This is a genomic window from Rhizobium album, assembly GCF_003122325.1.
GTDB lineage: Bacteria > Pseudomonadota > Alphaproteobacteria > Rhizobiales > Rhizobiaceae > Metarhizobium > Metarhizobium album.
Genome location: NZ_QFBC01000015.1, coordinates 1 through 57,671, shown reverse-complemented (window position 1 = coordinate 57,671; position 57,671 = coordinate 1). Strand labels below are relative to the sequence as shown.

The window sequence follows — 57,671 nt, the reverse complement described above, 5'->3', positions numbered from 1 at the left end:
CATTTATGAAGGCGCTGCCCGCCTCAAGTCCCCGCCGCTCGTACTCTATCTCGGCGGCGGCGCGTTCCAGCAGGCACCGTTGCCGGCAACCGAAAGCCCGGTGGCGCGGGCGCTGGCGGATCGTGGTGCCGTCGTTGTCGAGGCCGATTACGGCGGAGAGGTGCGCAACACCTTCCCGCAGGCCATGGAATACGTCTTCAAGGTGCTGAGTTGCCTCAGCAACCGGCGCAAGCTTTTCGGCAGCGCCAAGTCATCGCTGTTCGTTGCCGGACAGGAAGCCGGCGGCAACATCGCTGCCGGTGTCGCCCTGAAGGCGCGCGACCAGATCCCCGGCCAGCTGGCAGGCCAAGTGTTGCTGTCGCCGATGATCGACCCGCTGATGACGTCGGGCTCGTTCCGCAAGGCGAGCGAGATCGGCATGCTGCAACGCTGGTCGCAAGGCTGGAGCCATTATCTCAGGTCGGCCTGCGGTTTTTCGCATCCTTATGCCGCGCCTTGCCTCTGTTCGAGGCTGGCCGGTGTTGCGCCGGCCCTGGTGATGACCGCAGAAGACGATCCGCTGAAGGACGAGGCCTTGAGTTATGCAAAACGCATGGCAGAGGCCGGCGTGAAAGTGGAACAGCGGATTTTACCCGCCGGCCAGGGCTGGACGGACATGTACAGGGGAGAAGGCGGCGCCTGGATCGACGTCGTTTGCGACGAGTTCGCCGCCTTCACCAGCAAGCTGAAACATTGAATTTTAGTCTATCCGAGATTGATTGAAGGCTCCTGCCGGAGCCAAGGAGAGTACATCATGACGTCGAAAAAGACGCGCTGGGCCCTGTTGGGCACCGGCATGGGCATTGTCGTCTCTGCAATTGCCGCAGGCACCTATCTGGACCTGCCGGGCGGCGCGATTGCCGCGCAGTCGGGACAGGCAGCACAGGTTCCGGCTATCCCCGTCACCGTTGCTACCGTCGAGCCGCACAATGTTTCGACCTGGCAGGAATTTTCCGGCAGGCTGGAGGCGGTCGACCGCGTCGAGGTCCGCTCCCGCGTGGCCGGCGCCATCCAGTCCGTGCATTTTCGCGAGGGCGGGCTGGTGAGGACCGGCGACCTGCTCATCACCATCGATCCGGCACCCTATGAGGCGGCCGTCGCACGGGCGGAAAGCCAGGTGGCCTCCGTCCAGGCCCGCCTCGATCTCGCCACGGCGGAACTCGCCCGCGGCAAGGTGCTGTCGTCGAAGAGCACGATTTCGCAAAGCGATTTCGCCCAGCGGCAAAGCGCCTTCAGCGAAGCCACCGCAGCCCGCCAGGCCGCGGTTGCCGCGCTCAAGGTGGCGCAGCTCGATCTCGGCTATACCGAAATCCGCGCGCCGATCGCCGGCCGGGTGGGCAAGCTGGAAATCACCGTCGGCAATCTCGTTGCCGCAGGCTCGGCGTCGCCGGTCCTGACGACGCTGGTGTCCATCGACCCGATCTATGCCGGCTTCAGCGTCAACGAGGAACTGGTGGCCAAGACGCTGGCCGCCCTGCCCTCGCCCTCCGGCGTGCCGGCGATCGAGGCCGTGCCGGTCGAAATCACCACGCTGGCCGGGAAGGTCGCCCCGATCCGCGGCAAGCTGCAGCTCATCGACAACGAGGTGGATGCGGCCAGCGGCACGATCCGCGTCCGCGCCGTCTTCGACAATCCCGGCGGCCTGCTGATCCCCGGCCAGTTCGTCCGTATCCGCCTCGGCGAGCCGAACGCCAGCGAACGGCTGACGATCAGCGAGCGGGCCATCGGCACCGACCAGGACAAGAAGTTCGTCTTCGTCGTCGGCGCCGACAACACCGCCAGCTACCGCCAGGTCGAACTCGGCGCCAAGGTGGACGACAAGCGCATCGTCGAGAAGGGCCTTGCGGCCGGCGACACGATCGTCGTCAGCGGCCTGCAGCGCATCCGCTCCGGCGCGGTCGTTCTGCCGCAGGCCGAAGGCCAGGTCGCCCAGCAGTAAAAATACCCGGCGGCCCGCCGCCGGCAGCAACGACATCCGGTTTGTGCAGCGCCCGAACGACGTTTCGGGCGCCAGGGCCGGTTTACGCCATCGTTCAACCCCGAAGGGGACGAAAATGAACATTTCCCGCTTCTTCGTCGACCGACCGGTGTTCGCCGCCGTCCTGTCGATCCTCATCGTCGTCGCCGGCCTCATCGGCATGCGCGCCCTGCCGATCTCCGAATATCCCGAAGTCGTGCCACCCTCCATCGTCGTACGCGCCAGCTATCCGGGCGCCAACCCGATCGTCATCGCCCAGACGGTGGCGACACCGCTTGAAGAACAGATCAACGGCGTCGAGGACATGCTGTACATGTCCAGCCAGGCGACCTCGGACGGCGTGCTGACGCTCACCGTCACCTTCAAGCTCGGCACCGATCCGGACAAGGCGCAGCAGCTGGTGCAAAACCGCGTATCGCAGGCAGAACCCCGCCTGCCGGCGGAAGTGCGCGCGCTCGGCGTCACCACGGTCAAAAGCTCGCCCGACCTGATGATGGTCGTCCACCTCGTTTCCACGGGCGGGCGCTACGACCTCACCTACCTGCGCAACTATGCGACGCTCAACATCAAGGACCGCCTGGCCCGCATCGAAGGCGTCGGCCAGGTGCAGGTGTTCGGCGCCGGCGACTACTCGATGCGCGTCTGGATCGACCCACAGAAGGCGGCCGAACACAATCTGGCGGCCAGCGACATCACCAACGCCATCCGCCAGCAGAACGTCCAGGCCGCCGCCGGCATCATCGGCGCGTCGCCCAGCCTTTCCGGCGTCGACATGCAGCTGAACGTCAACGCCCAGGGCCGCCTGCAGACGCCGGAAGAATTCGGCGACATCATCGTCAAGAGCGGCACCGACGGCGCGATCACGCGGCTGAAGGACGTCGCCCGCATCGAACTCGGCGCGGCCGACTACACGCTCCGCTCGCTGCTCGACGGCAATCCTGCCGTCGCCATTCCTGTCTTCCAGGCGCCGGGCTCGAACGCCATCGCCATTTCGGACGCCGTGCAGGACACCATGAGCGAACTGCAGCTGGCCATGCCGGAAGGCGTGCGCTACGAGATCGTCTACGATACGACGAAGTTCGTGCGTGCCTCCATCGACAAGGTGGTCGACACGCTTCTCGAAGCCATCGCACTGGTCGTCCTCGTCGTCATCCTCTTCCTGCAGACATGGCGTGCCTCGATCATCCCGCTGATCGCCGTCCCGGTCTCGATCATCGGCACCTTCGCGGTGATGTACGTCTTCGGCTTCTCGATCAACGCATTGACCCTGTTCGGCCTGGTGCTGGCGATCGGCATCGTCGTCGACGACGCCATCGTCGTGGTCGAAAACGTCGAGCGCAACATCGAAAACGGGCTGAGCCCGCGCGACGCCACCTATCGCGCGATGAAGGAAGTCTCCGGCCCGATCATCGCCATCGCGCTGGTGCTGGTTGCCGTCTTCGTGCCGCTTGCCTTCATCACCGGCCTCTCCGGCCAATTCTACCGGCAGTTCGCGCTGACCATCGCCATCTCGACCGTCATTTCGGCGATCAACTCGCTGACGCTGTCCCCGGCGCTCGCCGCCCTCTTGCTGAAGGATCACCATGCGGCCAAGGACTGGCTGACGCGCGGCATGGATGCGGTGCTCGGCTGGTTCTTCCGTGGCTTCAACCGTGCCTTCGGTGCGGCCTCGAACGGTTACGGCCGCAGCGTCGGCGGGCTGCTGTCGCGCAAGAGCCTGATCATGGCCGTCTATATCGGTCTGATCGGCGCCACCTACAGCATCTTCACGGCGGTGCCCGGCGGTTTCGTGCCGGCGCAGGACAAGCAGTATCTCATCGGCTTCGCCCAGCTGCCCGACGGCGCGACGCTGGACCGCACGGAAGAGGTGATCAAGCGCATGAGCGAGATCACGCTGGCGCAGCCGGGCGTCAAGAATGCGCTCGCCTTCCCCGGCCTGTCGATCAACGGCTTCACCATCGGCTCCAACTCAGGCATCGTCTTCGCCGTGCTCGACGATTTCGAGGACCGCAAGTCGCCGGAACTGTCGGGCAATGCCATTGCCATGCAGCTCAACCAGAAATACGGCGTCATCCAGGATGCCTTCATCGCCATGTTCCCGCCGCCGCCGGTCAACGGCCTGGGCTCGACGGGCGGCTTCAAGCTGCAGATCGAGGATCGCGCCGGCTTCGGCTACCCGGCCCTCGACGAAGCCACCAAGGCTTTCCTCGCAAAGGCCTATCAGACGCCGGAACTGGCCGGGCTGTTCTCCTCGTTCCAGATCAACGTTCCGCAGCTTTATGCCGACCTCGACCGTGCCAAGGCGCAGCAGCTCGGCGTGACGGTGACCGACGTCTTCGAAACGCTGCAGATCTACCTCGGCTCGCTCTACGTCAACGACTTCAACGCCTTCGGACGCACCTACAGCGTGCGCGCCCAGGCCGACGCCCAGTTCCGTTCCAAGCAGGAGGATATCGGCCAGTTGAAGGTGCGGTCGCAGAGCGGCGAGATGATCCCGCTGTCGGCGCTCCTCAAGGTCGATGCCACCACCGGCCCGGAACGCACCACCCGCTACAACGGCTTCCTCGCCGCCGATATCAACGGCGGCCCGGCTCCCGGCTTCTCTTCGGGCCAGGCGCAGGCGGCCGTCGAACGCATCGCCCAGGAAACGTTGCCGCCCGGCATCGATTTCGAATGGACGGACCTGACCTACCAGCAGATCCTCGCCGGCAATTCCAGCCTCTTCGTCTTTCCCCTAGCGCTGCTGCTCGTCTATTTGGTGCTGGCCGCACAGTATGAAAGCCTGACCCTGCCGATCGCCATCATCCTGATCGTGCCCATGGGCGTGCTGGCCGCCCTGACCGGCGTCTGGCTGACGGGCGGGGACAACAACATCTTCACGCAGATCGGCCTTGTCGTCCTTGTTGGACTATCCGCCAAGAACGCCATCCTGATCGTCGAGTTCGCGCGTGAACTGGAGTTCGAGGGACGCACGCCGGTCCAGGCGGCGATCGAGGCGAGCCGCTTGCGCCTGCGCCCGATCCTGATGACCTCGATGGCCTTCATCATGGGCGTCGTGCCGCTGGTGATCTCCACCGGCGCCGGGGCGGAAATGCGGGCCGCCATGGGCGTCGCCGTCTTCGCCGGCATGATCGGCGTCACCTTCTTCGGCATCTTCATGACGCCAGTGTTTTACGTGATCATGCGTCGCATTGCCGGAAACAAGGCGCTTGTGCAGCACGGCAGGGAGGCGGCGAACACACAGGACGAACACGCCGCGTCCCATTCGATCGCCGCAGAATAAAGCGCGAATGGCAAAGAAGATCGGCTCACGGGCATGGAACACGGCCGGTGAGCCGAATTGCCTCCGGGCGCTTTCAGGGAGCGCCGCCCCCTTCTCTCCGACATCAGGGAACCGTCGTGGCTACCGCTCCGTCATTCGCACTTCGCCCGGCGAAGTCACCGGCGCCCTGTTTTTACGGTAAAACCCAATCACGCCGATAATCGCTTTTGCAACGCACAATATTGCCCGGGAGAACGCCCGGCCGGTTGACGCCCTTCACTCAAGGCGTTAGCACCCATGCAGCAGTGGAGACTTGACTTCATGGAATTGTTCACGGCTGCCGGCCTGGCGGCGCTTCTTCAGGTCATCGCGATCGATCTTGTCCTGGCCGGCGACAATGCCGTTGTCATTGGCCTCGCCGCAGCGGGCCTTCCGGCGGCGCAGCGTCGCAAGGCGATCGTCGTCGGGATTATCGCCGCCACGGTTCTTCGCATCCTGTTTGCCACAATCACCGTGCATTTGCTGGCGATCCTGGGCCTGCTGCTCGCCGGCGGCCTGCTGCTGCTCTGGGTCTGCTGGAAGATGTGGAACGAACTGCGCGCCTTCAACGCCCATGACGATGCGGAAGGCGCCGAGGGCACGCCGAAGGTGCAGAAGACCTTCCTGCAGGCGGCAACCCAGATCGTCGTCGCCGACGTCTCGATGTCGCTCGACAACGTGCTGGCCGTCGCCGGCGCGGCGCGCGAACACCCCTCCGTGCTGGTCATCGGCCTTGGCCTTTCCATCGCCATGATGGGGATTGCCGCAAATTTCATCGCCAGGCTTTTGAACAAGCACCGCTGGATCGCCTATGTCGGCTTGCTGATCATTCTCTATGTCGCGCTCGACATGATCTGTCGCGGCACGATCGAGGTCCTGCCCACCGTGCAGCAGTGGTTCGCCTGACGTTTCAGGCGAACCGTTTTTCCGTCTTCTAAAGCCAGCGGGCTTTCTTAAAGCGGAGATAGAGGATGAAGCACAACAGGACGATGACGCCGAGCACGACGAAATAGCCATAGGTCGTCTTCAATTCCGGCATGTTTTCGAAGTTCATGCCGTAAATGCCGGCGATCGCCGTCGGCACGGCGAGAATCGCCGCCCAGGAGGCGAGCTGGCGGGTAATGACACCCTGCCTTTGCTGCTCCAGCAGATTGCTGGCCTCGAAGACTGACGTGATGACGTCGCGCAAGCCGGCAATCGTCATCTCCGCCCGCATCGCGTGGTCGAGCACATCGCGAAAATAGGGCTTGGCCTCCGGGTCGAGGCAAGGCAGGTCGAGATGGACCAGCTTGCCGCAGAGCTCCACCATCGGCCCAATCACCCGGAGAAAGCGGATCACCTCGCGGCGCGTGCGGAAGATGCGGGTGATCTGATCGCGCTCGAGGAAGGCATCCAGCATCTGCTGTTCCATATCAAGCATCTCGTCCTCGATCGACTGGACGATCGGCAGGTAGCCGTCGACGATAAAGTCGAGAATGGCATGCAGCACATAGTCCGGCCCGTGCCTCAGCGTCTGCGGCGTCGCCTCCAGTTGGCTGCGCAGCTTGCTGTGGCCGCGATCCGAGCCGTGGCGGACGGAAATGATGTGGTTTCGGCCGATGAAGATCGCCGTCACGCCGAATTCGATGCGCTCGCCGACGCGGTGCGCCGTCTTGGCGGCCACGAACAGCTGGCTATCGTAGATATCCACCTTCGGACTCTGGGCGGGATTGAGCGAATCCTCGATCGCCAGCGGATGCAGCTGGAAATTATGCTTCAGCGTCGTCATCTCCTCCAGTGTCGGCTCGTGCAGGCCGATCCAGATGAAGGTGTTTTCGTCCTCCGGCGGCACCGCGCGGTCGATCGGCACCGCCTCGATGCGCTTGCCGTCACGATAGAGATAGGAGGCTACGACAGTCATGGCATGTCCTGCATTTGCGGCCGGGCCGCTCGAAAGATCAACCGGTTGTCGCGTTCTGCATCCGCCGACTTGCGCGTATCGAAGCGTCGGCAGTTGCGTCGCGACATGGAGACGGTCATACTCCTCGGAAATGACCTGCGCCACCGGACCGCAAGCCCAGCATGAAACAAAATTTTCACCATTTGCCTGCCGGAAGCCTTTATATTTTCGTCACGCGCAAAATCATGAGAGAAGAAAGCGCGATTTTGCGAATGGAACATGGCATTGTTCTTGCCTCGCGGTGGGCGAATCGGACGTTGAATGCTGAAAAAGCACGGCTCGTCGGTGTTGTGTGGGGGAACGTGACGTGAGAAGGCGGCTTGTCGCCGTAGCGGCGACGGCGTTGCTTCCTGCCATCGGGATGCTCACCTACAACGAGCTTCTGGGCAGGCAGCAACGGGATCGGGAAATTCACCAGCAGGCGTTGCAGGCTGCGCGGCAGGCGGCATCTGAGGTCAACCGAATCATCGAGGGCGTTCATAGCGTGCTGATTGCCGCCGCGGCGATCCCTGCCGTTTTCGATATGGATCGGGCCGGATGCACCAGCGCCCTGAAGCGTGTCTCCAGCCAGGTGCCGCCGATCCGTTCCATCCTCGTCTTCGACCTGGATGGCAAACTTGTCTGCGACAGCTTCGGCATGCCCGCGGGAATGGATTTTTCCGAACGCAGCTATATCCGCGATGCCCTTGCCGTCAACGACTTCGTCGTCGGCGAATACACGATCAGCAAGCTTTCCGAAGGGCCGATCCTGCCGGTGGCGATGCCGCTGCGCAACGGAACGGAGGTGAAAGGTATCATCGCCACCGGCATCCGCCTGGAATGGCTCGATCAGCGCATCCGGGAAAGGGGCATCACACCCGGCGGCGTGGTGACGATTGCCGACCGGAATGGCATCATCATTGCCCGCAACCCGGAATCGCAACGTTTCGTCGGCAACAGCATTGCCGAGGCTTTCAAACCCTATCTCACGGCCCCCAGGGCCGGCACGACCGAAATGAGAAGTCCGGACGGCACCCTGCGCATCGTCGGCTACGAGCCGGTGTCGCTTCCCAACAGCCCGCTTTACATCGGCGCGGGAATCTCCAAGGAAAAGGCCTTCGCCGACATCAACCGCACCACGCTGGCAGGCGTGGCTTTTATCCTGCTCGGCGCCCTCATTGCCGTCATTTCTGCCGTTTTCGTCGGCAACCGGTTCATCCTGCGGCCGATAGACCACATCGTCGACGTGCTGCAGCGGTGGCGCGGCGGCGATGTTGCCGCAAGGACCAACATGGGCGGACGTTACGGCGAACTGGGCCTTGTCGGTGCCTCGGTCGATCACCTTCTCGACGAACTGGACGAAAGGCGGCGCCAGACGGAGAAGATGGTCGAGGCACGAAAGCTGATGGGACGGGAGCTTGCCCATCGCGTCAAGAACACCCTGTCGATCGTCCAGGCAATCGCGCGCCAGACGTTCGGGCGGCAGAACCCGGAAGAATTCAAGTCGTTCTCACAGCGCATCGGCGCCTTCGCCGGCGGCTACGACATCCTCCTCGCCGATGATTGGGAAAGCGGCGATTTGCGCGAGGTCATCGACCGTGCGCTGCTGCCGCACCTCGATGCGCTCGACCAGCGTATCAGCCTGGACGGTCCCAGCTGCCATCTCAGCCCGCCGGCAGTGCTTTCACTGTCGATGATCATCCACGAACTTGCGACCAACGCGACGAAATACGGCGCCCTCAGCGATGGCACGGGGTCTGTCCGGATCGAATGGGCCGTCAGTGACGGCAAGGTAAAGCTCACCTGGAACGAAAACAGCGACCGGAGCTTCGAAGTGCCGAGCCGCGAGGGGTTCGGCTCCCGGTTGATCCGCAGCGCTTTCCCGGCGGAATTCGAAGCCGAGACGCATTTTTCCTATGAGGCCGACGGCCTGAAATTCTCGTTGTCTTTCATCGGCCGCACAACCGGCGAAGCGGAAGCGTGAAGACCAGCCTCAATCGCGCCTGAGCCGCTGCTTCAGGGCGGCCACCATGGCTGCGTCGGTTGAACGTGCCTGCGGGCTTGCAAATCCGAACGCCAGGAGTTTTTCGTCGGCCATATCGGCAAGTCGCGAGCAGGAGGAATGCACCTCCGTCACCTCCGGCCGCGACAGCAGCCCTTCGATGGTGGCCAACGTCACGCCGGCCCCCGGCATGATCGAAACGCGCCCGCGTGCGGCGACGAACGCGTCCTCGATGCCTGCCATTCCCTCCGCGATCGTCCGGGCGCCGCCGGATGTCAGGATGCGTTCGAACCCGACATCGGCCGCGACATCCACCGCCTCGGCAATGTCAGGTGCCAGATCGAAGCTGCGATGCAATGTGCTTCCCAGCCCCACGGCCGCCGTCAGGAGGCTCTTCAGCGCCGCATGGTCCAGCCGACCGTCCGGCCGGTTGGCTCCGATGACGACACCGGCAAGTCCGGCGCTGCGCACGGCATCGATCTCGACTTTCATCATCTCCAGTTCGACCGGGGAATAGATGAAGTCACCGGCGCGCGGGCGGATCATCGCATAGACCGGAACCGGCATGCGGGCCGCCCGTTGCATCAGCCCGGGCGTCGGCGTCAGGCCGCCCAGCGCAAGCGCACTGCACAATTCGATCCGGTCGGCACCGCCGGTAACGGCAGCCTCCAGGCCGGCCGCGCTATCGACGCAGACTTCGAGCAGAATATCAGGCATGGCCAAACTCCTTCAGGCCGAGGATGGCGGCACCGATCAGGCCGGGTTCGACGCGGCATGTGCCGCGCACCACCAATGGCCGATCGAAACGACGAAGCGTGCGGCTGCGCACCGTGCGGTCGATTTCGGCGAGCAGTTGTTCGCAATTGGAAAGCCCGCCGCCAACAGGTACGATCGTCGCCCCGGTGATGTTGATCGTCAGCGCCAGCGGTGAACTGACGAGATCGATGAGCACGCCGACGGTGCGCGCCGCTTCCGCATCGCCGGCCAGCCAGTCGGCGACGATGCGCTCGCTGTCCAGATCCTTGTCGTGAACGAGGCGGTGGAGCCGCTCCAGCCCGCGGGCGCCGCCGACCGTATCGACGCAACCCCTCTGGCCGCAGCCACAGGCAAAGGGCGGAATGGCGACCGGCGGCGTGCCGGCATAAGCGGCGATGGCCGGTCCATGCCCCCATTCGCCGGCGAAACCACCTTCGGCATTCACCAGCCGTCCGTCGACCACCAGGCCGCCGCCGACCCCGGTGCCGAGAATGGCGCCGAAGACGATGCGGTGACCTCGGCCCGCGCCGACGCCGGCTTCCGCCACTGCCAGGCAATCCGCGTCGTTGGCGATCAACACCGGCAGCCCCAGTGCCGCCTGCAGGTCTGCGGCAAGCAGCCGGCCATCGATGCAGGGAATGTTGGCAACCTTGGCAGCCCTGGTTTCGGGATCGATGACGCCGGCGATCGAAATGGCGATGCCGTGCGGTTTTTCGCCAATCTCTGCCAGAGTTCGAGCCAGCACGCCGACAAAAGCGTCGAAATCCTGCGCCGGCGTCGGCACGCGCGGCAGGGTCCGCACATCCGTCGGGGAATGGGCGACGGCACCCTTGATGGCGGTGCCGCCGATATCGAAACAGAGGATCATCGTTTCCCGTTACCGGATTGCCCGGTCGTTGGCATCGAAGCGATGCATGGAATTGCGGTCCGGCGTGGCGAAAACCACGTCGTCGGTCGCATACTGATGCTCGCCGAACAGGCGCACCGTCAAGAGGCCGGTCGCCTCCGTCTCCATGTAGACGATGGTATCGGCGCCGAGATGTTCGACGTGGACCACCTTGCCCTTCCAGTCGCCGCTTTCGCGCGACAACGCGATGTGCTCGGGGCGGATGCCGACGGTCTTGGCGCCGCTCTCGCCGAGCTTGCCGGCATCGATGAAGTTCATCTGTGGCGAACCGATGAAACCGGCGACGAAGACATTGGCCGGATGGTTATAAAGCTCCATCGGCGAACCGACCTGCTCGATGGCGCCGGCGCTGAGCACGACGATCTTGTCGGCCAGCGTCATCGCTTCCACCTGGTCATGGGTGACGTAGATCATCGTCGCTTTCAGCTCGCGGTGCAGGCGGGCGATCTCCAGGCGGGTCTGGACGCGCAGCGCCGCATCGAGATTCGACAGCGGTTCGTCGAACAGGAAGAGTTTCGGCTCGCGGACGATGGCGCGGCCGATGGCGACGCGCTGGCGCTGGCCGCCGGAAAGCTCGGCCGGTCGGCGGGCGAGATAGGGATCGAGCGAAAGCATCTTCGATGCCTTGGAAACCCGCGTTTCGATCTCCTGCGCCGGCGCACCGGCCTGCTTGAGGCCGAGGCCCATATTGTCCTTCACCGTCAGGTGCGGATAGAGCGCGTAGGACTGGAAGACCATGGCGATGCCGCGCTTGGCCGGCGGCACCGTCGCCACCTCCTGGCCGTCGATGCGGATGCTGCCCTGCGTTGCGTCCTCAAGCCCGGCGATGACGCGCAGCAGCGTGGATTTGCCGCAGCCAGAGGGGCCGACGAAGATGACGAATTCGCCATCGGTGACGTCGAGGTCGATGCCCTTCAGCACTTCGTGGGTGCCAAAAGCCTTGCGGATGGATTTCAGTTGGAGAGAGCCCAAAGTCGCTGATCCCTTACAAGATGACCGGTGCGCCGGTGCGGACACTTTCATCCGCGGCAAGGCAGATGCGCAAGGATTGAACCGCATCGTCCATATGGCGGGTGAGATCGATATCCTCGCGGATCGCCCTCAGGACGTAGGCCTGTTCGAGGTCGCAGAGATCCTGATGCCCCGGTTCGCCGGCCATGGCCAGGTCCTCGTCGGGTTTGAGGAAGCGGCCATTCGGCCCGGTTTCGGCCGAATGGACCCGGATGACGGCAGTTTTCGTGTGCGTGTCGATATCGTCGGACTTGGCGTTCGGGTCCATGACGATGGAGACCGAGCCCTTCGGCGACATGACGTCCTTCACGAAGAAGGCGGTTTCGGAAATCATCGGCCCCCAGCCGGCCTCGTACCAGCCGACCGAGCCGTCCTCGAACATCACCTGCAGGTGGCCGTAATTGTACATGTCCGACTTCACCTCGTCGGAGAGGCGCAGGCCCATGCCGCGCACCTGCACCGGCTTGGCATCGGTGATCTGGCACATGACATCGACATAATGCACGCCGCAATCGACGATCGGCGAGGTGGTCTGCATCAGCGCCTTGTGGGTTTCCCAGGTCGGGCCGCTGGACTGCTGGTTGAGGTTCATGCGGAAGACGTAAGGCGGTCCGAGCTTGCGGGCTTCGGCGATCAACCGCACCCAGGAGGGATGGTGGCGAAGAATGTAACCGATCACCAGCTTGCGGCCGGCCTTCTTGGCGGCAGCGACGACACGCTCGGCATCGGCAACCGTCGTCGCCAGCGGCTTTTCGACGAAGACGTGGCAGCCGGCCTCGAAGGCGGCGACGGCGTAGTCGGCATGGCTGTCCGAATAGGTGCAGATCGAGGCGAGATCGGGCTTCAGTTCGGCGAGCGCCGCCGAAAAATCCGGATGGATCGTGTAGCCCTGCAGCTCTTCCGGCAGGGCGACCTGCGAACGGTTGACGAGGCCGACGATCTCGAAGCCGGGATCGTTATGGTAGGCGAGCGCATGGCTGCGGCCCATATTGCCGAGGCCGGCGACAAGGACGCGAACGGGGTTTTGCGAACTCACTTGACTGCTCCTGCTGTGATGCCGCGGATCAGCTGCCGCGAGAAGATGACGTAAAGGACGAGGACCGGGAAGATCGCCAGCGACAGGGCCGCCAGCACGGCGTTCCAGTTGGTGACGAACTGGCCGATGAACATCTGCGAACCGAGTGTGACCGTCTTGGTCGATTCACCGGGGGCGAGGATCAGCGGGAACCACAGGTCGTTCCAGATCGGGATCATGGTGAAGACGGCGACCGTCGCCATCGCCGGCCGCACGAGCGGCAGCACCAGGCGGAAGAAGATCGCATATTCCGACAGCCCGTCGATGCGCCCGGCGTTCTTCAGGTCGTCGGAGACGGTGCGCATGAATTCCGACAGGATGAAGATGGCGAGCGGCAGGCCCTGCGCCGTATAGACGAGGATCAGCGCCGTCAGCGTGTTGACGAGGTTTGCCGCGACCATGCCCTGCAGGATGGCGACCGTGCCGAGACGGATCGGGATCATGATGCCGATGGCGAGGTAAAGCCCCATCGCCGTATTGCCGCGGAAGCGGTATTCGGAGAGCGCGAAGGCCGCCATGGCGCCGAACAGCAGCACGAAGAAGATCGACACCACCGTGACGACAAAACTGTTCTGGAAATAGAGCAGGAAATCGCCCTGCTTCAGCACCGTCTCGTAGCCGACCAGGCTGAAGGTCGAAGGGGTCGGAACCGCCATCGGCTCGCGGAAGATGGCGTTCTTCGCCTTGAACGAGTTGATGATCGTCAGGAACACCGGAAACAGCGCGATCAGCGTGTAGGCGATCAGCGCCAGATGCACGAAGCCCGAACGGATGGGGGATTGGGTCGCCTTGGCCACGAGATCCTCCTCAGAACTGGTAGCGACGCATGCGCCGCTGGATGATGAAGAGATAGAAGGACACGCCGGCGAGGATGATCAGGAACATCACCGTGGCGATCGTCGCACCCATGGAGCGGTCGCCCAGTTGCAGCTGGAAGCCGAAGAAGGTGCGGTAAAGCAACGTGCCGAGGATGTCCGTCGAGCCGTCGGGTCCGGCAAGCGCCCCCTGCACGGTGTAGATCAGGTCGAAGGCGTTAAAATTGCCGACGAAGGTCAGGATCGAGATGATACCGATGGCCGGCAGGATCAGCGGCAGCTTGATCTTCCAGAACTGGCTCCAGCCGGTGATGCCGTCGCATTCCGCCGCCTCGATCACCTCGTCGGGGATGTTGAGCAGGGCCGCATAGATCAGCATCATCGGGATGCCGACATATTGCCAGACGGAGATCAGCGACACGGCGATCAGCGCCGAACCGGGCTTGCCGAGCCAGGGCGAAAACAGCGCCTTGAGGCCGACCAGATCCATCATCCACGGCGCCACGCCCCAGAGCGGCGAGAGAATGAGCTTCCAGATGAAGCCGACGATGACGAAAGAAAGCAGCGTCGGCAGGAAGATCGCCGTGCGGTAGAAGCTGACGAAACGCAGCTTCGGGATCGACAGCATGGCGGCGAGCGCTACCCCGATCGGATTCTGCACCACCATGTGGATGGCGAAGAAAATCAGGTTGTTCTTCAAAGCATTCCAGAAGCTCGCGGCCCAGCGGTCGTCGCCGAACAGGGTCGAGAAGTTGCCGAGCCCGACAAAGACCGACTGGCCTTCGACCGTATTGAAAAGCGACAGCCGCAAGGTTTCGATCAGCGGCAGGATCATGATCGCCGAATAGACGATGACGGCCGGCGCCAGGAAGACGACGATATGCCAGCGGAACGGCCGCTTGATCGTGGGTAGGTCTGGATCGCTGTGATCGGTTGCGCTCATGGTTCGGTCCATTGTTCGGATCTTCGTGTCGTCCATTGCCCCCGCGGGCCGGACATGCGGCATTCTCGCGCCACGGATGTCTTCGGCGCCGCCTACGGACGGGGAAACTTGGCTTGCCTATACCAAACAGCAAATCGCCTTCGGCGTCGATTGAAATAGGAAAGCAAGTGGTGGATCGGGTTTGTTTTGTCGGATGGCGTAAGCCCCTCATCCGCCTGCGTCCTGCGGACCCTTCTCCCCGCATGACGGGGAGAAGGAGATATGCTGCACCCATTTCGCCACACTCGACGTTGCGTGTGGCAAGTCCCCTCTCCCCGCAAGTGGGGAGAGGATTAGGGCGAGGGGCAGAGCGGCCGATGCCAAAGTTGCAAGAGAGCGATGACGCTCCCTCAACTCACATCACTTCGCGGGCTTGTACCAGCTGTCGAGGCCTTTCTGGAGCTTTTCGCCGGCAACTTCCGGCGTATCCGTGCCGTTGATGACGTTGGCGGATTCCACCCAGGTCTCGTTTTCGAGGTTCGGCGTGCCGCGCGACAGGATCTGGTAGGTCGAACGGATCGTCGGCTTGCACTTTTCACGCCAGGAAACGAATTCCTGCGCCAGCGGATCGGCCATCTTCACAGCCGTCGAGTTCAGGCTGAAGAAGCCCGGCAGCGAATTGGCGTAGATGTCGGCGAATTCCGGCGAAGCGATCCACGAAAGCAGCTTCTTGGCTTCTTCCGCATGGGCGCTCTTGGCATTGAGGCCGACACCGATGTCGTTGTGGTCGGAGATGTAGCACGTATCGCCGGCAGCCTTTACCGGCGGCGGGAAGGCGCCCATCTTGAAATCGGCCTGGCTGTTGAAGAGACCGATTTCCCACGAACCGGCCGGATAGATCGCCGCGCGGCCGAGCGTGAACAGGTTCTGGCTGTCCGGATAGGTCTGGGCTTCGAAGCCGTCGCCGAGATAATCCTTCCACTTGGCGAGAACCCTGTAGGGCTCGACCCAGCCGGCGTCGGTCAGCTTCTGCTCGCCCTTGATCAGGGCGGCGCGACCCTCTTCACCCTTCCAGTAGGTCGGGCCGATATTCTGGTAGCCCATGGTCGCGGCTTCCCAGAGATCCTTCGTGCCCATGGCCATCGGAACATAGGTGCCGTCGGCCTTGATCTTGTCGAGCGCGGCGAAGAATTCGTCTTCGGTCGTCGGAACGGCGATGCCGAGCTTGTCGAAGGCATCCTTGTTATAGATGAAGCCGTGGATGACCGAAGCCATCGGTACGCAGAAGGTTGCCGAACCGTCGTCCGTCGTCCAGGCGGATTTGGCGACCGGCGAGAAGTTTTCCATGCCGGCGAGCGAGGTCAGGTCGGCAAGATGCTTTTTGTTGTAGAGTTCGAGCGAGGCGTCGAACGGACGGCAGGTGATCAGGTCGCCGGCGGAACCGGCATCGAGCTTGGCGTTCAGAGCGGCATTGTATTCGGTCGGTGCGGTCGGCGAGAAGACCACCTTGATACCGGGGTTCTTCGCTTCGAACGCAGGAATGAGTTTTTCCTGCCAGATCGACAGGTCGTCGTTGCGCCAGCTTTCGATGGTCAGCGTCACATCCTCTGCATGCGCAATGCCGGTGACGCCCAGAATGCTCGTGGTGACGAGCAATGCCTTCATAATGCGGGTCATTCTGTTCTCCCTCTTCCGGAACGCCACTATGACGCCCCTGAAACCCTGTCGTTTTTGTCCGCGCCTTTGCCGGCGCAGGACCGGTATCGTGTTTTCAGGAGAACAGGTCCGCACGAGATACCTTTGATTTTCCGGCATTCTGGTGCATGGTCGGCAGGCTTGGCTGTCCGGTTGTTCCCCTTTGTCGTGAGAATGCCAAAAAAATACCAATTGTCCAGCGGCAAATTTACGTTTTTGCGCAAACAGCGGACCAACATAAGATCGGAAGCGAATAAATCGTTTAAAAACATATTATTAAGTTTTTTTAAAAGACCGGACCAAAACGCCCTTGGTTAATGGTTCTTTTTTGGTATTATCCCGCCGCGGAGGTAGGTCATGCCGGATTTTATCGTGGGTATAGATGGTGGAGGCACCAGTTGCCGGGCGGCTGTGGCTGCCCGCGACGGCTTTATCCTCGGACGCGGCAAGAGCGGCGCCGCCAATATCCTCACCGATCCGGATACGGCGCTCGCCAATATCCTTGCCGCCACCCAAGGCGCCTTCCGTGAGGCCGGTATCGACGAGCGTCATATTGTCTCGGCGGCCGCGCTGGTCGGCGTTGCCGGCCACAATGTCGGCGAGGCGGTGCATTATGTCCGCGCCCGCCTTCCCTTCGCCCGCGCTGCCATCGAATCCGACGGACTGATCGCCTTGCAGGGCGCGCTCGGAGACCGGGATGGCGCAGTTGGTATTCTCGGAACGGGAACGCTCTACATCATCCGCCAGGCCGAAGCCGTGCGGTATCTTGGCGGCTGGGGTTTTGCCGTCGGCGATCTCGGCAGCGGCGCCCGTCTCGGGCATGCGGCATTGCAGGAATGCCTGTTGGCCCATGACGGCATCCATGAAAAAACCGCGCTGACACGCGCGCTGCTGGACGAATTCGGCAACGATCCGGGGCGGATCGTCGAGTTCGCCCGCGCCGCCCATCCCGGAGACTTCGGCCGTTATGCCCCGACGGTCTTCGATCACGCCGAACGGCACGATGCCACGGCGCTGTCGATCATTCGCGCCGCCGCAGCCACGATCGACGAGGCCCTCGATACGGTTGCGAGACTGACCGGGCCGGATGACGGTCTCTGTCTCCTCGGCGGCCTGGCGAAACTCTACATTCCTTATATTGCCGAGCGCCACGCCTCGCGTGTCGGCCAACCGCTCGCCGATGCCCTGACCGGCGCTGTCGCACTTGCCGCCGCCCGTTTCGCCGCAGCAGAGGTAACGTCATGAGCCAGGCGCTGACTGCCCTCCTGCCGCTCGACGGTTTCCCCGGGGCAGGCACCGGGCCGCTTTACCTCAAGCTGCGCCAGACGCTGGAAGACGCCATCCGCACCGGCCGCCTCGGCCACGGCGACGCATTGCCGGCGGAACGCGACCTTGCCGACTACGCCAGCGTCAGCCGCGTCACCGTACGCAAGGCCGTCGACGATCTGGTGAAAGACGGCCTGCTGCTGCGCCGCCACGGCTCTGGCACCTTCGTCGTCAAGCCCGTTTCGCGTGTGCAGCAGCCCCTGTCGCAGCTGACCTCGTTTACCGAAGACATGGCGCGGCGCGGTTTCGTCACCCGGTCGGAGTGGCTGGAGCGCGACCTGTTTACGCCCTCGCCGGACGAGATCATGATGCTCGGCCTGGGGGCCGTTGCCTCCGTCGCCCGGCTCGGCCGCCTGCGGCTTGCCAACGACATGCCGATGGCAATCGAGCGGGCGAGCCTGCCGCCGGATATCCTTCCCGATCCGCAGGCCGTCAGCGGCTCGCTGTATGCCGAACTGGAAAAGAGCGGCGTGCGGCCGGTGCGGGCCATGCAGCGGATTTCGGCCTGCAACCTCCAGAACGCCGATGCGGCGCTGCTTGCCATGCCGGTGGGTGCTGCCGGCCTGTCGATCGAACGTATTTCCTATTTGAAATCGGGCCGCGTGGTGGAGGTCACCCGCTCTCTCTATCGGGGAGACGCCTATGATTTCGTCGCCGAGATGACCCTCGCCGATTCATGATCAACTGAATGAAAGGCATGACGATGCAAACCCATATGAGCCGCGAGATCGGTGAAATCCCCCAGGCCGTCGCCCGCCTGCTCGACAACTCGGCGCCGGTGCTGGCCGCGGCCGGCCGGGCGCTGCGCGAAAAGGATCCGGCCTTCCTGATCACCATCGCCCGCGGCTCTTCCGACCACGCCGCCCACTTCATCAAATACGCGGTGGAACTGCAGGCCGGCCGGCCCGTCGCCTCGCTCGGCCCGTCGCTCGCCTCCATCTACAAGACCAACCTGAAGCTGGCGGGCGGGGCGGCGATCGCCATTTCGCAATCCGGCAAGAGCCCCGACATCGTCTCCATGGCGCAGGCGGCCACCGATGCCGGCGCCGTCACCATCGCGCTTACCAACACCCTGCCCTCGCCGATGGCATCGGCCTGCTTGCATGCGCTGGATATCTGCGCCGGGCCGGAACTCGCCGTCGCCGCGACAAAATCCTACGTCAACTCCGTCGTCGCCGGTCTTGCCGTTCTGGCCGAATGGACCAATGACGATGAGCTGCGCCGCGCCGTCGCCGAACTGCCGGGCCACCTGCAGCGCGCCGTCGAACTCGAATGGGACGAACTCGCTTTGGCGCTGGCCGGAGCGGAATCGCTTTACATGCTGGGCCGCGGCCCGGCGCTCGCCATTGCCGGCGAAGCGGCGCTGAAATTCAAGGAAACGTCGGAAGTGCATGCCGAGGCCTATTCGGCTGCGGAAGTGCTGCACGGCCCCGTCGCGCTGGTCAGCTCCAACTTCCCCGTCATCACCTTTGCGGCCCGCGATGCCGCCGAAGGCTCGGTCACCGATATCGCCGACAGCCTTGCCGACAAGGGCGGCCTGGTTTTCGCGACATCGGACAAAGTCAAGAAGGCCCGGCCGTTGCCCTTCGTCGCCACCGGCCATCCGCTGACCGACGCTCTGGCGCTGATCCTGCCGTTCTATGGTTTCGTCGAGGCCTGGTCGCGTTCGCGCGGCTTCAACCCGGATGCCCCCGCAGCGCTGAAGAAAGTGACCGAAACCCGATGAGCAGGACGGCAATCACCGGCGCGCGCATCTTCGACGGCCAAAACTGGCACGAAGACAAGGCGCTCGTCTTTTCCAACGGCCTCATCGAGTCGCTGGCTGTAGCAACCGACCTTCCCGCAGATGCGGAGCGTGTCGATGCCGTAGGCAGCCTTCTCGTCCCCGGCTTCATCGACCTGCAGGTCAATGGCGGCGGCGGCGTCATGCTGAACAGCGAACCGACGGTGGACGGCATCCGGCAGATCTGCGCCGCGCACGCCAGGTTCGGCACCACGGCACTGCTGCCGACGCTGATCACCGATACGCCTGAGATCACGGCCGCGACCATCGCCGCCGGCAGGCAGGCCAGGGAGATGCATGTTCCGGGTTTCCTCGGCCTGCATCTCGAAGGCCCGCACCTTTCCCTCGCCCGCAAGGGTGCGCACGATCCGGCCCTGATCCGGCCGATGACCGATACCGATCTCGACCGCCTTCTCGCCTGCAAGGGCAGCTTCGAGGCGCTGCTGATCACCGTCGCGGCGGAAAACGTCACCATCGCCCAGGTGGAAAAGCTGGCTGCGGCCGGCTTCATCGTCAGCCTCGGCCACACGGATACCACCTACGACACCGCCGTCTCCTACGCGGCGGCCGGTGCCCGCATGGTGACACATCTGTTCAACGCCATGAGCCCGCTCGGCCACCGCCAGCCGGGCGTCGTCGGCGCGGCGCTGGAAACCGCATCGCTGTTCGCCGGCCTGATCGCCGACGGCTTCCATGTCGATCCAGCCTCGATCGGTATCGCGCTGCGGGGCAAGAAGGGACCGGGAAAGATCTTCCTGGTCACCGACGCCATGTCGACCATCGGCACGGAGCTGAAGAGTTTTACGCTCAACGGCCGGGAAATTTTGCGCGAGGGCGGACGGCTGACGCTGGCGGACGGGACATTGGCCGGCGCCGATATCGACATGCTGTCGTCGATGCGCTTCATCCACGAAAAGCTTGGACTGTCGCTGGACGAGGCCTTGCGCATGGCAAGCCTCTATCCGGCCGAAGCCGTCGGCCTGCAGGATCGCTACGGCAGCCTGAAAGCCGGGCAGCATGCCAGCTTCGTTGTCCTGACGCCCGATCTCGACATGCAGAGCACCTGGATCGGCGGCGATTGCGTCTATCGGCAGGCGTGACGCAAGAAAGACGTGAATGGAGAGCCGGAAAGGCTTTCCATCGGCGCTCGATATCGCAATGATCCTCCCGATCGAAGGCCGGTATGGGGCCTGCAGCATTTCGCGCAAAAATGCCTGGCGGTTTTGCGGTCATGACATGCTGCAAAACATAGCGTGAGCGGCGAATCCGAAGGATCGCCACAGGCCTTGGAGCGGGAGACAGCATCTTGAGCGCATTGCATAATCTTATCACCGATGTCGAGGGTGTCTCCGTCGGCCATGCCACCGACCTGACGCTCGGTTCCGGCGTCACGGCCATCGTCTTCGACAGGCCGGCCACCGCGTCCGGCAGCGTGCTCGGCGGGGCACCCGGCGGCCGCGATACCGATCTTCTCGACCCGGCCATGACCGTCAGCGAGGTCGATGCCTTCGTGCTGTCCGGCGGCTCGGCCTTCGGCCTCGATGCGGCCGGCGGCGTGCAGGCCGGGCTGCGCGAAGCGGGCCGCGGTTTTCCGGTCGGCAATGTCCGCGTGCCCATCGTGCCGCAGGCGATCGTCATGGACCTGCTCAACGGCGGCAACAAGGATTGGGGCCTGCACTCCCCCTATCGCGACCTCGGTTATGCCGCCTTCACCGCGGCCCGTACCGGCGATTTTGCCCTCGGCACCGTCGGCGCCGGCACAGGCGCCACCACGGCAACGCTCAAGGGCGGCCTGGGCTCGGCCAGCGTCCGCACCGGGAGCGGCCATGTCGTCGCCGCGCTTGCGGTCGTCAACGCGCTCGGCTCGGCGACGATCGGCACCGGTGCTCAGTTCTGGGCAGCCCCCTTCGAGCGCGACAATGAATTCGGCGGCCTCGGCATGCCGCAGCGATTCGATCCGGCCGACACGGCGATGCAGATCAAGGGGGCCTCGACGACGGCCACAACCATCGCCGTCGTGGTGACGGATGCGGTGCTGACCAAGGCACAGGTCCACCGCCTGTCGATCACCGCCCATGACGGCCTTGCCCGGGCGATCCTGCCGGCCCACCTGCCGCTCGACGGCGACACGGTGTTTTCCGCGGCGACCGGCCGGCGCCCCATCGACGGCATGGCGGATTTCCTTGCCTTGTGCCACGCGGCAACAGCCGTGATGGCGTGCGCCATCGCCCGCGGCGTTTTCACCGCCAGCGCCCTGCCCCACGCCGGCAGCCAGCCCGCCTGGCGCGACCGGTTCGGCGCGCAACACCCCTTCGACTTCTGACGTGGGGACAAAGCGGCCGGCGTTGCATTCGCCGTTGTCTCTTCCGCCTTGAAATGACAGTATTTCCCCGAAGATACGTCGATGAGCAGATGGACAGGTTGAATGGCACGTTTTGTTCGGTCGATCTCGGAAGTTCTGGTTTCCGCCACCGCCATCCTTTGCTTGCTGCTGACGACGATGGCCGCAGCCGCGCCGCGCACCGATCTTGCCATCGGCATGACCATCGAGCCCGCCGGGCTCGACCCGACGATCGCGGCACCCGTCGCCATCGGCCAGGTCACCTGGCAGAACATTTTCGAGGGCCTCGTGACCATCGATCGGGACGGCAAGATCAAGCCGCAGCTCGCCTCGTCCTGGGAAATCTCCCCCGATGGGCTGACCTACCGCTTCTCGTTGCGCAGCGGCGTCACCTTCCATGACGGCGAGGCCTTCACCGCCAGCGTCGCCAAGGCATCGATCGATCGCGCCCGCGCCGCCGATTCGGTCAATCCGCAGAAACGGTTCTTCGCTTCGGTCGATACCGTCGAAGCGGAAGACCCGCAAACGCTGGTGATCCGCCTGAAGCAGCCGGCCGGCAGCCTGCTCTACTGGCTCGCCTGGCCGTCTTCGGTGATCGTCGGCGAAAAAAGTGCTGCGAACAACAAGACGACGCCGGTCGGCACCGGCCCGTTCGTCTTCGTTCGCTGGGCCAAGGGAGACCGGGTCGAGCTGAAGCGCAATCCCGGCTATTGGAACAGGGAAATTTCGGTCAAGCTCGAAACCGTCACCTTCCGTTTCATCGGCGATCCGCAGGCGCAATCCGCCGCACTGGTTTCCGGCGATGTCGATGCGTTTCCGGAATTCGGCGCCCCCGAACTGATGAGTTCCTTCGATGGCGACGAACGGCTGATGACAGTCGTCGGAGATACGGAACTCAAGGTGGTGGCGGGCATGAACAACAGCCGCAAGCCTTTCGACGACAAGCGGGTGCGCCAAGCGCTGATGATGGCGCTCGATCGCACGACGATCATCGAAGGGGCATGGTCGGGTTTCGGAACGCCGATCGGCAGCCATTACACGCCGAACGACCGTGCCTATGTCGATCTCACCGGCGTCTATCCCTATGATCCGGAGAAGGCCAGAGCACTGCTGGCCGAGGCGGGTTACCCCAACGGCTTCAGCTTCACGATCAAGGCGCCGCAAATGTCCTATGCGGCACGTACGGCGGAAGTCATGCAGGCGCTGCTGGCGGAGGTTGGCGTGACGATGATCATCGAGCCGACCGAATTTCCGGCCAAATGGGTCCAGGACGTCTTCACCGGCCGCGACTACGACATGACCATCGTCGCCCATGCCGAACCGATGGACATCGATATCTATTCCCGCGACCCCTATTATTTCAACTATCGCAATCCGGCTTTCGACACGGCGATCCGCCAGGTGGAGCAGACGCCGGATGCCGCGGGGCAGGACAAGTTCTATCAGGAGGCCCAGAAAATCCTCGCCGACGACGTGCCGGCGCTGTTCCTGTTCGTCATGCCGAAGCTCGGCGTCTGGGACAAGCGGCTGAAAGGCCTGTGGGAGGACGAACCCATTCCTTCCAACGTGCTTGCGGAGGTCTATTGGACGGAATGAGCGGCACGCGGTACGGCAAGACCCATGGCGGGCCGGCATGATCATCCTGATGATACGCCGGCTGGTCGGGCTGCTGCTGACGCTTCTTGCCGTCTCGGCGCTGATATTCCTGGTAATGGCGCTGCTGCCGGGCGATCCGGCGGCAATCATGCTCGGCACCTCGGCCAGCGCCGACACATTGGCCGCTCTGCGGCAACAACTTGGCCTCGATCAACCGCTGCTGCTACGGTATCTGCAGTGGCTCGGCGGCGTGCTGCAAGGCGATCTCGGCCGATCGCATACCTATGGCGTGCCCGTCGCCGGATTGATAACCGAAAGGCTGGCCGTAACCCTGCCGCTTGCGGCAATGGCGATTCTGCTGTCCGTGCTCATCGCCGTGCCGCTCGGCGTGACCGCCGCGGCGAAGCGCAACGGCCTGGTCGACCTTGCCGCCACGCTGTTTGCCCAGGCCGGCATTGCCGTACCGGCATTCTGGATGGGGCTGCTTTTGATCCTCCTGTTTTCCATGCAGCTCGGCTGGACGCCGGCCGGTGGTTTTCCCGGCTGGCATGCCGGCTTTTTTGCGGCCTTGCACGCTTTGCTCCTGCCGGCGCTGGCGCTGGCGCTGCCGCAAGCAAGCGTGCTCACCCGCGTCACCCGAACGGCAGTGCTGGATGTCCTCGACGAAGATTTCTTGCGGGCGGCACGGGCGAAGGGACTTTCGCGCCGCGCCGCGCTGTGGCGGCATGCCGTTCCGAATGCGATGGTGCCGGTAGTGACCATGCTCGGGCTGCAATTCACCTTCCTGGTCGCCGGCGCAGTGCTGATCGAAAACGTCTTCAACCTGCCGGGCCTCGGGCGGCTCGCCTATCAGGCGTTGTCACAACGGGATATCATCGTGATGCAGGACGTCGTGCTGTTCTTCGCCGCCCTGGTCATCGTGGTGAATTTCTCGGTGGATCTCTCCTATCTCTGGCTCGATCCGCGCTTGCGTAGCGGAAAGGCGTTTTCATGAGCGGCGCCGGCCCGGCCACGAGGGGGACCACAGGCTTTCGGCTGCGGCGCCATGGCCCGCTGGCAACCGGGCTGACGCTCATCCTGCTTCTGGCCGGCGTCGCCCTTGTCTCGCTCGTCTGGACGCCCTTCCCGCCGTCGAAGATGCAGATCATGCAAAAACTCAAGCCTCCCTTCGAGGTCGGGCTGCTCGGCACGGACCAGTATGGCCGCGATGTTCTGTCGATGCTGATGGCCGGGGCATGGAATTCCCTGTCGATCGCTTTGTTCGCCGTCGCCCTCGGCGCCGGCATCGGCGTGGTCATCGGGCTTGCCGTCGCCGCATGGCGGGGAGTTCTGGAAACCGTCACCATGCGCGGCTGCGACGTGATCTTCGCCGTGCCGCCGATTCTCTCGGCGATGATGCTCGGCGCCTTCATCGGGCCGGGCCGCTGGACGGCCATTTTTGCGATCGCCACCTTCATGGTGCCGGTGTTTACGCGTATCACCGTCGGCGCGGCGCGGCAGATCTGGACGCGCGACTTCATCCTCGCCGCCCGGGCTGCCGGCAAGGGACCCCTGCTGATATCGTGGCAGCATGTGTTGCCCAACATCGTCGGGCCGATTATCGTGCAGGTGACGATCCAGCTGGGGCTGGCGATCCTGACGGAGGCCGGCCTCAGCTTCCTCGGCCTCGGCTTGCCGCCGCCGGCTCCCAGCTGGGGGCGGATGCTGGCGGAATCGCAGACCTTTTTGCGCGCTGCCCCCTGGCTCGCCGTCCTGCCTGGCCTTGCCGTTGCCCTCTCCGTGCTCGGCTTCAACCTGATCGGTGATGGACTGCGCGACCGTCTCGACCCAAGGCAAAGGGGGCGTGCTTGACATCCGCTCCCCTGCTGCGCGTCGACGATCTTGCGGTGTCGCTGCGGCTTGCCGATGGCCGGCTGCTGCCGATCCTCAGCGATATTTCCTTTACCATCGGGCGTGGCGAGACGCTCGGCATCGTCGGCGAATCGGGGTCGGGAAAGACGATATTGTCGCTTGCCGTCATCGGCCTGCTGCCGGAAAGCGCGGCGGTGTCCGGAAGCATCCTTTTCGACGGCAAGCCGTTGACCGGCCTCGACGACAAAAGCCTCTGTCGCATCCGCGGCAGCCGCATCGGCCTGATCTTCCAGGAGCCGACGGCGGCCCTCAATCCGGCGATGACGATTGCCGACCAGATTGCCGAAGGCATCGTCCTGCACCGGGGCACTGGCTGGCGCGATGCGCGCCGGCAGGCCATCGAACTGCTCGACAGGATGAGGATCGACCAGGCCGTCCGGCGGGCGGACGATTATCCGCATGAGCTGTCCGGCGGGCAGCGCCAGCGTGTCGGCATCGCCATCGCCCTGGCGCTCGAACCGGAACTGCTGATCGCCGACGAACCGACAACGGCGCTCGATGCCACGGTGCAGCAGGAGGTGCTTGGCATCCTGACGGAGTTCGTCCGCGAGAAAGGCGTGGCGCTGATGCTGGTCAGCCACAATCTCGGCGTCGTCGCCCACATGGCAAGCCGGATGCTGGTGCTGTATGCCGGAACGAGGATGGAGGCAGGCGAGACTGCCGATGTCCTTGGCGATCCCCACAATCCTTACACGCGCGGCCTGCTGGCCGCGCTGCCCGGCCGGACGGGAAGAGGCCGCCGCATGGCGAGCATTCCCGGCACCGTGCCGTCCCTTGCCCACCTGCCGCCCGGTTGCCGTTTTGCCGGACGCTGTGCGGATGAGATCCCCCAATGTTCGCAGGACGAGCCGGCCTGGCGGGCCTTCGGCGCCGCGAGGGGCGTGCGCTGTCTGCGCGCCCTCACGACGGAGAGCGTATGATGGCCCTTCTCGACATCCGCGGCATCACCCGCGTCTATGGCGGCCGAGCGCCCTTCGGCCTCGACCCACCCTTCACGGCGCTCGACAATGTCTCGTTTTCCGTTTCGGCCGGCAGCATTCACGGGCTGGTCGGAGAAAGCGGCTCGGGCAAATCGACGTTGGCGCGGATCGTCATGGCGCTCGACCGTCCGACATCCGGCGATATCCTCCTCGAAGGCCGGTCGTTGTTCTCCCTGCCCGCCAGGGTCTTGAAACGCCGCCGCCGCGATTTCCAGATGGTGTTCCAGGACCCGCTGGCGTCCCTCGATCCGCGTTACACGGTGGCACGGATCGTCGCCGAGCCGTTGCATGTGCTGGAACAGAAACCGCGCAGCGACGAGATCCGGCAAAAGGTCGTCGATAGTCTCGCCCAGGTCGGCCTTTCGGCCGATGCCGTCGATCGCTTTCCGCACGAATTTTCCGGCGGTCAGCGGCAACGCATCGCTTTTGCCCGGGCGCTGATCACCCGGCCAAAACTGGTGGTCGCCGACGAGCCCGTCTCGGCGCTCGACCTGTCGGTGCAGGCGCAGGTTCTCAACCTCATCATGGATATGCGTGAAAAGTTCGGCACGGCGTTTCTCTTCATCAGCCACGACCTGGCCGTCGTCGAAGCGATTGCCGATCAGGTGACTGTCATGCGCCACGGACGCATCGTCGAAACGGGCACCGTGGAAGACGTGTTCGAGCGTCCGCGGCAGGCCTATACGCGTGAGCTTCTCGCCGCCCGGCTGCCACTCAAATAAAAAGGCCGGCGCAGAAGCAGCACCGACCCTGATTTCACAGGTATTCGATCCGGAAACTCCTACAGCGTCGCGGCACCCGTCTTGGTGGTGTCTTCTCCAAGTCGCCCCAAGGCCTTTTCAACCAGGCGCAGGTCGCTCTGCCAGCCGTCGTCGTCGACCATCGGGCTTTCGGTGGCGGCGCGCTGCAGGGCACGGGCTTCTTCTTCCAGCTTCTGGAGTTTGGCGATCTTCTTTTCCTTCGGCAGGGCCGGATCGTCCAGGATATCGCTGATCTTCAGCTCGATCGTCGTCACGGTCATCGCATTTCCTTTCCGGATTGCTGTCTTCTGCAATCCAAAACGCCTGCAGAAAGACTTCGGTTCCGAAGCGGCGTACGAAAAAGGCGCGGATCGCTCCGCGCCTTGCAGGATCGACAACGGATGGCTGCGCGATCAGTTCGTCTTGGCTTCCGGTGCATAACCGCCGCCGATGGCGACGTTGAGCGAGACATAATCCTTGGCCATCTGCTGCACTGCCTGGGCCAAGCGCGCCTGGGCATCGGAGACCGACCGCTGCGCGTCGAGAACATCGAGCAGCGAGGACGCGCCGTCCTTATAGCTCGCCGTCGAGAGCTGCAGGGCTTCTTCGTAGGACTTCACTTCGGCGCGGAGCGCCTCGACCGTACGCGCATCGCGGGACACCGCAGCAAGCGCGTTTTCGACCTCCTCGACTGCCTGCAATACGGCCGCCTTCCAGGCGAGATACTGGTTGCGGGCATTCGATTCGGTGATATCGACATTGGCGCGCAACCGACCGCCGTCGAAGACCGGCAGGTTCAGGCTCGGACCGAACGACCAGCTCGTCAACGCGCCCTTGACCGACTTGGACCCGATGTAGGACGGAGAAATCGAACCGCCGAGCGTGATCGTCGGGTACAGCTGTGCCTCGGCGACGCCGATATCGGCGACGGCCGCTGCCAGTTCGCGTTCCGCGCGGCGGATATCCGGACGGTTGCGGATCAGATCCGCAGGGACACCGGCGCGTGGCCGGAAGCGGGCCACCGGCTGGCGTGCGGGCTTCTGCATATCGCTGATGAGCGTCGAGGCGGGAAGGCCGAGCAGTGTGGCGATGTGATGGACCGAAACGCGGAACTGCGTTTCGAGGCCCGGAATGTCGGAAAGCGTCGAGTTGACGAGGCCTTCGGCCTGCACGACGTCGAGCCGCGAAGCGGCGCCTGCTTCCAGCTGGAAGCGGGTCAGCGCCAGCGTTTCCTGGCGAGACTTCAGGTTCTTGCGGGCAAGCTCGATCCGTTCCTGATAATAACGCGCGTCGATATAGGTCGCGACGAGATCGGACAACAGCGCCAGCCGTGCGACGTCCACATTGGCGTAAGCCGCATCGAGCGATGCCTGCGCGCTTTCCTTCGAACGCTTGACCTGACCGAAGAAATCCAGAAGCCAGGAAAGCGAAAGCCCGCCAGAGGTCGTCGAACGCACGTCCTTCTGATTGCGCAATTTGCCGCCCTGACCGCTGACCTCCTCGGAAGCGCCCGCGTTGAGGCTCGGCAGACCGCTGGACGCCGCCACCGTGACGCTGGCCGACGCAGCGTTGATCCGCTCGATCGCCTGCAGAACCGTGAGATTTTGCGCCAGGCCGCTATCGACAAGGCCGCTCAGCCGGCGGTCGTTGAAGGCAGACCACCAGGCGGCCATAGAAACGTCGCCATTCGATTGTTTGCTGCCTTCGGCAAATTTACCGGGCAGAGCAATTTCGGGCGGCGTGTGGTTGGGGCCCACGACGCAACCCGAAAGCAAAAGCGCGATGGTGAAGGGAGCGGCGACACGAAGGGATATCATCATATTATCCTACACACTTTATAGTTCGTCTGTTTAAAACCCGTCATGGATTTTCGGCTGCCGCCCTCTTCGCGGGCTCCGGAATCACCCGGTATTCCCAAGGTCAACTTACCATCCGGCTTTCGGCCGTACAGAAGAAATTAACTTTTTGCACGACTGAATACGCGTCGAACGACAACGAAAAATGACGGTACGAAAAAGATCCCGAGCACGGTGGCAGACAGCATGCCGCCGAGAACGCCGATACCGATGGCGTTCTGCGCGGCCGAACCGGCCCCCTTGGCGATTGCCAGCGGCACGACACCGAGGATGAATGCCAGCGAGGTCATCACGATCGGCCGCAGGCGCAGCTTCGCCGCCTCCATCGTCGCATCGATGATGCCCATGCCCGCCGCCTGCCGGTCCTTGGCGAATTCCACGATCAGGATGGCGTTTTTCGCCGCGAGACCAATGGTCGTCAGAAGCCCGACCTTGAAGTAGACGTCATTCGACTGGCCGAAAAGCAGCGCGGCGGCAAGCGCACCGAGCACGCCGATCGGCACGGCCATGATCACCGAGAACGGAATCGACCAGCTTTCGTAAAGTGCGGCAAGGCACAGGAATACGACCAGAACCGACAGCGCGTACAGCATCGGCGCCTGCGAGCCGGACAAGCGTTCCTGATAGGAGATGCCCTGCCAGGCCACCGTGTATCCGCCGCCCATCTGCGCCGTCAGGCGCTCGACCTCGTCCATGGCATCACCCGAGCTGACGCCGGGCGCCGCGCTGCCATCCAGCGAAATGGCGCTGGTGCCGTTGAAACGGGCGAGCGACGGCGGACCATTCACCCATTCGATCGAACTGAAGGCCGAGAACGGCACCATTTCGCCCTGGTTGTTGCGGGCATACCAGTTGTTCAGGTCATCCGGCTGCATGCGGAACGGCGCATCGCCCTGAACATAGACCGGCTTCAACTCGTTGTTGAGCGTGAAATCGTTGACGTCGCGGCCGGCGAAGATCGTCGACAGCATGGCATTGACGCTGGCAAGCTCCACGCCCATGGCGCCGAGCTTTTCCTGATCCAGGAGGATCTTCATCTGCGTTTCGGCGTCACGGCTGTTGGAGCGCAGCGCGACGATCTTGCCGCTGGCATTGCCCTGCTGGATCAGCGCCTTCGACGCTGCCGTCAGCGCATCGTTGCCGCGCTTGCCGCCATCGACCAGATAGGTGGAGAAGCCGCTCGACGTGCCGAGGCCGGGAATGGCCGGCGGTGCCAGCGGGAAGACCTGCGCGTCGCGCAGCGTGAAGAAGTAGCCCATGGCACGACCGACGATCGCCTGCGCCGACTGGTCGGGATGGCTTCGAAGATCGAAATCCTTGAGCTTGGTGAAGACGATGGCGTTGTTCTGGCCGGTGCCGCTGAAGGAGAAGCCGAGAACACCGAACACCGCGTCGATATTGTCCTTTTCCTTCTCCAGGAAATAATCCTCGACCTTCTTGAGCACCGCTTCGGTGCGCTGGGTCGTCGAACCCGTCGGCGTCTGGATGATCGTCAGAAGCACGCCCTGGTCTTCCTGCGGCAGGAACGAACTCGGCAGCTTGGTGAACAGGTAGGCGCAGCCGCCGACGACGATCAGGAAGGTGAGCATGACGCTGATCGGCCAGCGCAGCAGCACGCCGATGGTGCCGACATAACCGTTCGTCGTCGCATCGAAGCCGCGGTTGAACCAGGCGCCGGGGCCACGCTTCTTCTTGTGGTGGTCGATCGGTTTCAGCATCGTGGCGCAGAGCGCCGGCGTCAGCACGATGGCGACGACGGCCGAAAGCAGCATGGCCGAAACGATCGTGACGGAAAACTGACGGTAGATGATGCCCGTCGAGCCGCCGAAGAACGCCATGGGGATGAACACGGCGGTCAGCACCAGCGCGATGCCGATGATGGCGCCGGTAATTTCGCCCATCGACTTTTCCGTCGCCTCCAAGGGCGACAATCCCTCGTCGCTCATGATGCGTTCGACGTTTTCGACGACGACGATGGCATCGTCGACCAGCAGGCCGATGGCGAGAACCATGGCGAACATGGTCAATGTGTTGATCGAATATCCGGTGACCGCCAGAATTCCGAACGTTCCCAAGAGGACGACCGGCACGGCGATCATCGGAATGATGGTTGCCCGGAGGTTCTGCAGGAAGATCAAAAGCACGACGAAAACGAGCACGATCGCTTCGATCAGCGTGTGCACCACCTTTTCGATCGACAGCTTGACGAACGGCGTCGTGTCGTACGGATACTGGATTTCGACACCGTCCGGCAGGCTCGGCGCGATCGCAGCCAGGGCGTCCTTGACGCGGGCTGCCGTATCGAGGGCGTTGGCGCCCGTCGCCAGGTTCACGGCAAAGCCGGTGGCCGGCAGGCGGTTGGCGCGGGTGCCGCCGCCATAACTTTCCTGACCGATCTCGATGCGGGCGACGTCGCTGAGACGCACGGTCGCGCCGTCCTTCTCGACCTTGAGGATGATCGATTCGAACTCGCCCACCGTGTTCAACTGGCTCTGGGCGGTGATCGTGATGTTGATCTGCTGGCCTTCCTGGAGCGGCTGGGCACCGAGCGCACCGACGGACACCTGGGTGTTCTGCGCCTGGATGGCAGCGGTGACGTCCGCCGGCGTCAGCTGGTACTTCTGCAGCTTGAACGGATCGAGCCAGATGCGCATCGCATAACCGGACCCGAAGATATTGACGCTGCCGACGCCTTCGAGACGCTTGATCTGGTCCTCGATCTGGGTGGACACCAAGTCGCCGAGATCCACCGAGGCGCGCTTGCTGTCGGTCGAGACCAGGGCGCCGACCATCAGGATACTGGACGTCGAGCGGGAGACGGTGATACCCGCCTGTTGCACGACGTCAGGCAATTGCGACTGCACCAGTTGCAGCTTGTTCTGCACCTGAACCTGGGCGATGTCTGGATCGGCCGTATTGCCGAACGTCAGTGTGACTTCGGCGCGGCCCGTCGTCGACGACGAGGTCATGTAGGTCAGGTCGTCAAGGCCCGTCATGCCGTCTTCGATGAGCGTCGTCACCGATTTTTCGACGGTTTCGGCGCTGGCGCCGTTGTAGGCAGCGGTGATGCGCACCGTCGTCGGTGCGATTTCGGGATATTGCGATATCGAAAGCGTGACGATCGCCAGGGCGCCGCCCAGCATGATCACGATCGCGATGACCCAGGCAAAGATCGGGCGTCGAATGAAATAATGAGCCATGCGATTGTCCTGGCGTCCTAGATAATCGGAAAAGGAGAAACGGGCACGTCTGTCTACTGCGTCGCTGCGGCAGGCTCAGGCTCAACCACGAGACCGTTCTTGTCGATCGTCACTTCGGTCGGAATGACCTTGCGGCCGGGGCCGATGCTCTGGAAACCATCGACGACCAGCTTGTCGCCGTCCTTGATGCCATCGGTCACCAGCCAGGCGTTGTTGCTGCTGCGGGCATCCTCGAAGGTCCGGCTTTCGACGACATTTTCCGCCGACACGAACAGCGCCGAGAGTTTTCCACGCGCATCGCGCGTCGCTGCCCGTTGCGGGATCAGGTAACCGTCCTCGCGGCCGATCTCGACCGTGGCGCGGACATACATGCCAGGCAGGATACGCTGGTCCGGATTGGGGAAGAGCGCACGGATGGTATAGGTGCCCGTCGTTTCGCTGACGGCCATTTCCGACATGTCGAGCGTGCCGGGCTTGTCGTATTCGGAGCCGTCTTCCAGAAGCAGCCGGATCACCGCGTCCTGCTCGACGCCCTGCAGCACGCCGGAGGCCAGCATCTTCTGCAGCCGCAACAGGTTGGTGCTCGATTCGGTCAGCTGGATGTAGATCGGATCGATCTGGCGCAGCGTCATCATGGCGTTCGCCTGGTTGGCAGTAACGACGTTGCCGACATTGATTTGCGTGGCGCTGGTTATGCCGTCGAACGGCGCGCGAACCTTGGTATAATCCAGGTTGATTTCGGCGGCGCGCAAGGCCGCCTGGGCCGAGGCGACGTCCGCCTTTGCCTGGAGAAGCGTCAGCTTGGCGTTTTCGAATTCGATCTGCGTCGCGCCGCTGTTGACCAGTCGCTCGTAGCGGGCGACGTTGATCTCGGCGGTCGGCACGCTGGCCTCGGCCTTGGCGACGCTGGCCTGCGCCTGCGCAAGCGCGGCGGCATAGGTGCGGTCCTCGATCTGATACAGCAGGTCGCCCTTCTTGACGGTGCTGCCTTCCTTGAAGGCCACCGAGGTGATCAGGCCGCTGACCTGCGGGCGAATCTCGGCGGTCTGAAGCGCCACCGCACGCCCCGGAAGCATCGATGTGAAGGGAAGCGGCTGCTTCTTCATGATCACGACACTGACGGGAACATCGGGCACCTGAGCGGCGCCGGCAGCGGCACCAGCATCCTTGCCGCCTTGCTGCTCGCTGCAGGCGGCGAGAAAACCGGCCATGGAAAGCGCTGTAACGATCAGGGCAAGGCGTCGGATCATATCAATAACATCCATCGGTTTCAAAAAACGAACCTGCAATCGGCCAAACGACAATCTGCGTTGTTGACGAAGTTTTAACAAAGGTTAATTCTCCCCGGCACGCCAAGGTCGCCACTTTTTTTCGTCGAGCGGCCCCTCTTTGCAACACTTCGATCGTCGTGAAGACCTGCCCTTGCGACCGGTGAGTCGATCAGGCCGAAGTGACGTATATCAGCAATCGTCACTTATCAAGAGGGTTTTGCAGCGCAGCATTAATGAGTTCGACCACGACTTCGCACCGCTCCGGCAGTTCTCCCGGCCGTGAGCGGACGAGGAAAACCGGATGCAGGACGCTTGCGAGGGCGGCGCTGACAGCCTTTGCCGTTCGTGCGGGATCCGGGCAATGATAGATGCCGGCCTCGATACCGGCGCGGATGATCGCCTCGAATTTTTCTTCCAGCAACTGCTTGTAGAGACGCCCGCTCGGAAAATCCGTATCGGCCGTCATCAGCACCATTTCGAAGATGTAGGGGCTGCAGCGCAGATCATCCAGGTGGCTTTCCATCAGCCGCTGCGCCACTTTCAGCAGCCGTTCGGAGACCTGCACGGTGTCGTCCAGGCTCTCCAGGCGGGCCGACATGCGGCTGATATGGCGCTCGGTGATGGCGACGGCGAGCGCCGTCTTGCTATGGTAGTGCTTGAAGACATTGGCTGGGGACATGCCAAGCGCTGCGGCGATATCGGCAATCGAAACCTTCGAAAAACCGTCGGCGCGAAACAGTTCTTCCGCCTTCAACAGGATATCCTCACGGGTCTCCTCAGCCTTCCGCCGCGGTTTGCGCATTCGTCCCCGTTCCCTGTCGCCCGCAGGCCAGACCTCACGTTTTCGTGATACCCATCTCGCCCGGCCCTGTCAAAGCAACGCTTTGTTTACCTTTCGAATTTGCCGGGACATTTCGTTCCCGGGGCGGCAAGACATGTTCGGTTGCTATTATAAATCAATTGCTTGAGGACGAACGTACGGCGAATGCGCAAAAGACGCCGCATTCGCCGCGACGACCGTCAGCCTTGCGTAAAATAGGGCCGGAGGTTCTGCCGGATGCGATCCTTCGGCGTTTCGCCGCCATCGTCGGGCACGAAGGCCTGGCCGGTAATCGCCTCGTAGGCGCGAATATAGACCTTCGAGGTCTCCTCGATCAGGGTGATCGGGATTTCCGGGATGTCGTCCTTGTAGGGATCGCAACGCTCGGCCACCCAGGCCCGCACGAAATCCTTGTCGAAGCTCGCCGGGCGTGTGCCGGCGGCAAAAGCCTGTTCGTAGCTGTCGGCAATCCAGTAGCGGCTGCTGTCCGGCGTATGGATTTCGTCGGCGAGCTTGATGACACCATGCCTGTCGGTGCCGAACTCGTATTTGGTGTCGACGAGGATCAGGCCGCGTTCCGCCGCCATCTGCTGGCCGCGGGCGAACAGCGCCAGTGCGTAACGGGACAGCGTGTCCCACTGCTCCTGCGTCAGCAGGCCCTTGCCGACGATCTCGGCCGGTGTCAGCGGCTCGTCGTGGCCGCCGTCGAAAGCCTTGCTGGTCGGCGTGATGATCGCCTCGGGAAGCTTCTGGTTGTCGCGCATGCCGTCCGGCAGGGTGACGCCATACATCTGGCGCTCGCCCTTCTTGTAGAGCGTCAGGACCGAGGTGCCCGTGGTGCCGGCGAGATAACCGCGCACGACGACTTCCACCGGCAGGATATCCAGCCGCTCGCCGATCACGACGTTCGGGTCCGGATAATCGAGCACGTGGTTGGGGCAAATCTCCTTCGTCGCCTCGAACCAGAAGCGCGCCGTCTGCGTCAGCACCTGGCCCTTGTACGGGATCGAGGTGAGGATGCGATCGAAAGCGCTTAGCCGGTCGGTGGAGATGATGATCCGCCGGCCATCGGGCAGATCGTAGTTTTCGCGCACCTTGCCGCGGTAATAGTTCGGCAATTCGGGGAAATGGGCTTCGGAAAGAATTCGCACGTGCGTGGATCCTCGATCGTGACGCCGGAGAAAGGGGCGCTTCATCGTCGCGACCCTTAGTTTACCCTGTCACAATGTCAAGCAAAGGCGGTTTTTTACCCCCTGGCCAGTGCCGGAAACCGCCTGTCAGGCATTCCCCGGATCGATCGCATCGAGGAAGGCGGACACATGATCCTTGCCCTCCTCCGGCTCGCTACCGACCATGACGGCGACGGAAAAACCGATGGCGGACGAAATCTCCGTATGCGAAGTCGCCCCGGCGCGCAGGTTCATCACCAGGGTCGGGCACAGGAAAAGCGCCAGCCGGATGACCTCGCGCCAGTCGGCGGGCAACAGGCCTTTCGATCTCAATTCCGCGAGGAACGGCCGCCACAGCATCTCCGCCTTGACCTTCAGCAGGCCGCGGCGGACGGAGGTCAGATCCCAGTCGGTATCGACGATCAGGAGGCCCGGTTCCAGCCGCGCGACGGCTGAATAACGCTTGCTGGCCTCGCCGGGATCGTAGAGCCACAGCGGATGGGCGAGGATGTTGTGAAAGGTCGATTTCACTTCAGCCAGAAGGCTCGGCACGTCACGACCGGCGAAGGCAGGATCGAAGAACGAAAGCTCAGGCCTGCCATCCTGCAGCGAATACCAGACATTGGCATTGTGTGCGTCGCCATGTGCGGTGACGCCGCCGGCATCGGCAAGCCGCCTGGGGTTCAGCCGGACAGCCGCAGCCTCGAACAATTCGCCGACCGAGCGCTTGTAGCGGCGGCCGTTGACGACGAAACGGCGGCGGGAAAAATCGCCCCATTCCAGCGTTACGCCGGGGAAACGGAACGTCTGGCCGATGTAGAAGGATTCGTAGCGCCCGCCCGGAAGAGCCTGCGAGCGCGGATCGATCAGGCGTTCATAGAACAGCCGGTGAATCGGCTCCTCGGCCACCGCTTCCGGCGTCACCGGATGCAGCGTCTCGCGCATCACGTCGAGCAGGCGGACCGAAAGGCCGCGCTCGGCATCGAAGGCCAGTGCCTCGCCGGACGGATCGGGAGCGAGATCGAGGGCGCGGAGCACGTCGGAGAAGCGTGGATCGGTGCGGCGACGATAGATGAGGATCTGTTCCCCCGGCTGCACCGACATATGCACCGGTTGGTCCACCGGCAGGCCGGCCTTGGCGAGGATATCGGCGCGGTAATATTCGCCGCTCATCTCCTCCTCGCCTTCCTCCTGGTGGAACTTGAAGAAATACGCCTTGCCGCCGGCGTCGAAGAAGCCGTTCAGCGAATTCAGGCTGTACTGATCGTGGTTGAAGCGGACGTTTTCGACCGTCAACCCGAAGAGATCGCGCAGGAGATCGGCCAGAAGGGCGTGACCGCGTTCCTCGTCGGAGCGGGCAAAACGGCGGATTTCGGCAGTGCGGCTTTCGGTCATGGATGCGTTCCCGCGGCGTTCGGCGTGTAACGGCTGCCGAGCGAATAGCGGCTGCCGACATAGATGATGCGGTTGACGGTGGCGACCTTGGCCCCCGACCAGGTGCGGCGGTGGAGAAGCAGGCACGCCTCCCCCGTTTCTATCGCCAGATGCCGGGCGGTTTCCTCGTCGGCATGGATGGCGGAGATAATGTGCTCCACCTCGGTCATCGGCGTCGATTGCTGCAGGTAATCGTAGGTGGTGGTCGCCTCGAAATTCTGGTCGAGGTAACCCGGCACCAGACCAGGATTGACGAAGCGCTCTTCGAGCTGCACCGGCACCTCGTTTTCGAAATGCACCAGCAGGGAATGGAACACCGGCTGCGCTGCCGGAAACTCGAAGGCGGCGACAAGCTGCGGTTCCGGCGCAAAGGTCTCCAGCACCAGCACCTTGGCACGGTGGCTGTTGCCGCGGGCGCGGATCTCGTTGGCGATGTTGTTGACTTCGATCAGCGTCGATTGCGGCTTCGGCGGCGCGACGAAGGTGCCGACCCCCTGGACCCGCAACAAATGGCCCTGCGACGTCAGCTCGCGCAGCGCCCTGTGCACGGTCATGCGCGACACGCCGAGCGCGCTCACCAGCTCGTTTTCCGAAGGCAGCTTCTGGTTTCGCGGCCACCGGCCGCTGCCGATATTGCCGAGGACGTAGTCCTTGACCTTCTCATAGAGCGGGCTGGCCGTATCCGGCAGTGTTTCCATCGCGTTTTGTTCTTCGCCAGCCGGACCCATGCGAAACCTCACATGCGGATGATGGTTTTGAGGCCCGACGCCTGCCCCGCCAAGAGGCGGGCATAGGCTGCCGGAACGGCATCGAGATCGATGACCTCGTCGATCAGTTCCTTCAGCGCCGGCGTCAGGGCCGGCAGCATCTCAAGAACCTCGGGCAGTTCGTCGCCGAAGGCATGGCAGCCGATCAATGCGATCTCGCGTTCGACCAGGAGGTTCGGATCGAAATCGAGCTTGCCGTGGCTGATGCCGACCAGCGCAATCGCGCCGCCGGGTGTGATGAGATCGGCCAGAGCCTCGACCACCTTGATGTTGCCCGTCGCCTCGATGGCGTAAAGCAGCGCCGTGTCACCGAGTGCGGCTTCAAGCGCCGGCTTGTCCAGCCCGACCACGGCGCCGCCGGTCACGGCCGCGACGCGGGCGGCGCGTTCGCCGTTGCGATCGGCGATCAGCAGGCGTCCGTCGTGAAGCTTCGAAAGCAGGACGGCGACCAGGCCGCCGATCGGCCCGCAGCCGGCGACGAGCACCGGCCGCCCCTTTTCCGGCCGCAGCCTTCGGATGGCGTGCAGGGCAACGGACAGCGGTTCACCCATAGCCGCCACGGTCGGGTCCATGGCGGCGTCACAGCGCACCACCAGCCTTGCCGGCAGTTCCACCGCTTCGGCAAACCCGCCGTCGCAGACCTCGCCGACAAAACCGAGCGTGGCGCAGACATTACGGCGGCCATCGCGGCAGGCCGGACAGGTGCCGCACCAGTAGCGGCTGTCGGCGACCACGGCGTCGCCGGCCGAAAGGCCGGCCACGCCTGCGCCGACCGCATCGATCACACCGGCGAATTCATGTCCGGCAACGGAGGGAGAGCGGGAGATCCACTGGCCGGTGCGGAAATTGTGCAGGTCCGAACCGCAGATGCCCGCCGCAGTCACCGTGAGCCGCACCATGCCTTCGCGCGGAGCGCCGGGCGCCTCGATATCCTCGACCCTCAGATCGCCTGCCGCGTAAAGCCGGACCGCCTTCATCGCCCGTCCTTCCCTCAGTTCGTATAGCCGTCGCGGATTTCCGAGACTGCCCATTCGTGCGACGAAAACCCTTCGTAGCGGGCAAGCGTCCGGGCGTGCCTGGCGAAATCCGGATAGGCGGATTTCGTCACGTATCCGATCGAGGAACGCTTGACGAAATCGTGCACCGACAGCGGGCCCCAGGTGCGGGCATTGCGGCTGGTCGGCAGCACGGCATTCGGGCCGAGGCCGAAATTTCCGATGGAGACAGGCGTATGCGGCCCCATGAGGATTTCCGCCGCCTCGGTGATGTGGCTCAGATGCGCGAAAGGATCGGTGGAGAGGATTTCCAGATGTTCGGGCGCATAGGCGTTGACGACGTCGTAGCTCTCCTGAAGGCTGGAGGTGAGGATGATGCCGCCATACTTGCCGGTCAGCACCGCACGAGAGAACGCGACACGCTGCTCGGTCATGCGCGACCAGTGTTCCGGCAGGGCCTTCAAGGCTTCATCGGCAACGCGGCGGCTGTGGGTGATGAGGTAGGCGGAGGAATCCGGCCCGTGCTCGGCCTCGATCAGCAGGTCGAGCGCGGCAAGGCCGCCATGCACGGTATCGTCGGCGAAGATCACCGCTTCGGAGGGGCCGGCGGGCAGACCGGGATCGATGACGCCGGAGAGCAGCCGCTTGGCGGCCACCACCCAGGGCGAACCGGGACCGACGATCTTCAGCGCCGGCTTCACCGTTTCCGTGCCGTAGGCGACAGCGGCGACGGCCTGCGCGCCACCGCATTTGTACACCGTCTCGACGCCGGCAAGGCGGGCAGCCACCAGCGTCGCAGCATCGACGGAGCCATCGGCGGTCGGCGGGGTGACGATGGCGAGATCCGGCACGCCGGCGACGACGGCCGGCACGGCGGTCATCATCGTCACCGAGGGAAAGGCGCCCTTGCCGCGCGGGATGTAGAGCGCCACCGACTGGATCGGCGTGTAGCGGTCGCCGGCAAAGGCGCCCGGCCGCATTTCCTTCATCCACATGGCTTCCGGCTTCTGCTCCTCGTGGAAGTGGCGGATATTGTCGATGCCGAACTGGATCGCCTCGACGACATCCTTCTCCACCGCATCAAAGGCAGCATCGAATTCCTGCTCGGTCGCCTTGAGATTGTCGATGGTGACGTTCGCCTTGTCGAAATCGCGGGCGAAACGCACAAGTGCTGCATCGCCTTCCGTCTTCACCGCCTCGATGATCGGCTTCACCTTGTCGAGGAAGCCCGAAAGGTCGGTCTCCGAGCGCTTCAGCAGGTCGGCCTTGCCTTCGGCGGAAAGGGTCGCATAGTCGTGAAAGGAAACGTCTGACATGGGATGGGTCCTTTGCCGGCCGGGTCCGGGATGCCCGGCACGGGATCATTTCGATTTGAGGAAGATGTCGAGCCCGACCAGCCGGTCGAGCAGGAAGATGGCGGCCGCCGCACAAGCGATGAAGACCACCGAGATCGCCGCCAGATCCGGCGTGATGATCGAGCGGATGGAATTGTAGATCTGCACCGGCAGCGTGACGATGCGGGCATCGACGAGCAGCAGGCTGACGAGGAATTCGTTGAGCGCCAGGATGAACATCAGCAACGCGCCGGTGATGATGCCGGGCGTCACGGCCGGCAGCGTCACATGCAGGAAGGTCTGCAGCGGCGGCGCGCCGAGATTGGCGGCGGCGAGTTCGAGGTCGGGATCGAGCCCGCTGGCGCTTGCCGTCACCGCCCAGATCATGAAAGGCAGGTTGATGACGCAGCAGGCAAGCCCCACCGGCCAGAGCTGGCCGAGCATGCCGGCATTGCCGAGCACCAGCATCAAGCCAATGCCCGAGCCGATCAGCGGGATGGTGAACGGCAGCAGCAGGTAGACCTGGATGGTCTTTTCCATGCGCACCGCATATTTCGACAGCGCGATGCCGGCAAGCGTGCCGGCCGGCACGGCGATGACGGTGCAAATGGATGCAACGACCAGCGAGCGCAGGAAGGCGCCGCGCAGATCACTGGCGCCGGCGATCTTGGCGTACCATTTCAGCGAAAAGCCGTCCGGCGGGAAGGTGATGATGTTGCCTGACGTAAACGAGGCGCCGAGCACCACGAGCGTCGGGGCAGACAGCATCACCAGCCCGAAAATCACGAAAATCCAGAGAACGATCGTCTTGCCGCGATTGCCGCTCATGCCTTCACCCTCCCCATCGCCAGGGTGCCGGCACCGAACAGGGTGAAGACCAGGCCGACCAGCAGCGAACCGACCGCGACCAGCAGCAGCGCCAGCGTCGCGCCCAACCCCTGGTCGGAGGTTCGGAAGAACTGGTCGTAGATGGCGTTGGCGATAAAATCCTGGCTGCCGCCGCCAAGCATGGCGGGGATGGCGAAATCGGTGAGCGACAGCGTCAGCACCACCAGGCCGGCACCGACGAAACCGGGCCGGGCCATCGGCAGCACGACGTGGCGGAAGGTTCGCACCCAATCGGCGCCGAGCGAGCCGGCGGCCGCTTCGATCTCTTCGGGAATGGCGGTCAGCGCCGGCGCCAGCATCAATACGGCAAACGGCATCATATATTGCACGAGGCCGAAGAGGACGGCCGGATAATTGTAGAGAAGCCGCATCGGCGCAATGCCGATCAGCCCGAAAGCTTCGTTGACCATACCCTGGTTGCCGAGAATGATCAGCCAGCCATAAGCGCGCACCACCTGGCCGATGAAGAACGGCAGGAACAGTGCGATCAGCAGGAATTTGCGCAAGGTCGCCGAGGGCGTTCGCACCATGACATAGGCATAGGGGAAGGAGATGACCAGCGTCAGCACGGTGACGATGATCGAACCGACCAGGCTGCGGCCGGCGACGGTGATGAACAGGCTCTCGGTCACCGCCCGCTTGTAGTTGGCGAGCGAATAGTCTTCCGACAGCAGGAAGGTGTTGGTGTCGAGGGTGCGGAAACTCGCATCCGCCATCTGCCAGAGGCCGAGCACCAGCAGCCCGACAAGCAGGATCGCCGGCGCCAGCATCAGATAGGGCGTGCCGGCCCGGAAAAACCGCGGCCACAGAATCCCGGCCACGGCTTCCAGCGCATCCATGACGCGCCATCGGATCGGATAGGCTGTGCGGGCCGCTTTCATGCGTGGTCCTTTGTTGCGGTCATAGGGCTCCCCTTCTCCCCAGCGGGGAGAAGGTGGCCCGAAGGGTCGGATGAGGGGCGGCACACGGCAGGACTTTTCCCTGTGGCGCCCCCTCATCCCGCTGCCGCGACCTTCCCCCCGAGGGGAGAAGGGGCAAGCAGCCCCTTTTCATTTCCTATTCAATTCCTGCTGCAAGCAGGAAAATTGCCGGCAGGCAGAGGAAGCAGCTTGCCGGCATCGGTCACATCATCCCTGCATGATCGCCTTGAACTTCGAGAACCACTCGCTCTCGTTTTCGACCTGCACCTTGGCCGAGATGCGGATGAGGTGCTTGAACTCCTCTTCCGTGGTCGGGTAGGACGGGTCGCCGACGAGGTCTGCCGGCGGCGTCAGGCCGGGGACGACGCCCGGAAGACCAAGGCCGTCGAGCCAGACCTGCTGGGCATCCTTGGAGATAGCGAAGTCGATGTACTGCTTGGCCCAGTACAGTTCGTTCTCCGGCAGGCCCTTGGGGATCCACAGGCCGTCGGTATCGTATTTCGCGCCTTCTTCCGGCACCACCCACTTGATGTCGAGGCCGGCCTTGCGGGCTTCGCGGGCATTGGTGGAGATGGTGCAGGCGGCGTCGATCTCGCCCTTCTGGAACCAGGTGGTGAAGTCAGGATCTTCACCGAGCAGCGGCGACTGTTCCTTCATCTTGGCGACGAAATCCCAGGCCGGCTGCATGTTGCCCGGAATGTCTTCCAGCTTGCCGCCGCCGGCGACCTGTGCCGGGAAATGGAAGCCGATGCCGTCGTTGTAAAGCGCGATGCGGCCCTTGAACTTCGGATCAAGCAGATCCTTCCAGGACTTCGGCGCACCGTTCGGGAAGGCTTCCGGACGATAGGCGAGAACGTAGACATAGCCGTAGGTGTTGACGATCGGATAACCGTCGAGACCCACCGGCTTGGAAAGGTCGGTGGTGTTCTTCAGGTTCGGCAGGTCGGACAGGTCTTCCGTCACGCCGCGCAGCGCCGACTTGGTGGCGTTGGTGGTCGTATCCCAGTTGATATGGATCGGCGGAACGCGCTTCTGCGCCACGGCGGCCCAGACCTTCGGCTGGATCTCGTTGTCTTCCGTCAGGTCGTGGCGGATGGCGATACCGGTCGCCTTGGTGAAGGGATCGGAAACACCGGCCTTCAGGCTATCGACCCAGCTGCCGCCCCAGGCGCGGACGATGAGTTCCGCCGGCTTTTCCGGCTCCTGCGCGAAGGCGCGCGACACGCCGAGCGTCGACAGGCCGGCAGCGCCGCCGAGCGCGGCAGCGCCCTGCAGCAGGCGGCGGCGGGTCAGGTCGTTCAAGGGGAATTTCGGTCCGTTCATATCCTAAGCTCCTCTGGTTATGGTTCTTGCTTCACTTCTTCCCGCCTTGCCTGCTTCGACGCAATTCCGGACGCAAAACCGCTTGCGCACTTTTGCTGGAATTTGCTCTAACCGGCAAAAACGAGCACATCCTTGACAGTCCAGCCGAGAAACACCCTACGTCCGGCTTCGAACTGCGTGTGGCCGACGACATCGTGATCGAAGACGCGCAGGATGGCGCCGTCGAGCGCCGGCACGCTGATCTCGTAGACCACCCGTTCACCCTCGAAGATCGCATCTTCGACTTCGCCGGAGACGACGGTATCGAGCCCCGTCAGCGCCGCTTCCTCGGCTGCGATGCGGATCTGTTCGGCACGAAGCGCCCCCCTGACCTCGCGACCGTTGCCGAGCGACGCGGCGGCAGAACCGGCCCGTCCGCGCAGCACGACATCGCCATGCAGGAACCGCACTTCGCCCTCGGCTTCGAAAGAAAGCGCCTTGCCCTGCAGGAAATTCGTGACGCCGATGAAATTGGCAACAAAGGGATTGTTGGGCTGGCGATAGGTCTCGGTCGGCTGCGCCTTCTGCTGGATTTCACCCTTGTCCATGACGATAATCTCGTCGGAGACGACAAGCGCCTCGCGCTGGTCGTGGGTGACATTGATGGTGGTGACGCCGAGTTCGCGCTGGATGCGGCGGAATTCCAACTGCATTTCTTCGCGCAGCTTGCGGTCGAGCGCGGCGAGCGGTTCGTCGAGCAGCAGCAGATCCGGCTCGAACACCAGAGCGCGGGCGATCGCCACACGCTGCTGCTGGCCGCCGGAGAGCTGGTGGATGCGCCGGTCGCCCAGCCCGCCGAGGCGCACGAGGTTGAGATACCGTTCGACCTTGTCGGGAATGGTGCGCGCATCGCGCCGGCGCATCTTCAAGGGAAAGGCAACGTTCTCAGCCGCGGTCATGTGCGGAAACAGGGCGAGCTTCTGGAACACCATGCCAATGGAGCGGCGGTGTGGCGGCACGGCGCCGACGGCGCGGCCATTGATGACGATATTGCCGCTGGTCGGCGCACCAAAGCCGGCGATCATCCGCAGAAGAGTCGTCTTGCCGGAACCGGAAGGGCCGAGGATGGTGAGGAAATTGCCCTTCGGAAGATCGAAACTGGCGTCCTTCACGGCGTGCTGGCCGTTATACACCATGTTGACATGGCGCACCGAAACGGCAATCGGCGCTTCGCCTCGCCCATCGCGGGCGGTCGCGGCATTGGCGGCATCCGGCATCTTCGTTCCCCTTCGACGGCCCAACCCCGGCAGGTCGGCGTCTTTCATTGGTATATACAGCCATAGACAGGCGACTGCCAATCCTTTTTGCTTCGCAGCAAAAGCATTTTCGGCCGTTCAGATCGAGGCCAGATAACCGCCGTCAACAGGAATGCAGTGCCCGGTGACATAGGCAGACGCATCGCTCGCCAGGAAGATGACCGCGCCGCCGACATCGCCCATGCCGCCGAAGCGACGCATCGGGATCTTGGCCAGCATGGCCGCCTGCCAATCCTGGTTTTCGTAAAACACATCCGTCATCGCCGTGCGGAAATAGCCGGGCGCAATGGCGTTGACGCGGATACCGAGTGCCGCCCACTCGGCAGCAAGCGCATGCGTCATGCCCATCAGGCCGGATTTCGACGAGCCGTAAGGCGCCGCCGTCGGAACGCCGACATAGGATGTGAGCGAACACAGGTTGACGATGGAACCGCCCTTGCCGCCCGCCTGCATGTGCCGCGCCGCCGCCTGGGCGCAGAAGAACGCTCCCTTGAGGTTGGTCGAGACGATCTTGTCCCAGAGCGCCTCTTCCACATCCAGCGACGGGCAGATCTCTTCGTAGCCGGCATTGTTGACCAGCACATCCAGCCCGCCGAGCAGCGCCGCCGCCTCGGCCACCCCTGCACGGCAGCGTTCGACATCGCGCACATCCAGCGACAGCGGCACCGCCTCGCGCCCCTTTGCGGTGATCGCCGCACTCGTCTCCGTCAGGCTTGCGCCATCGCGGGCGGTAATCGCCACGTCGGCACCGGCATCGGCAAGCGCAATGGCGATCGCCTGGCCAATGCCGCGACTTGCCCCGGTGACAAGGGCCTTACGGCCGCGAAGATCGAAAAGCTGGGCAACGGACATGGCAGGATACTCCGGAGACATCGGCGCTCGCTAGAAACGGCGCGACAGGAAAGATGCGGCAAAATTCAACAGCGAAAATGCGCCGATGTCTATACAGCCCTATACCGTTTTCGAACAGTTAACGGTGAACGCCACCCCGGCCATTTTCACCCCGCTTGCGCGGCAAGCCAAGTTGTATATACATATTCATACAAGAGGAGTTTTCAGCCGGTTTCGCGCGCGCCGACGACGGTCGGCCCGCGCACGGGAGAGGAGCGAGCAATGACAGCGAAAGACGAACGGGCATACCAGATCAACCCGGGCAACGTGCCGCTTGCCGCCTGGCGCGACATCTATTTCGGCGCCACCGTGACGCTGGACCCGGCGGCGCGGTCGAAGGTCGAGACCGCCGCACGGGTGATCGACGAGATCATCGCCAAGGGCGAACCGGTCTACGGCATCAACACCGGCTTCGGCAAACTGGCCAGCGTCCGCATCGCCGATGACGACCTCGCGCGGTTGCAGCGCAACATCGTCCTGTCGCACGCCGCCGGCGTGGGTGAGCCGCTGCCGGTGCCGGTGGTGCGGCTGATCATGGCGCTGAAGATAGCGAGCCTCGCCCAGGGCGCATCGGGCGTCCGCTGGCAGACGCTGGAGCATCTGCTGCGCTGCCTGCAGGACGATCTGGTTCCGGTCATCCCGGCGCAGGGTTCCGTCGGCGCCTCCGGCGACCTGGCACCGCTCTCGCATATGACGGCGGCGATGATGGGCGTCGGCGAATTCATCGTTGCCGGCACCAGGACCGATGCGACGGCAGCGCTGGCGGCCAAGGGCCTCGCGCCGCTCGTGCTCGGTCCCAAGGAAGGACTGGCCCTTCTCAACGGCACGCAGGTATCGACAGCCATGGCGCTGGCCGGGCTTTTCGAAGCCGAACGGGTGTTCGAGGCAGCCCTGGTTGCCGGCGCGCTCAGCGTCGATGCCGCCAAGGGGTCGGACGGCCCGTTCGATCCGCGCATCCAGGCGCTGCGGCGCCATCGCGGCCAGATCGAAGTGGCCGACGCCTTGCGCCGGCTAATTGCCGGCTCCCCCATCCGCCAGTCGCATCTGGTCGGCGATACGCGGGTGCAGGACCCCTATTGCCTGCGTTGCCAGCCGCAGGTGATGGGCGCAAGCCTCGATCTTCTGCGCCAGGCGGCCGCCACGCTTGCCGACGAAGCCAACGGCGTCTCCGACAATCCGCTTGTCTTCACCGACACCGGCGAGGTCATTTCCGGTGGCAACTTCCATGCCGAGCCGGTGGCTTTCGCCGCCGACATGATCGCCATGGCGCTCTGCGAGATCGGCTCGATTTCAGAGCGGCGCATCGCCATGCTGGTCGATCCGGCGCTCTCCGGCCTGCCGGCCTTCCTCACGCCGGTTCCCGGCCTGAATTCGGGTTTCATGATCGCGCAGGTAACGGCCGCCGCACTGGTTTCGGAAAACAAGCAGCGCGCCTATCCGGCCAGCGTCGATTCCATCCCGACATCCGCCAACCAAGAAGATCACGTCTCGATGGCAGCGCATGGCGCCCGGCGCTTGTCGGCCATGGCGGAAAACACCGCCAATGTCATCGGCATCGAGGTTCTCGCGGCGGCGCAGGGCTGCGATTTCCACGCGCCGCTGGTTTCCAGCCCGGCGCTGGAAGAGGCCCGCGGTCGCATCCGCGCCGACGTGCCGACGCTGACGGAGGACCGCTATTTTGCGCCCGACATGGCGGCCGCGACCCGGCTGGTCACCAGCGGTGCGCTGGCCCGCAGCACCGGCCTCGCGCTGCCGTCGATCTGCGATTGAGGAATTGCAACACTCCCGTGAACGCGGGTTCACGGGAGTGATTTATCCTGTTCTTTTTGTTGCGTTGGCCGACGCCGAGGCTATCCCGCTTCGGCTGGCAATGTCCTAGAACAGGGCGTCGGCGAAGAGATCTTCATCCTCGTCGCCGGACGAGGCCGCCGGTGCGGCGACCGCTTCCACTGCCGCGCTGCCCGCGGTCGCCGGCAGGAAGGCCTGGTGGACGTTGCGTTCCTGCACCATCGTGTAGGTGCGGTAGATCTTCTGGCCGAGTTCGGCGGCCTTGTCTTCCAGATCGGAGATGTCGGCGATATCGGAGCCGGCCATGGCGGCCAGTTCCGAGGCGCATTGCGTCAGCACGTCGCCGAGTTCGCTCTCGAAGTCGAGCTTGCGGATCGACTGGCTCACCTGGTTGAAAACCTCCTGTCCTTCCCGAGCGAGTTCGGCGAGGTTTTCCTCCATGGTGTTTCCGGCGTCGCGGATGGTCGAAAGCGCCTGGGCCAGCGGCCGGTCGATCATATCCGCGCCCCCCTTGTCGTCGGCGGAAAGGGTGCGCGAGGCGCCCTCCAGCGTGTTCAGCTGCGCGACGACCGTATCGGCCGATCCTTCGAGCTTGCTGGCGAAAACCCGCAGTTCCCCGGTGACGACGTTGATCGGCTTGCCCTCTTCGCCGAGACGCGAGCAGCGCAGGTTGGTGTTCAGCGCCATGTAGTGGATATCGGTCTTGATGGCGCGGATCACGGCGATGCCGGCAAGCAGGTCCTGCGCAGTGCCGGTGGTCGATGCTGCAACCTCGTCGGCCTCGTGGGAGGCATCCTTCACACGCCCTACAAGCGAGCATGCGGCCTCGACGCTGTTTTCCAGCGCTTTCAGGAAGTTGTTCTCTGCGCCGCCCTCGCTTTCGCGGGTCATCGCGTCACGCAGCGTCAGGATCTGCCTTGTGTCGTCGACGAAGCTCGACATGTTCTTGACGACGTTGCGGCTTTCGCGCTGGAAATCCGTGACCATCTCGGTCAGCTGCGCCGCATTCATGTGGTAGAGAACGTTCTTCAGCCTCTCCTTGGCGTCATGGTTCAGGTCGGCATCGTTCTCGACCAGTTCCTCGAACAGCTGGAAGCTGCTCTGCACGTGCTCGATCCGCTGGCGGGTGATGTCGCCCACCTGCAGGGCAGACAGCACGGTGGCGATCTTCGTCTGCACGCCGCGGGCGAGCTTCGAGACGTCCTGCGCCAGCGACGCCAGCCGCTTGTGGTGAAGACCGATCTTGCCGGCATCGGTGTTCAGGTCGGCGACGATGCGCGGCACCGTCTCGCCATATTCCGCGACGATGGTCGCGGCAAAACCCCGCGCCCGCTGCAGCTGCGCATCAAGCGTTTTCAACTGTGCGGCGAACTTGTTGACTTCCGCCGTGCCGGAGTGAATGCGCTCCAAGATCTCCTCGGCGAAGCCGGAAAACTCGGCAATGCCCGCGCCGGTGATCTTGACGGTGATGGCGAAGGTCCGCAGGTACCGCATGGTTTCCTGCATATCAGCGACATGGCTGTGCATGTTGCCGGTCGCTTCCGCCAGCGTCGCGAAATTCTTCTGTCGCCGCCCCTCCAGCGCCGGAAGACCGCCCAGCTGGGCCGCCGTGTTCATGATGCCGCCGACCGTTTCCGACGTCGTCTTCTCGTCCAGCGTGTTGGTCAGCCGGTCGAGCGAGCCGATCAGCTTGTTGATGACGTCCATGATGGAAAGTAGAACCGCACCGCCATCGAGAAAACGACTTTCAACCTGGCTGTGGGCGGCCGAGAGCATCGCATCGAGACTGGATCTTTCGAAGTATTCGTCGTTGTTTTTTGAAAGAGCGTTGATCGGCACGGCTATACCTTCGCATAATTGCTTGAATGACTTTAACCTAGCTTCGACCGGGAAAAATCTGGTAAATCAGAGCGAAGTTTTTGGCTAAAAACTGCGTAAATATGGTCATTTCGGGCACCATTCGCCCGTTAACTTTAACAGCCGTTAAATAAAATCCGCAAAATTCCACCTTTTCTTGAAAACGAGAATTTTTACTATTTTTATACGCTAGACAAGAAATAACCTGTAATAATTTGTAGCAACTTTTCCTTAAGAACCGCAGATCTAGCCCGCCCTTTTTACCCTTTGTTAAGGATGCGATGGAACCATTATAGGCGATTTGTAGCGCTCTCACTGCTCTCGGGGATCGGAATGACGCAAGCTAAAGAAGCGAATATCAAGATCGATATCCCGGCCAGGGCAAATATTCGAAATATAGCCGAAACGCATACTGCCGTTCTTGCTTCGCTTCTCGAAGCACAAGCGGTCGAGATCGACTTGTCTGATTGCAACGATGTCGATCTCAGCTTTCTTCAGATGATCGAGTCGGCCCGGGTTTACGCACAATCGGCAGGAAAGACGGTGAAGCTTTCGTCGCCCGCCGATGGCGTCGTTCTCGAGACGTTGAAGCGCGCCGGATTCTTGGATGAAATCACGCCGGAAGACGCAAGGTTCTGGCTACACCGCGAGGAAATGTAAATGAGTGCCCGTATTCTGACCGTCGATGACTCCGCGAGCATCCGTTTGACAACCCGCGTTGCGCTTTCCAACGCGGGTTATGCCGTTTCCGAAGCCGTCAACGGCCAGGAGGGCATGGACAAGGCGCAGGCCGAGCAGTTCGACCTCATCGTCACCGATCTCAACATGCCGATCATGGACGGCCTGACGATGATCGAATCGCTGCGCAAGATCCCGAGCCAGACCGGCATCCCGATCATCTTCCTCACCACCGAATCCGACGCCGACCTCAAGGCGCGCGCCAAAGCTGCCGGTGCGACGGGCTGGCTCACCAAGCCGTTCGACCCGGAAAACCTCGTCAAGATCGTCAAGAAGGTCCTCGGCAGATGAGTTTTCCCGACCCGATACAGGTCTTCAAGACCGAAGCCGCCGAACTGCTGGAGCAGATCGAGACCGGCCTTCTCGATCTGACCTACGACCTGACCAACAAGGACCAGATCGACGCCGTGTTCCGCGGCCTTCACACGTTGAAGGGTTCGGGCGCGATGTTCGGTTTCGACGCGCTGGCAGCCTTCACCCATCATTGCGAAACGGCGTTCGACCGCGTCCGCAAGGGAGAAGTGACGGCAACGGAAGAGCTGATCTCCGTCGTGCTGGAAGCCAGGGACCATATGCGCGCCCTGGTGGAAAACCCGAATGCCGAGCACGATGCGGTCAGCACCCGGCTGCTCGCCGACCTGCACCGCGCGGTCGAGGCCCTCGACAAGGCCGGCGCAGCACCCGCAAAGGCTTCCGGCCCGAAAGAAACGCTCTGGCGCATCCGCTTCGGCCTGCCGCGCAACGCCATGGCCAACGGCACCAATCCGCTCGGCCTGCTGGACGAACTGCGCGATCTCGGTCCCTGCAAGATCAGGGCCGACCTTTCGGACATCCCGGCGCTCGATGCGCTGACGCCGTCCGACCTTTACATTTCCTGGCACGTCGAGGTCACCACGGCGCAGCCGAAATCGATGATCGAGGATGTCTTCATCTTCGTCATGGACGAAATGCAGATCGAGATCACCGCGATCGACGCCGGCAAGGCGGCCGCTCCGGCCCCTGCTCCCGCTCCGCAAAAAGCCGCAGCCCCCGCTGCCGCAGCTCCTGTCGTCGAGGCCCCGAAGCCGGTTGTACAGGAAACCGCGTCCGTCCCGGCCGTTCGTGACACAAGCGCAGCCGCGGCCTCTGCGGCCGATCCGAAGCAGAACCGCGCCGCCGAAAGCGTGCGCGTGCCGGCGGAACGTCTCGACGAACTGATGGACCGCGTCGGCGAGCTGGTCATCGCCCAGTCGCGCCTGCGCCAGCTGGCCGGCCGCAACGCCGATATCCAGTTGCGCGCCGTCTCCGAAGACATCGAGCGCCTGTCCGGCGAGTTGCGCGATACGATGATGGTACTGCGCATGGTGCCGGTCGCCACGCTGTTCGGGCGCTTCCGCCGTCTCGTCCACGATCTCGCCCGAGAAACCGGCAAGGTGATCGAACTGATCACCGAAGGCGAAACCACCGAGGTCGACAAGACCGTGATCGAACGGCTTGCCGATCCGCTCGTCCATCTCGTCCGCAACTCGGTCGACCACGGGCTGGAAACGCCCGAGATGCGGCGTGCCGCCGGCAAGCAGGAGGCCGGAAAGGTCATCCTGTCGGCCCGCCAGGCCAGCGGCGAAGTCATCATCACCATCAAGGATGACGGCCGCGGCATCGACCGCGACCGGGTTCGCGCCAAGGCGGAATCCTCCGGGCTGATCCAGCCGAATGCGGCTCTGACGGACCAGGAAATCTTCCAGCTCATCTTCCAGCCGGGCTTTTCCACGGCGCAGACCGTCACCAACCTCTCCGGCCGTGGCGTCGGCATGGATGTCGTCAAGCGCACCATCGATGCGCTGCGTGGCACCATCGAAGTCGCCAGCTTCCCCGGCGAGGGGTCGGAAATCTCGCTGCGCATCCCGCTCACGCTTGCAATCATCGAGGGCCTGCTGGTGCGCGTCGGCGGCGGACGCTACGTCATTCCGCTTTCGGCGGTCGAGGAATGCCTCGAACTGTCGCTCGAGGAAGACCTGCGCTCGCGCGGCCGGTCGTTCATCTCGCTGCGCGACAGCCTGGTTCCGTTCATCCGCCTGCGCGACCTCTTCCACACCGGCACGAAACCCGACCCCTACCAGAAGGTCGTGGTCATCTCCACCGGTTCGGAACGGGTGGGCCTCGTCGTCGACCAGATCATCGGCGACCACCAGACGGTCATCAAGTCCATGTCCAAACTGCACCATGACGTCGCGACGTTCTCGGGTGCGACCATCCTCGGCGATGGCAGCGTCGCCCTCATTCTCGATGTCGTCCATCTCGTGGCGGCCGGACAGCAGCAGGAGGCGCAGATGCGTATAGCAGGATGAGCCAGGCCCTTAGAAAAGTATCCGAAACCGTCTGGAGCGAAGGCGAGGAACTGGAAGTCCTGACCTTCGACATCGCCGGAGAAACCTTTGCGCTCGAAGCCGTCAGGGTTCGCGAAATCCTCGACCTGCTGCCGGAAACCGTTGTTCCCGGCGCCAAGGCCTTCGTCGGCAGCGTCCTGAATTTTCGCGGGCGGGTGATCCCGCTGGCCGATATCCGGCTTGCCTTCGGCATGGAGGCCACCAAGCAGACGATCGACAGCCGCATCATCGTCATCGAATTCGACATCGAAGGCGAAGCGACGCTGATCGGCATCCGCACCGACAAGGTCAACGAGGTCACGACGCTGGCCAAGACGTCGAGCGAACTGCCTCCGAGCGTCGGCATGAAATGGCGGCCGGACTTTATTTCCTGCCTGGTGAAGCGCGGTAGCGACTTCATCATCCTTCCAAACTTGCAAGCAATTTTCTCGACATCCCACGACAGCTGACTGTGTCGCAAAAATAAGAGGTTACAGCATGCGCGTGACGATCAAACTCAAATTGGCAATGGCTTTCGCCGCCGTCATCCTTCTGCTGATGGGCACGGCCGCCTACGGAATCATGAGCCTCGGCAATCTCAACCAAAGCCTGTCCGACGTGCTCGACGGGCCGGCCAAGCGCCTGCAGTTATCGCAGATGCTCAATATCGAGCAGCTGCAGATGATCCGCCAGCAGAAGAACGTGCTGACGGCAACCTCCGGCGAGGAAATTGCCTCCGCCGTCGGCAAGGGCGACTCGGCCCGCAAGGAGTTCGACGCCCACCTGACGGAGGTCGAGGCGCTGGCAACGGAACAGGGCAAGGCACTCTGGGCGCAGTTGCGCGTCCAAGCCGCCGATTTCCGCAAATATGACGACCAGATCCGCGACTTCGTCCGTTCCGGCAATGCCAGCGCGGCACTTCAGCTTTCCGCCGGCGCAGCGCGTACCGTCACGAACGATATCGACAAGGTCCTCACCGATGTCGCGGCCCTCGAACTGAGCCGTCTGGATGCGGCAAATACCGAAGCGGAAGCCCAGTTCGTCAGCACGCGCACGATCATGCTGGCGGTAACCGGCGTCGCATTCCTCATTGCGGTTGCTGCCGCGCTTTGGATTTCCATGACGCTCAGCAAGGGCCTGCAGCGCGCAGTGACCTCCGTGCGCGAAGTGGCCGAAGGCGACCTGACGAAGATGGCCGAAATCACCAATCGTGACGAAGTCGGCGAACTGCTCGGCCACGTCAACATGATGATCGAGCGCCTGCGCGGCGTTGTGGGTGACGCACTTGCTGCCTCCGACAACGTCTCGGCCGGCAGCCAGGAACTGTCGTCGTCCTCCGAACAGGTGTCGCAGGGCGCGACCGAGCAGGCAGCGTCGGCCGAAGAAGCTTCCGCCTCGATGGAGCAGATGGCCGCCAACATCAAGCAGAACGCCGACAACGCCGCCCAGACCGAAAAGATCGCCCGCCAGTCCGCCAAGGATGCCGAGATCAGCGGCGAAGCCGTCAACCGCGCCGTCGGCGCCATGCGCACCATCGCCGAGAAGATCTCCATCGTCCAGGAAATCGCCCGCCAGACCGACCTGCTCGCCCTGAACGCCGCCGTCGAGGCGGCCCGCGCCGGCGAACACGGCAAGGGTTTTGCCGTCGTCGCGTCGGAAGTGCGCAAGCTCGCCGAGCGCTCGCAATCGGCCGCCGCCGAAATCAGCGCCATGTCCGGCGACACGGTCAAGGCCGCCCAGGAAGCCGGCGACATGCTCGGACGCCTGGTGCCGGATATCCGCAAGACCGCCGAACTGGTGGCCGAGATCACCGCCGCCTGCCGCGAGCAGGATATCGGCGCATCGCAGATCAACGAGGCGATCCAGCAGCTCGACAAGGTGACGCAACAGAATGCCGGCGCCTCCGAACAGATGTCGGCAACCTCGGAAGAACTGGCGGCCCAGGCCGAAGAACTGCAGGCTTCCATCGCCTTCTTCCGCGTCGAAAGCGCCAAGGGCCGTGCGGCACAGAAGCCGGCACCGGCAGCGAGTACGGCCCGTGCAAGCGCCCCGGCGCGCAAGCAGCAGCCAAGCCGTGCGCAGGCCTCGTCGAATACGGTAGCCGCCCAGCAGGCCCGCGCCAGAGGATTTGCGCTCGACCTGTCGCATGGCGGCCCTGATCAGGACGATCAGGACTTCCGCGAAAGTGCCTGACACCTTTGCGAATTTTTTGCCCGGCCTTCCATCGAAGGCAAGGCCGGGCATCTGGAGAAACTCCAACGTGTGTATGCGTTGGCGTCGCCAAGCTGACCTGAAACGAGGAGTGGATGTGCCGCTCCGCTTGCGACGTCTCTAACGACCGTTTTGTTCCGGCAAGGAACACACGCCACGCTACACACTTTGGGGATTTCAATGCGCTTCACTATCAAACTGAAACTGGCGATTGCTTTCGTCATCATTATTCTCATGATGGCCGGCACCTCCGGTTACGGCCTCATGAGCCTGAACTCGCTCAACAATGCGATCAGCGACGTCATTGCTGGTCCGGCGGCTCGTCTCGAAGCCGCACAAAACCTCAACAGCATCCAGCTTCGGATCGCCCGCGCGCAGATGAACCTCGCAGCGGCAACCAATACGGAAGACGCACAAAAATACATCGACGCCAGCGATCGCAATCGCAAAACTTTCGACGAAACCGTCAATTGGCTTATTGGCGCAGCATCGACTGAGGCCGGTAAGCAGGGCTGGATGGAAGTCGATCAGCTCGGTGACGAAGCATTTGCAATCGACGACAAGATCCGCAACTTGATGCGCTCCGGTAACCCGACCGAAGCCATCCGTCTCGCGACAAACGACGGACGCGCGATCATGGACAAGATCGGCGAACTCATCGAGACGCGCGTTACGGCGAACAAAGGTCAGATGAAACAGGCCGACGCCGATACCAACGAGCAATACGCGAATACCCGCAACTTCATTCTCGGCCTGTCCGGCGTGGCCCTCCTTATCGCGATCGGTGCCGCCTTCTGGATCGCACTCGGAATCAGCACCGGCCTGAGAAAAATCGGGCAGGTCGCAGATGCAGTGGCGATCGGCGATCTGAATCAACGCGTCGAAATCAAGACGAACGACGAGATCAAGGATCTGGTCGACACCATCAACGTCATGACCGGCAATCTGCGCAACACCGCTGCTGTCGCCGACCAGATCGCCGACGGCGACCTGACGGTGTCCCCTAAGCCGCTCTCCGAAAAGGATACGCTCGGCCTCGCCCTCGAACGGATGGTCGAGCGCCTGCGTGGCGTGGTGGGTGATGCCCTGTCGGCCGCCGACAACGTCTCGGCCGGCAGCCAGGAACTGTCGTCGTCCTCCGAGCAGGTCTCTCAAGGTGCGACCGAACAGGCAGCGTCGGCCGAAGAGGCCTCCGCCTCGATGGAGCAGATGGCCGCCAACATCAAGCAGAACGCCGACAACGCCGCCCAGACCGAAAAGATCGCCCGCCAGTCCGCCAAGGATGCCGAGATCAGCGGCGAAGCCGTCAACCGTGCCGTCGGCGCCATGCGCACCATCGCCGAGAAGATCTCCATCGTCCAGGAAATCGCCCGCCAGACCGACCTGCTCGCCCTGAACGCCGCCGTCGAGGCCGCCCGCGCCGGCGAACACGGCAAGGGTTTTGCCGTCGTCGCTTCGGAAGTCCGCAAGCTCGCCGAGCGCTCGCAATCGGCCGCCGCCGAAATCAGCGCCATGTCCGGCGACACGGTCAAGGCCGCCCAGGAAGCCGGCGACATGCTCGGACGCCTGGTGCCGGATATCCGCAAGACCGCCGAACTGGTGGCCGAGATCACTGCGGCCTGCCGCGAGCAGGATATCGGCGCATCGCAGATCAACGAGGCGATCCAGCAGCTTGACAAGGTGACGCAGCAGAATGCCGGCGCCTCCGAACAGATGTCGTCGACCTCGGAAGAACTGGCGGCCCAGGCCGAAGAACTGCAGACTTCCATCGCCTTCTTCAAGGTCGAGACGAGCAATGGCCGTGGTGCGAGCATCGCGTCGAAGGCGGCACGCCCGATCAAGCAGGTCGCCAAGCCCCACAAACCCGCGCCGTCTCAGAGCGTTTCAGCGCAGCAGGCCAGGATCAAGGGTTTTGCGCTGGATCTGGCCCAGGGTGGCCCGGATCAGGACGACCATGCCTTCCGGGAAAGCGCCTGACCGCAGAGCGAACCGGACAGGCCGCCACGGGAGGCGGCTTGTCCATAAAAAAATGGATCGGCAAGCCTGATCCCCAGACAGACATTTCGTATTCCGCGAGCAGCGGCAATAGCCAAGGAAATTTTCGATGCGCATTACGATCAAACTTAAACTGGCCGGCGCTTTCACGCTGCTGATCGTCCTCCTTGTGAGCTGTGTCCTGCTCGGCATCCGGGGGCTGCAAACGATGGACGGCCTGAAGGATTCGCTGATGGCGGGTCCGATCCATCAGGATGACATCGCCAACGATCTGGCGGCCTCCTTCGATGGCCTCGGACTGGCTGAAGGCGATCTGCTGCTCGCGACCACTGCCGAACGGACGAAAAAAGCGCTGGAGACGATTGCGGCGGAACGCAAGTCCTTCACCACGGCCCTTGAGGCGGGCGAATCCAGCGCATCGGCAGAATTCAAGCCGAAATGGGCGGAAATCCGTGATTTCTGGGACGACTATCAGAGCCTCAACGATCGCATTCGCGACCTGACGCTGTCAGGCCAGCGTGACGCCGCCCTCGAACTCAACCAGAACGAAGGCAGCGCGGCATCCGATCGCATGGATCAGATGACGGAAGCGCTGGCGGAACTCACCGAAGCGAGCATCACGGCGTCCGACGCCGCCTCCGAGGCCACCTACAATTCCACCTTCAACCTGCTGACGATCGTCGCTTCTGTCGCCTTCGTCCTGTCGGTCGGCGCCGCATTGTGGATCGCGATCGGTATCAACCGCGGCCTGCGGACGATCATCCAGGCAACCAATGCCGTCTCCATCGGCGACCTCGACCAGAAGATCGCCGTTCGGTCCAACGACGAAATCAAGGATCTGGTGGACACGGTCAACGTCATGACCGGCAACCTGCGGGAGACTGCCGGCATCGCCAATCGCATCTCCGCCGGCGATCTCGCCGCCGAAGCAAAGCCGCTGTCCGACAAGGATACGCTCGGCCACGCCATGCAGAACATGCTCGTCAACCTGCGCGCCACTGCCGAAATCGCCAACCGGATCGCGGAGGGTGATCTGGCCGTCACCCCGAAGCCGCTGTCGGACAAGGACATGCTCGGCACGGCCATGCTCAGCATGGTGACCAACCTGCGGGCAACCGCCCATGTCGCCAACGAGATTGCCGATGGCGACCTGATGGCCACGCCGAAACCGCTGTCGGACAAGGATACGCTCGGCATCGCGTTGCAAAGCATGGTCGAGCGCCTGCGCGGCGTGGTGGGTGACGCACTTGCTGCCGCCGACAACGTCTCGGCCGGCAGCCAGGAACTGTCGTCGTCCTCCGAGCAGGTCTCCCAGGGTGCGACCGAACAGGCAGCGTCGGCCGAAGAGGCTTCCGCCTCGATGGAGCAGATGGCCGCCAACATCAAGCAGAACGCCGACAACGCCGCCCAGACGGAAAAGATCGCCCGCCAGTCCGCCAAGGATGCCGAGATCAGCGGCGAAGCCGTCAACCGTGCCG

At 63.4% G+C, this 57,671-nt stretch carries 48 protein-coding genes (1 of these 48 running past the window's edge); 24 read left to right on the top strand and 24 right to left on the bottom strand.

The features are described from left to right. The 4 genes from DEM27_RS25100 to DEM27_RS25085 all read left to right on the top strand — a co-directional run. On the top strand, positions 1-736 hold the 3' portion of the coding sequence (locus DEM27_RS25100; RefSeq protein WP_109460989.1) for an alpha/beta hydrolase fold domain-containing protein. 62 nt of this gene lie to the left of the window's left edge; the window shows 736 of its 798 coding nt (coding positions 63-798); its start codon lies beyond the left edge, outside the window; it ends in the stop codon at positions 734-736. A gap of 57 nt (positions 737-793) precedes the next feature. Next, complete coding sequence (locus DEM27_RS25095) at positions 794-1,978, top strand: efflux RND transporter periplasmic adaptor subunit (RefSeq protein ID WP_109460988.1); 1,185 nt, start codon at positions 794-796, stop codon at positions 1,976-1,978. A 115-nt stretch (positions 1,979-2,093) separates the two neighbouring features. After that, on the top strand, positions 2,094-5,300 hold the full coding sequence (locus tag DEM27_RS25090; protein WP_109460987.1) for an efflux RND transporter permease subunit: 3,207 nt from the start codon (positions 2,094-2,096) through the stop codon (positions 5,298-5,300). Between the two features lie 300 nt (positions 5,301-5,600). Then, entirely contained in the window at positions 5,601-6,224 is a 624-nt protein-coding gene (locus tag DEM27_RS25085; RefSeq protein ID WP_109460986.1) for a YjbE family putative metal transport protein, read from the top strand. A 28-nt stretch (positions 6,225-6,252) separates the two neighbouring features. Here the strand turns inward: DEM27_RS25085 and DEM27_RS25080 are convergent, their stop codons facing one another. After that, positions 6,253-7,218 carry a magnesium and cobalt transport protein CorA gene (locus DEM27_RS25080; protein ID WP_109460985.1) on the bottom strand — a complete coding sequence of 322 codons (966 nt, stop codon included), beginning with the start codon at positions 7,216-7,218 and terminating at the stop codon, positions 6,253-6,255. 161 nt (positions 7,219-7,379) lie between these two features. On the opposite strand from DEM27_RS25080, the gene DEM27_RS33670 reads away from it, so the two are divergent. Both DEM27_RS33670 and DEM27_RS25075 read left to right on the top strand, forming a co-directional pair. After that, positions 7,380-7,568, top strand: a complete 189-nt coding sequence (locus DEM27_RS33670; RefSeq protein WP_128755566.1) for a hypothetical protein — start codon at positions 7,380-7,382, stop codon at positions 7,566-7,568. Then, positions 7,565-9,220, top strand: a complete 1,656-nt coding sequence (locus DEM27_RS25075; protein WP_128755565.1) for a sensor histidine kinase — start codon at positions 7,565-7,567, stop codon at positions 9,218-9,220. Before DEM27_RS33670 ends, DEM27_RS25075 begins: the two co-directional genes overlap by 4 nt. Before the next feature lie 9 nt (positions 9,221-9,229). Here DEM27_RS25075 and DEM27_RS25070 read toward each other — a convergent pair whose 3' ends face one another. The 7 genes from DEM27_RS25070 to DEM27_RS25040 all read right to left on the bottom strand — a co-directional run bounded on the left by DEM27_RS25070 (position 9,230) and on the right by DEM27_RS25040 (position 16,401). Then, entirely contained in the window at positions 9,230-9,955 is a 726-nt protein-coding gene (locus DEM27_RS25070) for a copper homeostasis protein CutC (protein WP_109460983.1), read from the bottom strand. After that, positions 9,948-10,862 (bottom strand): ROK family protein, encoded by a 915-nt coding sequence (locus DEM27_RS25065; protein ID WP_109460982.1) that lies wholly within the window; start codon positions 10,860-10,862, stop codon positions 9,948-9,950. Before DEM27_RS25065 ends, DEM27_RS25070 begins: the two co-directional genes overlap by 8 nt. Before the next feature lie 9 nt (positions 10,863-10,871). Further along, positions 10,872-11,873, bottom strand: a complete 1,002-nt coding sequence (locus DEM27_RS25060; protein ID WP_109460981.1) for an ABC transporter ATP-binding protein — start codon at positions 11,871-11,873, stop codon at positions 10,872-10,874. Positions 11,874-11,886: 13 nt separating this feature from the next. After that, complete coding sequence (locus tag DEM27_RS25055) at positions 11,887-12,948, bottom strand: Gfo/Idh/MocA family protein (protein WP_109460980.1); 1,062 nt, start codon at positions 12,946-12,948, stop codon at positions 11,887-11,889. Then, positions 12,945-13,784: a carbohydrate ABC transporter permease gene (locus tag DEM27_RS25050; RefSeq protein WP_109460979.1), complete on the bottom strand. Its 840-nt coding sequence runs from the start codon at positions 13,782-13,784 to the stop codon at positions 12,945-12,947. The genes DEM27_RS25055 and DEM27_RS25050 overlap by 4 nt, the downstream gene beginning before the upstream one ends. 10 nt (positions 13,785-13,794) lie before the next feature. After that, the gene (locus DEM27_RS25045; protein WP_109461076.1) at positions 13,795-14,745 is read right to left on the bottom strand and encodes a carbohydrate ABC transporter permease; all 951 of its coding nucleotides are present in this window, start codon (positions 14,743-14,745) and stop codon (positions 13,795-13,797) included. A 399-nt stretch (positions 14,746-15,144) separates the two neighbouring features. After that, complete coding sequence (locus DEM27_RS25040; protein WP_109460978.1) at positions 15,145-16,401, bottom strand: ABC transporter substrate-binding protein; 1,257 nt, start codon at positions 16,399-16,401, stop codon at positions 15,145-15,147. A 375-nt stretch (positions 16,402-16,776) separates the two neighbouring features. Here DEM27_RS25040 and DEM27_RS25035 point away from each other — a divergent pair, with 375 nt between their 5' ends. The 10 genes from DEM27_RS25035 (at position 16,777) to DEM27_RS24990 (ending at position 27,078) form a co-directional block, all read left to right on the top strand. After that, positions 16,777-17,664 carry a glucosamine kinase nucleotide-binding domain-containing protein gene (locus DEM27_RS25035; RefSeq protein WP_109460977.1) on the top strand — a complete coding sequence of 296 codons (888 nt, stop codon included), beginning with the start codon at positions 16,777-16,779 and terminating at the stop codon, positions 17,662-17,664. Beyond that, on the top strand, positions 17,661-18,425 hold the full coding sequence (locus DEM27_RS25030) for a GntR family transcriptional regulator (RefSeq protein ID WP_109460976.1): 765 nt from the start codon (positions 17,661-17,663) through the stop codon (positions 18,423-18,425). The genes DEM27_RS25035 and DEM27_RS25030 overlap by 4 nt, the downstream gene beginning before the upstream one ends. 23 nt (positions 18,426-18,448) lie before the next feature. Next, positions 18,449-19,471, top strand: coding sequence for an SIS domain-containing protein (locus DEM27_RS25025; RefSeq protein WP_109461075.1), 1,023 nt, complete (start codon positions 18,449-18,451; stop codon positions 19,469-19,471). After that, positions 19,468-20,628 carry an N-acetylglucosamine-6-phosphate deacetylase gene (gene nagA, locus DEM27_RS25020; protein WP_109460975.1) on the top strand — a complete coding sequence of 387 codons (1,161 nt, stop codon included), beginning with the start codon at positions 19,468-19,470 and terminating at the stop codon, positions 20,626-20,628. Before DEM27_RS25025 ends, nagA begins: the two co-directional genes overlap by 4 nt. Before the next feature lie 206 nt (positions 20,629-20,834). Continuing rightward, positions 20,835-21,851, top strand: coding sequence for a P1 family peptidase (locus DEM27_RS25015; protein WP_109460974.1), 1,017 nt, complete (start codon positions 20,835-20,837; stop codon positions 21,849-21,851). A gap of 102 nt (positions 21,852-21,953) precedes the next feature. Then, positions 21,954-23,465: an ABC transporter substrate-binding protein gene (locus DEM27_RS25010; RefSeq protein WP_109460973.1), complete on the top strand. Its 1,512-nt coding sequence runs from the start codon at positions 21,954-21,956 to the stop codon at positions 23,463-23,465. A 37-nt stretch (positions 23,466-23,502) separates the two neighbouring features. Beyond that, positions 23,503-24,459 (top strand): ABC transporter permease, encoded by a 957-nt coding sequence (locus tag DEM27_RS25005; protein WP_109460972.1) that lies wholly within the window; start codon positions 23,503-23,505, stop codon positions 24,457-24,459. Further along, positions 24,456-25,316, top strand: a complete 861-nt coding sequence (locus DEM27_RS25000) for an ABC transporter permease (protein ID WP_109460971.1) — start codon at positions 24,456-24,458, stop codon at positions 25,314-25,316. Before DEM27_RS25005 ends, DEM27_RS25000 begins: the two co-directional genes overlap by 4 nt. Then, positions 25,313-26,296: an ABC transporter ATP-binding protein gene (locus DEM27_RS24995; RefSeq protein WP_109460970.1), complete on the top strand. Its 984-nt coding sequence runs from the start codon at positions 25,313-25,315 to the stop codon at positions 26,294-26,296. The genes DEM27_RS25000 and DEM27_RS24995 overlap by 4 nt, the downstream gene beginning before the upstream one ends. Continuing rightward, positions 26,293-27,078, top strand: a complete 786-nt coding sequence (locus DEM27_RS24990) for an ATP-binding cassette domain-containing protein (protein WP_109460969.1) — start codon at positions 26,293-26,295, stop codon at positions 27,076-27,078. Before DEM27_RS24995 ends, DEM27_RS24990 begins: the two co-directional genes overlap by 4 nt. 59 nt (positions 27,079-27,137) lie before the next feature. Here the strand turns inward: DEM27_RS24990 and DEM27_RS24985 are convergent, their stop codons facing one another. The 15 genes from DEM27_RS24985 to DEM27_RS24915 form a co-directional block, all read right to left on the bottom strand. Further along, complete coding sequence (locus DEM27_RS24985; protein ID WP_109460968.1) at positions 27,138-27,377, bottom strand: hypothetical protein; 240 nt, start codon at positions 27,375-27,377, stop codon at positions 27,138-27,140. A 132-nt stretch (positions 27,378-27,509) separates the two neighbouring features. Then, on the bottom strand, positions 27,510-28,913 hold the full coding sequence (locus DEM27_RS24980; RefSeq protein ID WP_109460967.1) for an efflux transporter outer membrane subunit: 1,404 nt from the start codon (positions 28,911-28,913) through the stop codon (positions 27,510-27,512). A 140-nt stretch (positions 28,914-29,053) separates the two neighbouring features. Next, positions 29,054-32,152: an efflux RND transporter permease subunit gene (locus DEM27_RS24975; RefSeq protein WP_109460966.1), complete on the bottom strand. Its 3,099-nt coding sequence runs from the start codon at positions 32,150-32,152 to the stop codon at positions 29,054-29,056. A 53-nt stretch (positions 32,153-32,205) separates the two neighbouring features. Continuing rightward, positions 32,206-33,402 (bottom strand): efflux RND transporter periplasmic adaptor subunit, encoded by a 1,197-nt coding sequence (locus DEM27_RS24970; protein WP_109461074.1) that lies wholly within the window; start codon positions 33,400-33,402, stop codon positions 32,206-32,208. Positions 33,403-33,622: 220 nt separating this feature from the next. Continuing rightward, positions 33,623-34,225 carry a TetR family transcriptional regulator gene (locus tag DEM27_RS24965; protein ID WP_109460965.1) on the bottom strand — a complete coding sequence of 201 codons (603 nt, stop codon included), beginning with the start codon at positions 34,223-34,225 and terminating at the stop codon, positions 33,623-33,625. Positions 34,226-34,443: 218 nt separating this feature from the next. After that, a complete protein-coding gene (locus tag DEM27_RS24960; RefSeq protein ID WP_109460964.1) occupies positions 34,444-35,394 on the bottom strand; it encodes a phosphoribosylaminoimidazolesuccinocarboxamide synthase in 951 nt (316 codons plus the stop codon). A gap of 126 nt (positions 35,395-35,520) precedes the next feature. Continuing rightward, positions 35,521-36,807, bottom strand: a complete 1,287-nt coding sequence (locus DEM27_RS24955) for a hypothetical protein (RefSeq protein WP_109460963.1) — start codon at positions 36,805-36,807, stop codon at positions 35,521-35,523. Beyond that, positions 36,804-37,544: a histidine utilization repressor gene (gene hutC / locus DEM27_RS24950; protein WP_109461073.1), complete on the bottom strand. Its 741-nt coding sequence runs from the start codon at positions 37,542-37,544 to the stop codon at positions 36,804-36,806. Before hutC ends, DEM27_RS24955 begins: the two co-directional genes overlap by 4 nt. A gap of 38 nt (positions 37,545-37,582) precedes the next feature. Next, positions 37,583-38,590, bottom strand: a complete 1,008-nt coding sequence (locus DEM27_RS24945; RefSeq protein WP_109460962.1) for a zinc-dependent alcohol dehydrogenase — start codon at positions 38,588-38,590, stop codon at positions 37,583-37,585. A 14-nt stretch (positions 38,591-38,604) separates the two neighbouring features. Then, complete coding sequence (gene hisD, locus DEM27_RS24940; protein WP_109460961.1) at positions 38,605-39,924, bottom strand: histidinol dehydrogenase; 1,320 nt, start codon at positions 39,922-39,924, stop codon at positions 38,605-38,607. Between the two features lie 45 nt (positions 39,925-39,969). Next, on the bottom strand, positions 39,970-40,770 hold the full coding sequence (locus DEM27_RS24935) for an ABC transporter permease (RefSeq protein WP_109460960.1): 801 nt from the start codon (positions 40,768-40,770) through the stop codon (positions 39,970-39,972). Beyond that, a complete protein-coding gene (locus DEM27_RS35280) occupies positions 40,767-41,360 on the bottom strand; it encodes an ABC transporter permease (protein ID WP_420028857.1) in 594 nt (197 codons plus the stop codon). Before DEM27_RS35280 ends, DEM27_RS24935 begins: the two co-directional genes overlap by 4 nt. A gap of 597 nt (positions 41,361-41,957) precedes the next feature. Then, entirely contained in the window at positions 41,958-43,073 is a 1,116-nt protein-coding gene (locus DEM27_RS24925; RefSeq protein ID WP_109460958.1) for an ABC transporter substrate-binding protein, read from the bottom strand. A 107-nt stretch (positions 43,074-43,180) separates the two neighbouring features. Continuing rightward, positions 43,181-44,329: an ABC transporter ATP-binding protein gene (locus DEM27_RS24920; RefSeq protein WP_109460957.1), complete on the bottom strand. Its 1,149-nt coding sequence runs from the start codon at positions 44,327-44,329 to the stop codon at positions 43,181-43,183. A 117-nt stretch (positions 44,330-44,446) separates the two neighbouring features. Next, on the bottom strand, positions 44,447-45,220 hold the full coding sequence (locus DEM27_RS24915) for an SDR family NAD(P)-dependent oxidoreductase (RefSeq protein WP_109460956.1): 774 nt from the start codon (positions 45,218-45,220) through the stop codon (positions 44,447-44,449). Positions 45,221-45,481: 261 nt separating this feature from the next. Here DEM27_RS24915 and hutH point away from each other — a divergent pair, with 261 nt between their 5' ends. Beyond that, the gene (hutH, locus tag DEM27_RS24910) at positions 45,482-47,029 is read left to right on the top strand and encodes a histidine ammonia-lyase (RefSeq protein WP_109460955.1); all 1,548 of its coding nucleotides are present in this window, start codon (positions 45,482-45,484) and stop codon (positions 47,027-47,029) included. A 105-nt stretch (positions 47,030-47,134) separates the two neighbouring features. Here the strand turns inward: hutH and DEM27_RS24905 are convergent, their stop codons facing one another. Then, positions 47,135-48,886, bottom strand: coding sequence for a methyl-accepting chemotaxis protein (locus DEM27_RS24905; protein ID WP_109460954.1), 1,752 nt, complete (start codon positions 48,884-48,886; stop codon positions 47,135-47,137). Between the two features lie 351 nt (positions 48,887-49,237). Between DEM27_RS24905 and DEM27_RS24900 the strand changes: the two genes are divergently transcribed. The 7 genes from DEM27_RS24900 to DEM27_RS24870 form a co-directional block, all read left to right on the top strand. Next, positions 49,238-49,564 (top strand): STAS domain-containing protein, encoded by a 327-nt coding sequence (locus DEM27_RS24900; RefSeq protein WP_109460953.1) that lies wholly within the window; start codon positions 49,238-49,240, stop codon positions 49,562-49,564. Further along, positions 49,565-49,933, top strand: coding sequence for a response regulator (locus tag DEM27_RS24895; RefSeq protein WP_109460952.1), 369 nt, complete (start codon positions 49,565-49,567; stop codon positions 49,931-49,933). Next, a complete protein-coding gene (locus DEM27_RS24890) occupies positions 49,930-51,969 on the top strand; it encodes a chemotaxis protein CheA (protein ID WP_109460951.1) in 2,040 nt (679 codons plus the stop codon). Before DEM27_RS24895 ends, DEM27_RS24890 begins: the two co-directional genes overlap by 4 nt. Next, positions 51,966-52,457 carry a chemotaxis protein CheW gene (locus tag DEM27_RS24885; protein WP_109460950.1) on the top strand — a complete coding sequence of 164 codons (492 nt, stop codon included), beginning with the start codon at positions 51,966-51,968 and terminating at the stop codon, positions 52,455-52,457. Before DEM27_RS24890 ends, DEM27_RS24885 begins: the two co-directional genes overlap by 4 nt. Positions 52,458-52,485: 28 nt before the next feature. Further along, positions 52,486-54,180 carry a methyl-accepting chemotaxis protein gene (locus DEM27_RS24880; RefSeq protein ID WP_109460949.1) on the top strand — a complete coding sequence of 565 codons (1,695 nt, stop codon included), beginning with the start codon at positions 52,486-52,488 and terminating at the stop codon, positions 54,178-54,180. A 198-nt stretch (positions 54,181-54,378) separates the two neighbouring features. Next, a complete protein-coding gene (locus tag DEM27_RS24875) occupies positions 54,379-56,175 on the top strand; it encodes a methyl-accepting chemotaxis protein (protein ID WP_109460948.1) in 1,797 nt (598 codons plus the stop codon). Positions 56,176-56,302: 127 nt separating this feature from the next. After that, the coding region (locus tag DEM27_RS24870; protein WP_133251704.1) for a HAMP domain-containing protein at positions 56,303-57,671 on the top strand (1,369 nt) is incomplete at its 3' end.

Coding starts and splice junctions, on each gene's coding strand:
- DEM27_RS25085 (WP_109460986.1), top strand. CDS start 5,601: ATGGAATTGTTCACGGCTGCCGGCCTGGCGGCGCTTCTTCAGGTCATC.
- DEM27_RS25010 (WP_109460973.1), top strand. CDS start 21,954: ATGGCACGTTTTGTTCGGTCGATCTCGGAAGTTCTGGTTTCCGCCACC.
- DEM27_RS25045 (WP_109461076.1), bottom strand. CDS start 14,745: ATGAGCGCAACCGATCACAGCGATCCAGACCTACCCACGATCAAGCGG.
- DEM27_RS25005 (WP_109460972.1), top strand. CDS start 23,503: ATGATCATCCTGATGATACGCCGGCTGGTCGGGCTGCTGCTGACGCTT.
- DEM27_RS24900 (WP_109460953.1), top strand. CDS start 49,238: ATGACGCAAGCTAAAGAAGCGAATATCAAGATCGATATCCCGGCCAGG.
- DEM27_RS24875 (WP_109460948.1), top strand. CDS start 54,379: ATGCGCTTCACTATCAAACTGAAACTGGCGATTGCTTTCGTCATCATT.
- DEM27_RS24920 (WP_109460957.1), bottom strand. CDS start 44,329: ATGCCGGATGCCGCCAATGCCGCGACCGCCCGCGATGGGCGAGGCGAA.
- DEM27_RS24975 (WP_109460966.1), bottom strand. CDS start 32,152: ATGGCTCATTATTTCATTCGACGCCCGATCTTTGCCTGGGTCATCGCG.
- DEM27_RS24955 (WP_109460963.1), bottom strand. CDS start 36,807: ATGACCGAAAGCCGCACTGCCGAAATCCGCCGTTTTGCCCGCTCCGAC.
- DEM27_RS24980 (WP_109460967.1), bottom strand. CDS start 28,913: ATGATATCCCTTCGTGTCGCCGCTCCCTTCACCATCGCGCTTTTGCTT.
- DEM27_RS35280 (WP_420028857.1), bottom strand. CDS start 41,360: ATGGTGCGAACGCCCTCGGCGACCTTGCGCAAATTCCTGCTGATCGCA.
- DEM27_RS25000 (WP_109460971.1), top strand. CDS start 24,456: ATGAGCGGCGCCGGCCCGGCCACGAGGGGGACCACAGGCTTTCGGCTG.
- DEM27_RS24990 (WP_109460969.1), top strand. CDS start 26,293: ATGATGGCCCTTCTCGACATCCGCGGCATCACCCGCGTCTATGGCGGC.
- DEM27_RS24945 (WP_109460962.1), bottom strand. CDS start 38,590: ATGAAGGCGGTCCGGCTTTACGCGGCAGGCGATCTGAGGGTCGAGGAT.
- DEM27_RS24925 (WP_109460958.1), bottom strand. CDS start 43,073: ATGAACGGACCGAAATTCCCCTTGAACGACCTGACCCGCCGCCGCCTG.
- DEM27_RS24890 (WP_109460951.1), top strand. CDS start 49,930: ATGAGTTTTCCCGACCCGATACAGGTCTTCAAGACCGAAGCCGCCGAA.
- DEM27_RS25080 (WP_109460985.1), bottom strand. CDS start 7,218: ATGACTGTCGTAGCCTCCTATCTCTATCGTGACGGCAAGCGCATCGAG.
- DEM27_RS33670 (WP_128755566.1), top strand. CDS start 7,380: ATGAAACAAAATTTTCACCATTTGCCTGCCGGAAGCCTTTATATTTTC.
- DEM27_RS24885 (WP_109460950.1), top strand. CDS start 51,966: ATGAGCCAGGCCCTTAGAAAAGTATCCGAAACCGTCTGGAGCGAAGGC.
- DEM27_RS24965 (WP_109460965.1), bottom strand. CDS start 34,225: ATGCGCAAACCGCGGCGGAAGGCTGAGGAGACCCGTGAGGATATCCTG.
- DEM27_RS24985 (WP_109460968.1), bottom strand. CDS start 27,377: ATGACCGTGACGACGATCGAGCTGAAGATCAGCGATATCCTGGACGAT.
- DEM27_RS24915 (WP_109460956.1), bottom strand. CDS start 45,220: ATGTCCGTTGCCCAGCTTTTCGATCTTCGCGGCCGTAAGGCCCTTGTC.
- DEM27_RS24935 (WP_109460960.1), bottom strand. CDS start 40,770: ATGAGCGGCAATCGCGGCAAGACGATCGTTCTCTGGATTTTCGTGATT.
- DEM27_RS25025 (WP_109461075.1), top strand. CDS start 18,449: ATGCAAACCCATATGAGCCGCGAGATCGGTGAAATCCCCCAGGCCGTC.
- DEM27_RS25030 (WP_109460976.1), top strand. CDS start 17,661: ATGAGCCAGGCGCTGACTGCCCTCCTGCCGCTCGACGGTTTCCCCGGG.
- DEM27_RS25065 (WP_109460982.1), bottom strand. CDS start 10,862: ATGATCCTCTGTTTCGATATCGGCGGCACCGCCATCAAGGGTGCCGTC.
- DEM27_RS24880 (WP_109460949.1), top strand. CDS start 52,486: ATGCGCGTGACGATCAAACTCAAATTGGCAATGGCTTTCGCCGCCGTC.
- DEM27_RS24895 (WP_109460952.1), top strand. CDS start 49,565: ATGAGTGCCCGTATTCTGACCGTCGATGACTCCGCGAGCATCCGTTTG.
- DEM27_RS25095 (WP_109460988.1), top strand. CDS start 794: ATGACGTCGAAAAAGACGCGCTGGGCCCTGTTGGGCACCGGCATGGGC.
- DEM27_RS25040 (WP_109460978.1), bottom strand. CDS start 16,401: ATGACCCGCATTATGAAGGCATTGCTCGTCACCACGAGCATTCTGGGC.
- DEM27_RS25035 (WP_109460977.1), top strand. CDS start 16,777: ATGCCGGATTTTATCGTGGGTATAGATGGTGGAGGCACCAGTTGCCGG.
- DEM27_RS25090 (WP_109460987.1), top strand. CDS start 2,094: ATGAACATTTCCCGCTTCTTCGTCGACCGACCGGTGTTCGCCGCCGTC.
- hutC (WP_109461073.1), bottom strand. CDS start 37,544: ATGGAAACACTGCCGGATACGGCCAGCCCGCTCTATGAGAAGGTCAAG.
- DEM27_RS24970 (WP_109461074.1), bottom strand. CDS start 33,402: ATGATCCGACGCCTTGCCCTGATCGTTACAGCGCTTTCCATGGCCGGT.
- hisD (WP_109460961.1), bottom strand. CDS start 39,924: ATGTCAGACGTTTCCTTTCACGACTATGCGACCCTTTCCGCCGAAGGC.
- nagA (WP_109460975.1), top strand. CDS start 19,468: ATGAGCAGGACGGCAATCACCGGCGCGCGCATCTTCGACGGCCAAAAC.
- hutH (WP_109460955.1), top strand. CDS start 45,482: ATGACAGCGAAAGACGAACGGGCATACCAGATCAACCCGGGCAACGTG.
- DEM27_RS25070 (WP_109460983.1), bottom strand. CDS start 9,955: ATGCCTGATATTCTGCTCGAAGTCTGCGTCGATAGCGCGGCCGGCCTG.